General features: G+C 71.8%; 56 protein-coding genes (2 of these 56 cut by a window edge). 29 read left to right on the forward strand and 27 right to left on the reverse strand.

Features of this window, described 5'->3' with window-relative positions; translation table 11 throughout:
- The 4 genes from E9998_RS09775 to E9998_RS09790 form a co-directional block, all read left to right on the forward strand.
- Positions 1–939: the 3' portion of an ABC transporter permease gene (locus E9998_RS09775; protein ID WP_420842426.1), read on the forward strand. Its footprint begins 39 nt before the window's first position; the window shows 939 of its 978 coding nt (coding positions 40–978); its start codon lies beyond the left edge, outside the window; its stop codon occupies positions 937–939.
- Positions 933–1,865 carry a carbohydrate ABC transporter permease gene (locus E9998_RS09780; protein WP_420842422.1) on the forward strand — a complete coding sequence of 311 codons (933 nt, stop codon included), beginning with the start codon at positions 933–935 and terminating at the stop codon, positions 1,863–1,865. The genes E9998_RS09775 and E9998_RS09780 overlap by 7 nt, the downstream gene beginning before the upstream one ends.
- Entirely contained in the window at positions 1,862–2,557 is a 696-nt protein-coding gene (locus E9998_RS09785) for a YesL family protein (RefSeq protein ID WP_136529522.1), read from the forward strand. The genes E9998_RS09780 and E9998_RS09785 overlap by 4 nt, the downstream gene beginning before the upstream one ends.
- A gap of 88 nt (positions 2,558–2,645) precedes the next feature.
- Positions 2,646–3,047, forward strand: a complete 402-nt coding sequence (locus E9998_RS09790) for a YkvA family protein (protein ID WP_136529523.1) — start codon at positions 2,646–2,648, stop codon at positions 3,045–3,047.
- On the opposite strand, the gene E9998_RS09795 is transcribed toward E9998_RS09790, so the two are convergent.
- A complete protein-coding gene (locus tag E9998_RS09795; RefSeq protein WP_136529524.1) occupies positions 2,976–4,127 on the reverse strand; it encodes an alpha/beta hydrolase in 1,152 nt (383 codons plus the stop codon). The two genes, E9998_RS09790 and E9998_RS09795, sit on opposite strands and share 72 nt — an antisense overlap.
- Positions 4,124–4,495, reverse strand: coding sequence for a DUF6069 family protein (locus E9998_RS09800; protein ID WP_136529525.1), 372 nt, complete (start codon positions 4,493–4,495; stop codon positions 4,124–4,126). The genes E9998_RS09795 and E9998_RS09800 overlap by 4 nt, the downstream gene beginning before the upstream one ends.
- Positions 4,496–4,618: 123 nt before the next feature.
- Between E9998_RS09800 and E9998_RS09805 the strand changes: the two genes are divergently transcribed.
- From E9998_RS09805 to E9998_RS09815, 3 genes are all read left to right on the forward strand, one after another.
- Positions 4,619–5,746 (forward strand): sensor histidine kinase, encoded by a 1,128-nt coding sequence (locus E9998_RS09805; RefSeq protein ID WP_420842423.1) that lies wholly within the window; start codon positions 4,619–4,621, stop codon positions 5,744–5,746.
- Between the two features lie 504 nt (positions 5,747–6,250).
- Entirely contained in the window at positions 6,251–6,904 is a 654-nt protein-coding gene (locus E9998_RS09810) for a response regulator transcription factor (RefSeq protein WP_136529526.1), read from the forward strand.
- 54 nt (positions 6,905–6,958) lie between these two features.
- On the forward strand, positions 6,959–7,636 hold the full coding sequence (locus E9998_RS09815) for a DNA alkylation repair protein (protein ID WP_136529527.1): 678 nt from the start codon (positions 6,959–6,961) through the stop codon (positions 7,634–7,636).
- Here E9998_RS09815 and E9998_RS09820 read toward each other — a convergent pair.
- The gene (locus E9998_RS09820) at positions 7,620–8,843 is read right to left on the reverse strand and encodes a hypothetical protein (RefSeq protein WP_158299766.1); all 1,224 of its coding nucleotides are present in this window, start codon (positions 8,841–8,843) and stop codon (positions 7,620–7,622) included. The genes E9998_RS09815 and E9998_RS09820 overlap by 17 nt on opposite strands.
- Positions 8,844–9,132: 289 nt before the next feature.
- Here E9998_RS09820 and E9998_RS09825 point away from each other — a divergent pair, with 289 nt between their 5' ends.
- Positions 9,133–9,897 carry a phosphotransferase gene (locus E9998_RS09825; protein WP_204745358.1) on the forward strand — a complete coding sequence of 255 codons (765 nt, stop codon included), beginning with the start codon at positions 9,133–9,135 and terminating at the stop codon, positions 9,895–9,897.
- Between the two features lie 15 nt (positions 9,898–9,912).
- Here the strand turns inward: E9998_RS09825 and E9998_RS09830 are convergent, their stop codons facing one another.
- From E9998_RS09830 to E9998_RS09840, 3 genes are all read right to left on the reverse strand, one after another.
- On the reverse strand, positions 9,913–10,233 hold the full coding sequence (locus E9998_RS09830; RefSeq protein ID WP_136529529.1) for a DUF4190 domain-containing protein: 321 nt from the start codon (positions 10,231–10,233) through the stop codon (positions 9,913–9,915).
- A 79-nt stretch (positions 10,234–10,312) separates the two neighbouring features.
- Positions 10,313–10,786 (reverse strand): GNAT family N-acetyltransferase, encoded by a 474-nt coding sequence (locus E9998_RS09835; RefSeq protein WP_136529530.1) that lies wholly within the window; start codon positions 10,784–10,786, stop codon positions 10,313–10,315.
- A 673-nt stretch (positions 10,787–11,459) separates the two neighbouring features.
- A complete protein-coding gene (locus E9998_RS09840) occupies positions 11,460–12,791 on the reverse strand; it encodes an MFS transporter (protein WP_136529531.1) in 1,332 nt (443 codons plus the stop codon).
- Between the two features lie 99 nt (positions 12,792–12,890).
- Between E9998_RS09840 and E9998_RS09845 the strand changes: the two genes are divergently transcribed.
- A complete protein-coding gene (locus E9998_RS09845; RefSeq protein WP_136529532.1) occupies positions 12,891–13,976 on the forward strand; it encodes a DUF5937 family protein in 1,086 nt (361 codons plus the stop codon).
- A gap of 13 nt (positions 13,977–13,989) precedes the next feature.
- Here E9998_RS09845 and E9998_RS09850 read toward each other — a convergent pair whose 3' ends face one another.
- On the reverse strand, positions 13,990–14,241 hold the full coding sequence (locus E9998_RS09850; protein ID WP_136529533.1) for a DUF397 domain-containing protein: 252 nt from the start codon (positions 14,239–14,241) through the stop codon (positions 13,990–13,992).
- Positions 14,198–15,067: a Scr1 family TA system antitoxin-like transcriptional regulator gene (locus tag E9998_RS09855; protein ID WP_136529534.1), complete on the reverse strand. Its 870-nt coding sequence runs from the start codon at positions 15,065–15,067 to the stop codon at positions 14,198–14,200. Before E9998_RS09855 ends, E9998_RS09850 begins: the two co-directional genes overlap by 44 nt.
- A 345-nt stretch (positions 15,068–15,412) precedes the next feature.
- Between E9998_RS09855 and E9998_RS09860 the strand changes: the two genes are divergently transcribed.
- Complete coding sequence (locus E9998_RS09860; RefSeq protein WP_136529535.1) at positions 15,413–15,832, forward strand: hypothetical protein; 420 nt, start codon at positions 15,413–15,415, stop codon at positions 15,830–15,832.
- On the forward strand, positions 15,825–16,157 hold the full coding sequence (locus E9998_RS09865; RefSeq protein ID WP_136529536.1) for a hypothetical protein: 333 nt from the start codon (positions 15,825–15,827) through the stop codon (positions 16,155–16,157). The genes E9998_RS09860 and E9998_RS09865 overlap by 8 nt, the downstream gene beginning before the upstream one ends.
- 138 nt (positions 16,158–16,295) lie before the next feature.
- Here E9998_RS09865 and E9998_RS09870 read toward each other — a convergent pair whose 3' ends face one another.
- Complete coding sequence (locus tag E9998_RS09870; protein WP_136529537.1) at positions 16,296–18,344, reverse strand: cellulase family glycosylhydrolase; 2,049 nt, start codon at positions 18,342–18,344, stop codon at positions 16,296–16,298.
- A 301-nt stretch (positions 18,345–18,645) separates the two neighbouring features.
- Between E9998_RS09870 and E9998_RS09875 the strand changes: the two genes are divergently transcribed.
- Entirely contained in the window at positions 18,646–19,263 is a 618-nt protein-coding gene (locus E9998_RS09875) for a TetR/AcrR family transcriptional regulator (RefSeq protein WP_136529538.1), read from the forward strand.
- 91 nt (positions 19,264–19,354) lie between these two features.
- Here E9998_RS09875 and E9998_RS09880 read toward each other — a convergent pair whose 3' ends face one another.
- Both E9998_RS09880 and E9998_RS09885 read right to left on the reverse strand, forming a co-directional pair.
- Positions 19,355–21,265 (reverse strand): copper resistance CopC/CopD family protein, encoded by a 1,911-nt coding sequence (locus E9998_RS09880; protein ID WP_136529539.1) that lies wholly within the window; start codon positions 21,263–21,265, stop codon positions 19,355–19,357.
- Complete coding sequence (locus E9998_RS09885) at positions 21,262–22,584, reverse strand: YcnI family copper-binding membrane protein (RefSeq protein WP_158299767.1); 1,323 nt, start codon at positions 22,582–22,584, stop codon at positions 21,262–21,264. Before E9998_RS09885 ends, E9998_RS09880 begins: the two co-directional genes overlap by 4 nt.
- A gap of 116 nt (positions 22,585–22,700) precedes the next feature.
- Here E9998_RS09885 and E9998_RS09890 point away from each other — a divergent pair, with 116 nt between their 5' ends.
- On the forward strand, positions 22,701–23,114 hold the full coding sequence (locus E9998_RS09890; RefSeq protein ID WP_136529541.1) for a hypothetical protein: 414 nt from the start codon (positions 22,701–22,703) through the stop codon (positions 23,112–23,114).
- A 15-nt stretch (positions 23,115–23,129) separates the two neighbouring features.
- Here the strand turns inward: E9998_RS09890 and E9998_RS09895 are convergent, their stop codons facing one another.
- The 4 genes from E9998_RS09895 to E9998_RS09910 form a co-directional block, all read right to left on the reverse strand.
- Complete coding sequence (locus E9998_RS09895) at positions 23,130–23,537, reverse strand: arsenate reductase ArsC (protein ID WP_136529542.1); 408 nt, start codon at positions 23,535–23,537, stop codon at positions 23,130–23,132.
- A 37-nt stretch (positions 23,538–23,574) separates the two neighbouring features.
- Entirely contained in the window at positions 23,575–24,648 is a 1,074-nt protein-coding gene (arsB, locus tag E9998_RS09900) for an ACR3 family arsenite efflux transporter (RefSeq protein ID WP_136529543.1), read from the reverse strand.
- Positions 24,645–25,004 (reverse strand): ArsR/SmtB family transcription factor, encoded by a 360-nt coding sequence (locus tag E9998_RS09905; protein ID WP_136529544.1) that lies wholly within the window; start codon positions 25,002–25,004, stop codon positions 24,645–24,647. Before E9998_RS09905 ends, arsB begins: the two co-directional genes overlap by 4 nt.
- Before the next feature lie 134 nt (positions 25,005–25,138).
- Positions 25,139–26,620, reverse strand: coding sequence for an NAD(P)-binding domain-containing protein (locus E9998_RS09910; protein WP_136529545.1), 1,482 nt, complete (start codon positions 26,618–26,620; stop codon positions 25,139–25,141).
- Positions 26,621–26,728: 108 nt separating this feature from the next.
- Here E9998_RS09910 and E9998_RS09915 point away from each other — a divergent pair, with 108 nt between their 5' ends.
- The 4 genes from E9998_RS09915 (at position 26,729) to E9998_RS09930 (ending at position 29,480) form a co-directional block, all read left to right on the forward strand.
- Complete coding sequence (locus E9998_RS09915; protein WP_136529546.1) at positions 26,729–27,088, forward strand: ArsR/SmtB family transcription factor; 360 nt, start codon at positions 26,729–26,731, stop codon at positions 27,086–27,088.
- Between the two features lie 16 nt (positions 27,089–27,104).
- Positions 27,105–27,512 (forward strand): hypothetical protein, encoded by a 408-nt coding sequence (locus E9998_RS09920; protein WP_136529547.1) that lies wholly within the window; start codon positions 27,105–27,107, stop codon positions 27,510–27,512.
- Positions 27,513–27,562: 50 nt separating this feature from the next.
- Positions 27,563–28,456, forward strand: a complete 894-nt coding sequence (locus E9998_RS09925; RefSeq protein ID WP_136529548.1) for a phosphotransferase family protein — start codon at positions 27,563–27,565, stop codon at positions 28,454–28,456.
- A gap of 67 nt (positions 28,457–28,523) precedes the next feature.
- Positions 28,524–29,480, forward strand: a complete 957-nt coding sequence (locus E9998_RS09930) for an NAD(P)-dependent alcohol dehydrogenase (RefSeq protein ID WP_136529549.1) — start codon at positions 28,524–28,526, stop codon at positions 29,478–29,480.
- Between the two features lie 241 nt (positions 29,481–29,721).
- Here E9998_RS09930 and E9998_RS09935 read toward each other — a convergent pair whose 3' ends face one another.
- From E9998_RS09935 to E9998_RS09960, 6 genes are all read right to left on the reverse strand, one after another.
- Positions 29,722–30,726, reverse strand: a complete 1,005-nt coding sequence (locus E9998_RS09935; protein ID WP_136529550.1) for an LLM class flavin-dependent oxidoreductase — start codon at positions 30,724–30,726, stop codon at positions 29,722–29,724.
- A gap of 48 nt (positions 30,727–30,774) precedes the next feature.
- Complete coding sequence (locus E9998_RS09940; RefSeq protein WP_136529551.1) at positions 30,775–31,062, reverse strand: ArsR/SmtB family transcription factor; 288 nt, start codon at positions 31,060–31,062, stop codon at positions 30,775–30,777.
- Between the two features lie 97 nt (positions 31,063–31,159).
- On the reverse strand, positions 31,160–32,353 hold the full coding sequence (locus tag E9998_RS09945; protein ID WP_136529552.1) for an SUKH-4 family immunity protein: 1,194 nt from the start codon (positions 32,351–32,353) through the stop codon (positions 31,160–31,162).
- Complete coding sequence (locus E9998_RS09950; protein WP_136529553.1) at positions 32,350–33,279, reverse strand: oxidoreductase; 930 nt, start codon at positions 33,277–33,279, stop codon at positions 32,350–32,352. Before E9998_RS09950 ends, E9998_RS09945 begins: the two co-directional genes overlap by 4 nt.
- Before the next feature lie 355 nt (positions 33,280–33,634).
- Complete coding sequence (locus tag E9998_RS09955; RefSeq protein WP_136529554.1) at positions 33,635–34,345, reverse strand: hypothetical protein; 711 nt, start codon at positions 34,343–34,345, stop codon at positions 33,635–33,637.
- Between the two features lie 43 nt (positions 34,346–34,388).
- Positions 34,389–35,549 (reverse strand): alpha/beta hydrolase family protein, encoded by a 1,161-nt coding sequence (locus tag E9998_RS09960; protein WP_136529555.1) that lies wholly within the window; start codon positions 35,547–35,549, stop codon positions 34,389–34,391.
- A gap of 225 nt (positions 35,550–35,774) precedes the next feature.
- Here E9998_RS09960 and E9998_RS09965 point away from each other — a divergent pair, with 225 nt between their 5' ends.
- Complete coding sequence (locus E9998_RS09965) at positions 35,775–36,788, forward strand: LacI family DNA-binding transcriptional regulator (RefSeq protein ID WP_136529556.1); 1,014 nt, start codon at positions 35,775–35,777, stop codon at positions 36,786–36,788.
- A gap of 45 nt (positions 36,789–36,833) precedes the next feature.
- Here the strand turns inward: E9998_RS09965 and E9998_RS09970 are convergent, their stop codons facing one another.
- Complete coding sequence (locus E9998_RS09970; RefSeq protein WP_136529557.1) at positions 36,834–38,933, reverse strand: RICIN domain-containing protein; 2,100 nt, start codon at positions 38,931–38,933, stop codon at positions 36,834–36,836.
- Between the two features lie 316 nt (positions 38,934–39,249).
- On the opposite strand from E9998_RS09970, the gene E9998_RS09975 reads away from it, so the two are divergent.
- The 6 genes from E9998_RS09975 (at position 39,250) to rocD (ending at position 46,344) form a co-directional block, all read left to right on the forward strand.
- Positions 39,250–40,503, forward strand: a complete 1,254-nt coding sequence (locus E9998_RS09975) for an ABC transporter substrate-binding protein (RefSeq protein WP_136529558.1) — start codon at positions 39,250–39,252, stop codon at positions 40,501–40,503.
- A gap of 57 nt (positions 40,504–40,560) precedes the next feature.
- Positions 40,561–41,511, forward strand: a complete 951-nt coding sequence (locus E9998_RS09980) for a carbohydrate ABC transporter permease (RefSeq protein WP_136529559.1) — start codon at positions 40,561–40,563, stop codon at positions 41,509–41,511.
- Positions 41,508–42,356 carry a carbohydrate ABC transporter permease gene (locus tag E9998_RS09985; RefSeq protein ID WP_136529560.1) on the forward strand — a complete coding sequence of 283 codons (849 nt, stop codon included), beginning with the start codon at positions 41,508–41,510 and terminating at the stop codon, positions 42,354–42,356. The genes E9998_RS09980 and E9998_RS09985 overlap by 4 nt, the downstream gene beginning before the upstream one ends.
- Positions 42,353–43,612 (forward strand): family 1 glycosylhydrolase, encoded by a 1,260-nt coding sequence (locus E9998_RS09990; RefSeq protein WP_136529561.1) that lies wholly within the window; start codon positions 42,353–42,355, stop codon positions 43,610–43,612. The genes E9998_RS09985 and E9998_RS09990 overlap by 4 nt, the downstream gene beginning before the upstream one ends.
- Before the next feature lie 486 nt (positions 43,613–44,098).
- Entirely contained in the window at positions 44,099–45,145 is a 1,047-nt protein-coding gene (gene tsaD, locus E9998_RS09995; RefSeq protein WP_136529562.1) for a tRNA (adenosine(37)-N6)-threonylcarbamoyltransferase complex transferase subunit TsaD, read from the forward strand.
- Positions 45,142–46,344, forward strand: a complete 1,203-nt coding sequence (rocD, locus tag E9998_RS10000; protein WP_136529563.1) for an ornithine--oxo-acid transaminase — start codon at positions 45,142–45,144, stop codon at positions 46,342–46,344. The genes tsaD and rocD overlap by 4 nt, the downstream gene beginning before the upstream one ends.
- A 58-nt stretch (positions 46,345–46,402) precedes the next feature.
- Here the strand turns inward: rocD and E9998_RS10005 are convergent, their stop codons facing one another.
- Genes E9998_RS10005 through E9998_RS10020 form a run of 4 tightly spaced genes read right to left on the reverse strand, consistent with a single transcriptional unit; the run spans position 46,403 to position 50,094 of the window.
- A complete protein-coding gene (locus E9998_RS10005) occupies positions 46,403–46,639 on the reverse strand; it encodes a YHS domain-containing protein (protein WP_136529564.1) in 237 nt (78 codons plus the stop codon).
- A gap of 33 nt (positions 46,640–46,672) precedes the next feature.
- Complete coding sequence (locus tag E9998_RS10010) at positions 46,673–48,943, reverse strand: heavy metal translocating P-type ATPase (RefSeq protein ID WP_136529565.1); 2,271 nt, start codon at positions 48,941–48,943, stop codon at positions 46,673–46,675.
- Between the two features lie 16 nt (positions 48,944–48,959).
- Entirely contained in the window at positions 48,960–49,868 is a 909-nt protein-coding gene (locus E9998_RS10015) for a heavy-metal-associated domain-containing protein (RefSeq protein ID WP_136529566.1), read from the reverse strand.
- Between the two features lies 1 nt (position 49,869).
- Entirely contained in the window at positions 49,870–50,094 is a 225-nt protein-coding gene (locus E9998_RS10020) for a heavy-metal-associated domain-containing protein (protein WP_136529567.1), read from the reverse strand.
- Positions 50,095–50,296: 202 nt separating this feature from the next.
- Between E9998_RS10020 and E9998_RS10025 the strand changes: the two genes are divergently transcribed.
- Genes E9998_RS10025 through E9998_RS10045 form a run of 5 tightly spaced genes read left to right on the forward strand, consistent with a single transcriptional unit; the run spans position 50,297 to position 55,089 of the window.
- Entirely contained in the window at positions 50,297–51,358 is a 1,062-nt protein-coding gene (locus tag E9998_RS10025; protein WP_136529568.1) for an ABC transporter substrate-binding protein, read from the forward strand.
- An 8-nt stretch (positions 51,359–51,366) separates the two neighbouring features.
- A complete protein-coding gene (locus tag E9998_RS10030) occupies positions 51,367–52,239 on the forward strand; it encodes a siderophore-interacting protein (RefSeq protein WP_158299768.1) in 873 nt (290 codons plus the stop codon).
- A complete protein-coding gene (locus E9998_RS10035) occupies positions 52,236–53,276 on the forward strand; it encodes a FecCD family ABC transporter permease (RefSeq protein ID WP_136529570.1) in 1,041 nt (346 codons plus the stop codon). The genes E9998_RS10030 and E9998_RS10035 overlap by 4 nt, the downstream gene beginning before the upstream one ends.
- The gene (locus E9998_RS10040) at positions 53,273–54,304 is read left to right on the forward strand and encodes a FecCD family ABC transporter permease (protein ID WP_136529571.1); all 1,032 of its coding nucleotides are present in this window, start codon (positions 53,273–53,275) and stop codon (positions 54,302–54,304) included. The genes E9998_RS10035 and E9998_RS10040 overlap by 4 nt, the downstream gene beginning before the upstream one ends.
- Positions 54,301–55,089, forward strand: a complete 789-nt coding sequence (locus E9998_RS10045) for an ABC transporter ATP-binding protein (protein WP_136529572.1) — start codon at positions 54,301–54,303, stop codon at positions 55,087–55,089. The genes E9998_RS10040 and E9998_RS10045 overlap by 4 nt, the downstream gene beginning before the upstream one ends.
- A gap of 216 nt (positions 55,090–55,305) precedes the next feature.
- Here E9998_RS10045 and E9998_RS10050 read toward each other — a convergent pair whose 3' ends face one another.
- Positions 55,306–55,613 carry the 3' portion of an ABC transporter ATP-binding protein gene (locus E9998_RS10050; RefSeq protein WP_420842424.1) on the reverse strand. It continues 1,495 nt past the right edge of the window, so 308 of the gene's 1,803 nt are visible here — the last part of the coding sequence; its start codon lies off the right edge, out of view — the gene reads right to left on this strand; it ends in the stop codon at positions 55,306–55,308.

Raw genomic sequence — 55,613 nt, forward strand, 5'->3', positions numbered from 1 at the left:
CTGATCGAGAAGCCGCCCGCAAGGCGCCGTCGCAAGCGGCAGACCTGGCGCGAGGCGCTCGAGAAGGACTGGCAGCTCTACAGCCTCGCCCTGGTCCCGCTGATCTTCTTCGCGATCTTCAAGTACGCGCCGATGCTGGGGAACGTCATCGCGTTCCGCAAGTTCCGCCCCGGCGGGAACATCTTCGGCGACGAATGGGTCGGCCTGCGCTACATCGAGCTGTTCATCAACGACCCGACGTTCTGGCGGGTCTTCGCGAACACCGCGATCCTCGGCGGGCTGACGCTCATCGTCTGCTTCCCGCTCCCGATCGTGCTCGCACTGCTGCTCAACGAGGTCCGCAAGAAGCGCTTCAAGAAGATCGTGCAGTCGATCTCCTACCTGCCGCACTTCCTCTCCGTGGTCATCGTGGTCGGCATGCTCATGCAGCTCCTGTCGTTGCAGGGCACGGTGAACCAGATCATCGGGGCGTTCGGCGGGGAGGGCATCCCGTTCCTCCAGCGCGCCGAGTGGTTCCGGGCCGTCTACGTCGGCTCCGAGGTGTGGCAGACCGTCGGCTGGGGCACCATCCTCTACCTGGCGGCGCTCACCACCGTGGACGAGTCGCTGTACGAGGCGGCGCGGATCGACGGGGCGGGCCGGTGGCGCCAGACCTGGCACGTCACACTGCCGGGCATCCGGCCCACCATGGTCACGCTGCTGGTGCTCAACATCGGCACGTTCCTGAACGTGGGCTTCGAGAAGGTCCTGCTGCTGTACAACCCGCTGACCTACGAGACGGCCGACGTCATCTCGACGTACCTCTACCGGGTCGGCCTCGTGTCGAACAATCTCAGTTACGCGGCGGCGATCGGCCTGTTCCAGGCGCTGATCGGCCTCGTGATGGTGCTATCCGCGAACCTGGTCTCGCGGAGGATTACGGGGACGAGCCTGTGGTGACCGAAGTGATCGCGAAGAACCAGGCGAGTCCGACACGGACGCGCCGGGTCACGCAGGACTCCAGGGGAACGCGCGTGTTCGGCGCGTTCAACACGGTCTTCCTGCTCCTGTTGTGCGCCGGGATGCTGTACCCGTTCATCACGGTGCTCGCCCAGTCGTTCAGCTCCCCCGGGGCGATCAAGGCCGGCCAGGTGAGCTTCTGGCCGGTCGGGTTCAACCTCGACACGTACGGCGCCGTGATGCAGAACGAGACGTTCTGGCGCAACTACGGCAACACCGTGCTGTACACGGTCGTCGGCACCGCCATCGCCATGACGCTGACGACGACCTACGCGTTCGTGCTGTCCAAGAAGCACCTCAAGGGGCGCAAGGTCCTCATCGGGATCGCCGTCTTCACGATGTTCTTCAACGGCGGCCTCGTGCCGAACTACGTGCTCATCTCCTCGCTGGGGATGAAGAACACGCTGTGGGCGATCGTGCTCCCCGGCGCGATCTCGGTGTTCAACCTGCTGGTCATGAAGTCGTTCTTCGAGAGCCTGCCGAGGGACATCGAGGAGGCCGCGCAGATCGACGGGCTCGGCTGGTACGGCATCTTCGGGCGGATCGTGCTGCCGCTGTCGAAGGCGGTCATCGCCACGATGGTGCTGTTCTACTCGGTCGCGTTCTGGAACGACTGGTTCGCCGCGTTCCTGTACCTCGACAAGAGCGAGCTGTTCCCCGTCACCCTGTTCCTGCGCAACCTCATCGCGGGCGCGTCCACCTCCACTTCGGAGGGGGCTGCGGCCGCGGGCACCACGACCGAGCTGCTGTCGGCGAACATCGAGTCGGTGACGATGATCCTCACGGTCATCCCGATCCTGTGCGTGTACCCGTTCGTGCAGCGCTACTTCGTGTCGGGCGTGATGCTGGGGTCGGTGAAGGGATGACGGAGATGGACGCCCGGGACGCGGGCGAGATCGGCCCGGGGGCGCTCTCGCGCCTCGCCGCCGCGGTCTACCGGCACCTCGTGCTCGGGCTGTTCCTCGCGCTCGCGGGGACCCCGACGCTGGTGCTGTGGACGGTGCTCGCACCGGAAGCGGCCAACGTCGTGTTCTTCATGGCCGCGCTCCTGCCGGTCGCGCCCGCGCTCTCGGCGGCCCTGTACGCCCAGCGCGCGTGGGCGAACGAGCCGGACCTGAGCCCTTCGAAGCCGCTGTGGCGCGGGCTGCGCATGAACCTGCGCGACACCCTCGCCTGGTGGGTGCCGGTGCTCGCGGTCGCGACGGTCCTGGCGGTGAACGTGCTCTTCGGCTCCACTGTGGCCGGAGGCGCGTTCCTGAGGCCCGTGTGCGCGGTGTTCCTCGCCGCGCTCGCGGTCCTCTCGGCCCACCTGCTCACGGTGACGTCCTTCTTCTCGTTCCGCACCAGGGACGTCTTCCGCGTGGCCGCGGCGGAGTTCTTCCTCTCCTGGAAGTCCTCCCTCGGCGTCCTGTCGATCCTCGTCGTGGCGACCGCCGTCGTGGTCATGGGCTCCGAGGCCGTCCTGCTGCTGCTCGGCTGGGCGTTCGCACTGTTCCTGTGGCTCTTCGCGAAACCGGTCGCCGCCGACATCACCGAGCGGTTCACCGCCGGGGAGTGACAGGCTCGGCCGGGCGCCTCGCCCGGCCTGGAACGATGGGGGCGCCGGTCCGCGAAGGACCGGCGCCCCGACTGCTGAGGAGCCCCGCGTGAGGAACTGGATCGTCGGCCTCGCGATCGCCGCCGCCTGCATGATCCTCGTGTGGGCCCTGCTCATCGTGCTCGCGAAGCGGCTGCCGCCGGGGCCGCTGCGCGACCTCGTGGCGTTCATCCCCGACCTGGTGACGACGGTGCGGCGGCTGCGGCGCGAGCCGCGGGTGCCCCGGCGAGCCAAGGCCGCGCTGCTGGTCGCCGCGGTGTGGGTGGCCAGCCCGATCGACCTCATCCCCGAGTTCCTGCCGGTCATCGGGCCGCTGGACGACATCCTCGTGGTGGCGCTGGCCCTGCGGTACGCGGGCCGCACCGTGCCTCGGGAGGTCCTACTCGACGCCTGGCCCGGCGACCCGCGGCTGCTCGAACGGCTCCTCGGGCCCGACCGGGGCGCCCGCTGACCACGCGTGCGCGGTGAAGGCCTCCACGGCGTTCACGACCGCTTCGAAACGGGGCGAGTGGAACAGGTCGAACCCGTGGTGGGCGCCGGGCAGCTCGGCGTACACGTTCCGGTCCGAGACCTCGCGCAGGCGCTTCCCGAAGGCGCGGGCGACCGAGACGTGGACGAGCGAGTCGTGGTCGCCGTGGACGACCAGGACCGGCGGCGCGTCGGGCCGGGCCAGCGCGAACGGGTCGGTGTCGGCCCCGCGCCCGAAGTAGGGGCCGTAGAAGCCGCCGAGGCCCACGACGGCCGAGACGGAGGTGTCGGCGTCTTCGAAGCCGGGCTGGTATTCGGGCCGGTCCTGGGTGAAGGCGGCGACGGTGGACATGTGAGCGCCCGCGGAGGAGCCGGTGAGGACGATCCGGTCGGGGTCGGCGCCCCATTCGGCGGCGTGCTCGCGGACCCAGGCGACGACGCGCTTGGCGTCGACGATGTGGTCTTCGAAGACCGCGTCGGGGCGGAGGCGGTAGTTGGCGCTGATGCACAGCCAGCCTTGGGAGGCGAGGCGGTGGAGCATGGGGCGGGACTGGGTGTTCTTGCGGCCCATGGCGTAGTAGCCGCCGTGGAAGTGGATGAGGACGGGCGATCCGGTGGGGTGCGAGCGGTGGCGGTAGACGTCCATGAGGTTGCGTTTCCCGGCGGGACCATAGGGGACGTTCGCGGTGCGCTCGACGGAGCCGGGCCGGAAGCCGAAGGGCCGCAGGAGGATGCTCGCGTAGGAGACGCGTTTGGTGACGGCGATCGAGCCGAGGGCGGCTTGGAGGGCGCGTTCGGTCCGGGTGCTGCGCACGGTCGTCAGCGCGATGCAGGCGGCCCCGACGACGGCGGCGGCGATGGCGACCGGGGAGGCGAGGTCGCCTTCGGCGAGGGCGAGGCCGGTGGAGGCGGTGAAGAGCGCGATGGCGAGGAACGGCAGTTCGTTCACGGTCATGGCCAGCAGGAAGACGAGGGTGCCGGGGCGTTCGCGCAGGCGCGGGACGGGCAGCGCGGGGAAGGCGAGGAACGCGAGGCCGACGAGGTAGCCGTAGGGGATGCTCATCGGCGGGCCAACCCGGTGATGACGACGGCGCCGACCAGCAGGTGCATGCCGAGGAGGACGAGGGTGGCGGCGGTGTTCACGGCGCCGAGCGGGCCGAGGAGGGAGACGGCGAGGAAGGCGGCGGCGATGATCGTCCAGGTGCGGGTGCCGCGGGCGGTGAAGCGCTCCAGGAGGGCCAGGAGGCCCCAGGCGGCGTAGCCGATCGCGAGGGCTGCGAAGGCGGTCATGGCGGGGCCGACGGTCTGCTCCGTGCCGCCCTGGTCGACGGTGAGGTCGGCGCCGGCGAGGGGGACGGCGACGGCCCACAGGAGGAGGGCCGCGGCGGCGGCGGTGACGGGGGTGAGGAGTCGGCGGGTTCGTGTGCTCATGGGGCCCAGTCTGGTCGGTGCGGGTGGGGCGGTGCATCGGCCGTGGGGCCGCTGCGTCTCCTGCCGATGCGGGGGGCGTCTCCTACTTTCGTAGGTGACGGCCCGGTCGGGGGCGTGGCTAGCATGGCGTCCGTGACGAACCACCGCAGACCGCGCCCGCAGGAGATCATCGGGATGGCCGCCGGGGTCGGCGCGCTGACCGCTTTGACGCTGTGGTCGCGTCCCGATCCGGGCCCGCTGGACTTCGCCGTGGCGGCCCTGTCGCTGGCGGCGGCGATGGTGCAGCTGTGGCGGCCGGTGACCGGCGCGCTCGCCGCGACGGTCCTGGCGGTCTTCTCGCCGTTGGCGACCACGGCGGCGACCGTTGGAGCGCTCCAGGTCGCGTGGCGCACGCGGTTCCGCACGGCGGTGGCCGTGGCGCTGGCGGGGATCGCGGCGCACCTGGTGCAGTGGGTCTGGTATCCGAATCCGGCGTTGGGCTTCGACTGGTGGGCGGTGCTGGTGACGGTGGCGTACGGGGCGCTGCTGGGCTGGGGGACGCTGGCGCGTTCGCACCGGGAGCTGGTGATGTCGCTGCGGGAGCGGGCGCGGCGCGCGGAGGCCGAGCAGGGCCGATTGGTGGCGGAGGCGCGGGCCGCGGAGCGGCGCGGGCTGGCGCGGGAGATGCACGACGTGCTCGCGAACCGCCTCTCGCTGGTCGCGACGCACGCGGGGGCGCTGGAGTTCCGGCCCGACGCGCCGCCGGAGAAGGTCGCCTTGGCGGCCGGGGTGGTCCGGTCGGGGGTGCATCAGGCGCTTGAGGAGTTGCGGCAGGTGATCGTGCTGCTCAGAGAGGACGAGGCGACCGCTTCGAGCGGGCCGGGCCCGACGGCGGCGGAGCTGGAGGCGCTGGTCGAGGAGACGCGGGCGGTGGGCCAGCCGGTGGCGGTGAGCGGGGTGTTGTTCCCGGATGATCTGCCGTCTTCTTTGGGGCGCACCGTGTATCGGATCGTCCAGGAGGGACTGACGAACGCGCGCAAGCACGCCGCGGGGAACGAGGTCTCGGTGGCGCTGAGCGGTTCACCCGGCGAAGAGCTGGTGATCGAGATCGAGAACGCGCTGCCGGCGCCCGGTACGGCCCCGGCGGTGCCGGGGAGCGGGTTGGGCCTGGTCGGGCTCACGGAGCGGGTCCGGTTGGCGGGCGGGCAACTCGACCATGAGCGCACTGACGGCCGGTTCCGGTTGCGGGCGCGGCTGCCGTGGCCCGCGTGACCGGCGCCCACGAGCGTCTCGGCGCGACCGCCGAAGCTCGCTCTACCCGTTGACGACCATGAGCGCCTCAGCGGATTTCGGCCCGTGGAGGCGGATACCGTGGCCCGCGCCCCATGACCGGATTCCTACTCGGCCACGGGCACGGCAAGCGAGCGGGCGGGCGGCTGCGCCCGCGGGTCCGACCGCCGCGGCTCGCGATCGGCGGCCTTCCCGCCCACGAGCGGTTCGCCCGTGCGTGCCCGGCCGCCCGCGTGGCCGGTGTCCCCTCCGCCCAATGCCAAGAGGGGCTCGGCGCGACTACCGCGACCCGCCCTCGCCATTGACGGCCACGAGCGCCTCGACGGGCGATGCCGCCTGCGGGCGCGACTGCGGTGGACTGCGCAAGCGGACGCTTCGTTCCCACGACCACGGCCACGGCCACCGCCACGAGTGCGGCCGACGGGCCGCCGGACCGCTCGGCCCTGAACGCCTCGGCGGCCAGCCCGGCCCGTGGGCGCGGCTACGATGGCCCTCGTGATCCGTGTCCTCCTCGTCGACGATGACGCCCTTGTCCGCGCCGGTCTCTCCATGATGCTCGACGGCGTCGGCGACATCGCCGTCGTCGCGGAGGCCGGTGACGGGCGCGAGGCGCTCACGGCCGCCGACGCGCACCGTCCCGACGTGGTGCTCATGGACCTCCAGATGCCCAATGTGGACGGCATCGCCGCGACGGGCCGTCTGCGCGCGCGGCCGAGGCCGCCGGAGGTCATCGTGCTCACCACGTTCGACACCGACGAGAACGTCCTGCGCGCCCTCCGCGCGGGCGCCGCCGGGTTCCTCCTCAAGGACACCCCGCCCGCGCAGATCGCCGAGGCCGTCGCCCGCGTCGCCGCCGGGGACCCGATCCTCTCCCCCGCGATCACCCGGCGCCTCATGGCGCGCACGGTCGCGCAGGCGGGCGCGTACGAGCGCGCCCGCACCGCCCTGGCGGCGCTGACGCCCCGCGAGCACGAGGTTGCGGTGCTGGTCGGCAGCGGGGACACCAACGCGGAGATAGCGACCGCACTCGCCATGAACGTCACCACCGTGAAGTCGCACGTCTCCAGCATCCTCACCAAGCTCGCCCTGGACAACCGGACGCAGATCGCCCTGCTCGCCCACGACGCCGACCTGGTCTGAACCGGGCCCGGCGAAGGCCTGGCCGGTGTCGGCCCCGCGTCGTAGTGTGGATTCGTGAGCGATGAGACGAGCGCCGAGACCGTGCCCGCCCTGCTGGCCGAGCTCGCCGCGCTGGAGGAACCGAAACTGCGTGCGGTGAACGAGCGGCACGGCGACGACCACGGCGTCAACCTGACCAAGCTGCGCGCGGTCGCCAAGCGCCTCAAGACCCGCCAGGACCTCGCTCTGGAACTCTGGGCGACCGGTGACACGGCCGCGAAGCTCCTGGCCCTGCTCGTCTGCCGCCCGAAGGCGTTCTCGCAGGACGACCTCGACCGGATGCTCCGCGAGGCCGGTTCGCCGAAGGTCCACGACTGGCTCGTGAACTACGTCGTCAAGAAGGGCCCGCACGCCGAGGCCCTGCGCCTCGCCTGGTTCGCCGACCCCGACCCGGTCGTGGCGAGCGCCGGGTGGGCGCTCACCTCCGACCGGGTCGTGAAGCAGCCCGAGGTCCTCGACTTCGACGCCCTCCTGGACCTCGTCGAGGCCGACATGAAGGACGCGCCGCAGCGCCTCCAATGGGCGATGAACGAGTGCCTGGCGCGCATCGGCATCGCCGACCCCGGCCTGCGCGCCCGCGCGATCGACATCGGCGAGCGCCTCGAAGTCCTCAAGGACTACCCGACCCCGCCGGGCTGCACCTCCCCTTTCGCCCCGATCTGGATCACCGAGATGGTCAAGCGCCAGGCCTGAACCGGGGCTCTGCGACCACGACGACCGGGTGACGCCCGGAGAGGCTGAGCGTGCGCGTCTCGGCGAGCTTCCAACGCCCGGTGTCGAAGTGGCCCAACAGTTCCTGCGGTATGAGGCACACGAGGCGGCCGTCCCTTGCGATGATCCTGCGCCATTCGGCGAGCAGCGCGCCGAAGCCGCGCCGCTCGGCCACCTGACGGCCCCAAGCCGGGTTGGTGACGATCCGGTCGACGCTCCCGGTCGGCACGGGCAGGCGGGCCGCGTCGGCGGTCGCCAGCGCGATGCGGCGGTGCCCGGTGTCGCCCGCGGCGTGCGCGTCGAGCCCGGCCGGATCGCCGGCCATCGAGGCGAAGGCGCCGGTGTGCCCCGAGGTGCCACCCGCTGCGCCAGCGGGTGCGGCCAGTTCGCCGACCATCGAGGCAGGGATGGACTCCGGAGTGCTGCCGGCTGCGACAGGGGTGGCCGGGTTGCCGATCGCCGAAGCGGCGGCACCGCTGAACTCGGAAATGTTGACAGCGGCGGCGGCGATCGCTGCCGGGTCGAGATCCGAGCCCGAGACGTAGGCGCCGGGCGCCAGTTCGGCTGCCTCAACGAGGATCGTTCCGGCGCCGCAGCACGGGTCGAGCACGGTCATGCCCGCTTCGATGCCGGCGAGGCGGGCCATCGCGGCGGCGACGGGCGGGTGCAGGGTGCCGGGGATCGATGCGGTCTTCCAGGGGCGGCGGTGCAGGGGCGGGCGCCGTCCGCGGTAGCCGAGGAGGAGGCCCTCGGGTCCGAGCACGGCGCGCCATTCGGCCGCGCCGAGCGGCGGCCGGGCGCCGCCGCTGCGGGTGGCGAAGCGGGCGCCGAGCCGTTCGGCGAGGAACGCGCCGACGACCGCTTCGAGATCGTGGCGGTTGTAGGTGCGGCGCCCGCCGATCGAGGCACCGATCGAGGCGGAGACGGTGAGCACGGGTTCGCCGCTCGCGAAGTCGGCTGCGACGGGCGCCAGGTCGGCGGCGTCGAGGAGCGGCCAGAGCCGGGCCAGGTCTGGTTTCGTGGGGCCCGGGTCGGCGGTCTCGGCGACCTGTACGAGCAGGTCGTCAACGGTCCGAGGAACGCCGGTGAGTGTCGGTGCGGCGATGAGCACCTGGCGTTTTCTGACCGACCGCACACGGGTCCCGAGCTCCGCGAGCTCGTCGGCGGCGAGGTCTTCGAGTCCGTGCACGGTGCTGGCGAAGGCGTTGCGGGGTTGCGGATTTTCGGGCGTGAAAGGCCCGACCGTCGATCGACGGTTCGGTGACATGCGAAAGCTCCCGGTGAGCGACCTGGAGCGGCGGACGGCCGCGCCACATCGCCGGCCACGGGTTCGGTTCCCTCTGGACGGCCGGCGGAGCGCTAGCCGAGGCGGAAGAAGCTGTATGTCACGGCGCGATGCTAACGCCGGTGCGGGTGCCTTGGGAAACGCTTTTCGGCCCGCGAAAACGGCTGTCGCGGCGCCGTGGCGCGGCAATACGATGGCCGGTGTGATCGAGGAGCCTTTGACCGGCGGCAATGTCACCGAGAGCGTGGTCCGCGTCGGCGACACGGTGCGCCGCAGCCGCGGCGCCGGTTCGGCGTTCGCCTCGCGGGTGCTCGTGCACCTCGAATCGGTCGGGTTCGCCCATGCGCCGAGGTTCCTGGGGGTGGACGAGCAGGGCCGGGACGTCCTCGACTTCGTGCCGGGCCGCACCACCGACCATCCGAGCCAGCGCGCGGTCGGGGCGTACCGCCTCGGTGCCCGGATGCTCAAGGCGCTGCACGAGGCGACGGCCGGTCACGCGCTGGCCGGGAGCGAAGAGTGCGTGATCCACGGCGATCCGGGGCCGTACAACACCGTGTTCCGGGAGGGGCTCCCGGTGGTCTTGATCGATTGGGACGCGGCGCGTCCGGGCAGGGCGATCGACGATGTCGGGTTCATGGCGTGGACCTGGTGCCTCCAGGTGGAGGGCAACGTGCCGATCGCCGAGCAGGCGGCGCATCTGCGCGAGTTCAGCGACGGGTACGGCAATGGGTATGGCAGCGCGTACGGCGGCGGGTACGGCGACGTCGAGCCGGAGCGGCTGATCGAGGCGATGCTCCGCAGGCAGGCCGAGGTCGCGGTGTCGGAGGCGGCAAAGGCGACCGACGAGCGGCTCTCGCCGCAGCGCCGCCGCCACGCGAAGGCGGCCGCCGCATGGGCGGCGGACCACCGGCGGCTGGTGGAGGAGAACCGGTGTGTCCTGTTGTCCGCGTTGGAATGACGGTGCCGGTGCAGTTCAGCCGGTGGTCATCTGGGTGACGGTTTCGGCGGCCTGGTCGCCGAGGAGGATGAGGAACAGGATCGAGGCCGGGATCGTCAGGACGCCGAGGATGAGACCGGCGACTCCCAGGCCTTTGCCGTTGCCGCCGCGGCTCGGTGCCTTCACGATCGCGACGATGCCGAAGACGAGGCCCACGAGGCCGAGGGGGACCGCGAGCATGAGGTTGACGATCGGGATCCAGGCGAACACGACGAGGCCTATGAGGCTCGTCGTGAGCGAGGTGACGCCGAGGCCGCTGCCCCGCTGCCGGGGGTGGGCGGGCGGCTGGTCGGGCATGTGGGATATGGGGTCTCCGTTCGCCGGAGCGGAGTGCACAAAGGCCTGACGGTCCACGGTAGTGCAGGCGCGCAAGGGGTCAGTCGAGTCGGAGGATGGTCTCCTCGATGTCGGCGTCGCGCCCGGCGGCGTAGGAGACTTCGGTGCCGGTCGGTTGGAAGCCCGCTTTGCGCAGGACGATGAGCGATCCGGCGTTGTCGCTGGCGGCGCGGGCGAAGAGGGGGCGGGTCTCGACCGTCTGGAGGAGTTCGGCGAGGGCGTGGGTGGCGACGCCGCGGCCCCAGACGGACCGGTCGATCCAGTAGGTCACCTCGGTTTCGCCTTCGATGACGAAGGCGGCGATGCTGCCGACGAGGCGGTCTTCGAGGGTGACGGCACGCATGGTGACGTCGGGGGCGGCCAGCACCTTCGCCATGTGGGCGTCGAAGGCGGCGCGGTCGTCGGGGTCCTTCGCGGTGAAGGCGGCCATCCGCACCGACTCGGGGTCTCGCATCAGGTTGAAGAGCACGTCGAGGTCGGCCTGGTCGATCGGTCGCAATGCGATGGCAGCCAAGGTGGTTCCTCCTCCGGGGTTCGGACCGGCCACGGTATCAGCGCCCTGTGACACTTTCAGCCGTTCCGGCGGCGCACTGCCGAGCGCCCGGACGCCTTCAGCCGGTCTGGCAGCACGCTCACGGGCGCCTGGGCGCCTTCAACCGGTCGGGGAGACGAACCGGGAGGCGAAAAGGTCGCTGCCGCGATCGCTTCCCCCGGCCATCCCTAACCCCCCCCCCCCGGCCATCCCTAACCCCCACCCTCCCGAGAGGGGAAGGAAGTCTCGGCCTCGACCGTCGCCGCCCGGTACGACAGAAAACGACCCCGCAACCGGCGTGTCGCACCAGAAGTCACCCGAAGCAGTGAGGCAAGACGACGCGCCTTCGCGCTCCGGGAAGGCGGCGCCGGTCTACGAGCGGGGATCGTGAGACGGCGCCACGGTTTGCGCGCGACGGGTCGAGCGTGGCCCGGTCCGCTCGGCGGATCACGGCGCGCGAAGGTCGCGGCCGAAAGGCGTGGTGCCCGCCGGTGCGGCGGATTCGTCGAGCCGCCGACCTGCGCCGCCCGGTGCCCACAAGTGCGGCGGCCCCGCCGCGCCGCTGGCCTGTGCCGCGCACAGTGCCTGCCGGTGGCGCGGCCCGCCGCGCTGCCGGCCTGCAAACCCGCGGCGCGCCCCCGGAACCCGGTCGCCATCAGCCGGACCGGGAGACGCGAAGGCCGCCAGCGCGCCTCCGGCCCGTGCCGCGCGCGGCGCCCGCCGATGGCGCGGCCCCATCGCGCCGCCGGACCGCACCGCGTTCCTGTCCCTTCTCCCCCGCATCCACTCCCCTCTCCCTGTCCTTCTCCGCCGCGACCGCCGCTGCGGAGGCCAGTGTCGCCGCTGTCAAGCCGCCCCACAGCGCGGTCGGGCCGTGCGCGGCGAGCGCGGTGATGATCGCCGGGGAGACGGCGAGGCCGAAGCCCGTCGAGAGCTGGAACCGGGCGAGGGCGCGCCCGAGCGCGTGGGCCGGTGCGAGGGCCGTGACGAGCGCGGTCGCGCTGCCCGCGTACACGATTTCGCCGAGCGTGCAGACCACCGACACCGCCACCACGGCCAGTGCGCCCCACCCGTGCCCGAGCGCGGCGGCCGCGAGAAACCCGAGGTAGGACACGGCGAGCACCACCCCGGCGAACGCCAGCACCGCCCGCCGCGAGTAGCGCGACAGCAGCACGGTCACCGGCACCTGGAAGGCGACCACGAGCACCGTGTTGAGCACGAACACCACGGCCGTCCACATCGGAGACGCGTCGAGCTGCGTCACCAGGATCAGCGGCAGCGCGATCTCGGGAACATTGAGGCAGAACGCGTACACCACGTTGGCGCCCAACAGCGCCCACATCCGAGGAGCAGGCTCCCTCGCGCCTCCGACCGACACTCCCGACACCTCGGCCCGCAACCGCACCGACCACGCCAGGCCCGCCGAGGCGAGATAGGCGATCCCGGTCGCGGCGGCCAAGAGCTGCAACGCCGTCGCACCGCCCGCAAGGAACGCCGTCGCCAGCAGTGCCCCCGCGCCCAGGCCGCCGTTGCGCAGCGCCCGACCGGCCGCGAGCGCGGCGTCCCGTTCCCGCCCATGCGACACGGTTGCGACGAGGGCCGCGTGCGCGGCGGGCCACGCCTGGTTGCCGACGCCCAGGAACAGCGCCGCCGCCGCGAACGGCCACACCTCCCCCGCCGGGGCGACCAGCAGCAGCGCCACGCCCAGCACCCGCACGAGCATCGACGCGGCCACGACCGCGCTCCGCGCGCCTCGGTCCAGCCACCGGCCGACCCCGGGCATGCACGCCAGGCCCGCGACGATCCCGGCGGTCATGGCCGCACCGGTCGCCGGGGCGGACAGGCCCAGCACCGTGATCCCGTAGAGCAGCAGGAAGGGCCGCAGCAGGCCGGTCCCGATCGCGTCGACCGTGAGCGCGGCGGCGTAGCGGGGGCCTCCGAAGGCGCGCACGAGCGCGCGGGGCCTGATCTTGGTGGTGGTCGGCATGGCGTCAAAGGTGCGTTCGCCCGCCGCCGGAGCCGCGTCGGTTGACGGACTTCGTCAATCGAAGCCGCCACCGCCGAACCGAGCGAGGATGATGGTCGGGTGACCTTGACGATCGACATCAGCGGCCTGCCGCCCGACCGGCTGCGGTTCGCCGCCTCCCCGCTGGCCGAGCTGACCGCGATGCTGCACGTCCTGGCCGAACCCGCCCACCACCCGCAGCTCGCGAGCTGGGCCGCAGACGTCTGGGCGAAGCTGCGCCCGGAGCTGGCCGAACGGCTGAGGGAGGCCGAGTTCCTCTGGCGCTCTTCACGAGCGGACTTCCTGGTCCCTTCCCGCCCCCGGCCGACCCTCGCCGAGGAGCTGGACGAGGTCGACCGCATCGCCGACGAGGCCTACGTGACCGCCGCCCTCATCACCACTTGCGGCAGCAACCGGGTCCACTTCACCGCGCCCTCCCCGCTCGCCGACCCCGCCGCGCGCGAACGCGCCCTCGCGCTTGCCCAAGCGCGCGGCACGATCCAGGAGGAGTTCGCCGAACGCCTGCTCACCGACCCCGCCGCCGTGCGGGTCCGTGTGCGCGACACCCTCGAACAGTGCGCCGAGGCCTTCTTCGACGCCGCCTGGGCGGGCGTGGCCGTGCGCATCGCCAACGACCGCCGCCTGAAGTCAGACCTGTTGCAGCGCCAAGGCATAGGCGCGGCGCTCGCCTCGGTCTCCGGGGCGGTGACACTCGCGCCGGACGGCACCCGCATCCTCGTGGACAAGTTGCAGGACAACGCGACCGCCGCCCACGAGGACGGGGTCACCTTCCTCCCCAGCGTCTTCGGCAGCCCGCATCTGGTCGTGGTCCACGCGCGCGGATGGCGGCCGGTGGTGCAGTACCCCGTTGCCGACGCGGAGCCTTCGGAACCGGTGTCGCTGGAGACGGTCTCGCTACGACTGGAGGCGCTCGCGCACCCGGTCCGCCTACGGCTGCTGCGCACTTTGGCGCGCGGCCCGCACACCACAGGCGAGCTGGCCGATGCCTGGGCGCTTTCGCCCCCGGAGGTCTCGCGCCACCTCGCCGTGCTGCGCCGCGCCGGTCTGCTCACTGCCAGACGACACGGCCGATATGTTCGTTACAGCCTTAATCTGCCGGATTTGACCGCACTCGGGTCAGACGTGCTCACCGCCGTACTGCGCTGAGCCCCTTCGAAGTTCAGGCCCGACCGGCCGAGCGCACCAGGCCCGCCAGATCGGCCGCCGAGAGGTCGAAGACCGGGGAGTCATCGCCGAGCTTGGAGTCCCGCACCTGGAAGCCCGAGCAGACGTTGCGAGCCTCGACGCAGTTGGACTGGCCCGAGTTGGTGCTGCGCGTGCTCTTCCGCCAGGCCTGGCGGCACTCAACACAGTTGGCCTGGCCCGAGTCAGTGCTCCGGGTGCTCTTCCGCCAGCTGGTGTACTCCACCATCTAGGAACCTTCCAATCCCTTGCGCTTTCGATCGCAGAGACCTGCGGACCTCATCATACAAGGCGATCTTGTCGGACTCGACGATGTGACGGCTCTGGTCGAGGTTCTCGACATAGACGAAATCAGGCGCAGAAGACGCCCTGCCGCCGTTGGTGAACATCTCGAAGGCGTACGGCGCGAAGTGCAGCGGTTCAACGACAAGCACCTCGCAGCCCGGGAGAGAATCGACCCAGCGGAGCCTTTCGAGCTGCTCGGCCTTCTCCTCCAGCGTGAGTTGATCGAGATCCGCGATGGCACGGGCCGGCACGTAGAACTCGGCGACCGGGTGGTTCCTGCCCTTGCATCGACCGAAGTACGTACTCTGCCTCGCCTCCTTGCGCTTCCACCACTTCACCTTGCTCGCCGGATCCTCCATCGGCCCGGCCAGCAGGTTCATGTGGACAGCTTCGGTCTGGAGCAGCCCGGACATGAGAAGGGGGTCCCACTTGACAAGGACTCTGTAGTTCCGCTCCGCGCTCTCCACGATGTAGAGGTTGCGCACTTCGGCGCCCGAGATGAGTTCGCTGGACAGGAACAGCTTCTCGGAGACATGCGCGATGAACGCCTTGCGCTCGGGCTCCGCCCCTGCCTTGTCGCAGATGAGCATGAGGTTGCCCTTGTCGGGAATCCTGCGCCCCTCCAGCCACGCCCGGATGGTGTTGGTGCTCTTGGTAACCACCTTTGCGAACTGGGTCAGGGTCCATCCCTTCGATTGCGCCAGCATGTTGACCTCAGCGGTCAGATATGACTCGATGAGCCGTCGGTGCAACGACATCGATGCTGCCACCGCCTCCCTGTGCTGCGTGAACTACTGCCAGTAGCGATGATCGCACGGCCCACACCCTGCTCAACGTTCACGACTCCCCTGCAATTGCGGGGCTCCATTACGGGCGTTCATCATGGGGCCCCATGATGGGGCGCCATCATGGACCTCCCATCATGAATGCCCGGAAGTTCTTGGGTGGCATGGTCATTGACCAGCCAAAACATGGCTTATGGTTGCCACAGCGCGGGCTGATCACCAAGCTCGCGCGGTTGGTGAAGACCCGGGGAGCCGCTGCCTCCCAGCTGATATCGCGGCTCCCCGGCATCCGAACTGTCGGCTATCCGACACTCTCCAATGGAGGACACGATGCGCAATCAAGCCGCCCAGGCGAAATCTGCCAAGGCGCCCGCCGACCCGCTGGAGCGCGGCGGGTTCGGCGACGGGCGCGACCGATTCACCGTCTGCGCCTCCAGCCTCGTCGCGCCCGACTCGTTCCAGGTGTACGCGAATGGGAACCGCGCCGACCTGGTACTCATCGTCTCCGGGCTGACCACCGGGAGCCTGCACGCGACCTGGGGCGACGGCTGGCGCGAAGCTCTGCTCGAATGGAAGCGGCGCTTCCAGGAGCACGCGTTCGACGCGTTCTACAACGGTCCTGCACCGGCACCGGCACCGGCTGCGCCGGCGAAGGCGGCTGCGCTCGCCGTACCGGGGGTCGGCTCGACCGCTTCGCCCGCGCCGGTGCGGCACCGTGGCGAGGACACCGTGCGGTTCTGCCGTGGTTGAGGCCGAGCGCACGGATGAGGAAGTGCTGGAACTGATCCGCTCGGGTTCGGACACGAGGTCAGAGGGGGAGCCGGGCTCGGCGCGCATCGGCGGGTTCGACGGGCCGGGCGTGCGGTTCACCGTGCACGAGCTGGCCGAGCCGGGGAGTCGGCGGGCCGTCGAGTACGCGGTCAAGGCAGACGACGGCGTGGAGGGGCTGGTCTGCCGGATTCCGGCCGATCCGGACGGGCCCGTCTCCTGGCACGGGGCGTGGAACGGCGATCAGTGGTGCCCGAAGATCGAGGCGTTCGCCCGAGAGAGCATTGTGAAGTCGGCTCGTAACTGACTCCACATAGACTTCATACAGTTTCCGGAGCAGTCGGACCGATGACAGCTCAGTCCGACCCGGAAAGAAGATCGGCCGGTCCCGGTGGGGGGACCGGCCGATCGCCTCTTCTCAGGTCGTACCGAATCCGCTCTCAGCTCAGAGCGCGGTGCCGGTGACGGTGCCGCCGGACTCGGTGATCGAGTACGAGGCCGTTGCGCCACTGTAGAAGTGGAAGGTCAGCGTGACCGGTTGGCCGTCGGTGACCGCCGCGAGGAACTCGGGCGTGAGGATGAGCGTCCCGGCGCTGTAGTCGGGCCGGAAGTTCGACCAGAACTCCTGGTACGACGTCCAAGTGGCGGTGCCGGCGTTGGTGCCGTCGGCGTATTTGGCCTCCATGGTGGCGAGGGTGTCGCCGTTGAACTCGGTCGGGATGGCGAAGGTCGCGGAGGGGCCGGTCGCGTTCGACAGGACCGGTTCGTCCGAGGTGATGATCTTGATCCGCCACGGGACGCCCGCCGAGAAGCGCGCCTCCAGCTCGGCGTTCACGCCGTACTCGCGGTCGCCCGCGAGGCGGGTGAGGCCTGCGGCGGTGAAGGTGAGCGTGTCGCCCGAGACCGTGTAGTCGGCGCCCTCGGCCAGCTCGGTGCCGCCCTGCCAGAGGCCCTCGAAGTCGAGTCCGTTGCGGTTCAGGGTGAGCGAGGCCGACCCGATCGCGCCCGAGCCGGGGAGGTACACCGAGTCGAAGGAGGCCGTGCCCGAGCGCGTGGTCACGCCCGAGGCGAAGTACTCGTACATGTGCTGGTCACGCCACTGGAGCGAGTTGCGTTCGAGGAACTGGCCCGCGTCCCACAGCATGGTGGTGACGCCCTTGTCGCGGGCCTGGTACTCGGCCGCTTCGAAGAACTTCAGCAGCTCGCCGGGCTGGTGCACGCCGGGGCGGTTGTGGTCGTAGTTCAGGACCGCCCACTCCCCCATGATGACCGGGATGCCCGCGTCCACGAAGGTGTCGTTGACGCGCTGGAAGGTGCCGACCAGGTCGGCCTCCACTTCAGCGTTGTAGGAGGTGAAACCGGCGATGTTGACACTGAAGGGCCAGAAGCCGTAGAAGTGGATCGTGGCGGCGACCATCGGGTCGTCAAGGCCGTCGATGGTGGTCTTGAGGGCGTCCAGGCGCGGCTGGTCGGCGTTGGTGACCAGGGTCGGCAGGACCAGGAGGCGGTCGTCGTTGTTGCCGCCCGAGCCTCGGACCAGCTCGTGGAAGACCAGGTTCAGCTCCTCGGTGAGCGCGTCGCCCGCTTCACCCTCGGCGCCGGTGAACTGGGGCTCGTTGACGCTCTCGAAGGAGAGCTCGGCCGGGTAGTCCTTGAAGCGGTCGGCGATCTGCGTCCACAGTGCCTCGTACTTCGCCAGGACCGCGTCGTGGTCGGTCGAGAGCTCGTTCAGCCACATCCAGGAGTCGTGGTGGACGTTGAGCAGGACCTGGAGGTCCTGTTCCAGGGCCCAGTCGATGACCTGGGCGACGCGCTCCATGCGGGCGGGGTCGACCGTGTAGTCCGGGCCGGGGCCCATGTACTCCTCCCAGGTGACGGGGAGGCGGATCGAGTTGAAGCCCTGGGACTTGACGTGGGCGAGGAGTTCCTCGGTGATGAGCGGGTTGCCCCAGGCGGTCTCGCCGCCGAGCGCGTCGAGGGTGTTGCCGACGTTCCAGCCCGGCTGCATGGCCGCGACCTGCTCCATCGCGGTCGCGTTCCCGGTGGGCGGGGGCGTGGTGGTGGGCTCGGAGCTGCCGCCGTCGCAGACGGTCCCGTTGAGCGAGAAGGCGGCCGGGACCTCGTTGGCGCCCGACCAGGAGCCGATGAAGCCGAAGGAGACCGAGGCCCCCGAGGCGATGGCGGCGTTGTACGACAGGTGCTTCGCGACGGTCGTGCCCGCGGCGGCGGCGACCTCGGCGTTCCACGCCTGGGTGACCTGCTGGCCGGAGGGGAAGGACCAGGCGAGCTCCCAGCCGTTGACGGACTCGCCGAGGTTCGTGACCGCGACGTCGGCGGTGAACCCGCCGGACCACTGCGCGGTCACTTCATAGTCGACGCTGCAACCTTGGGCCGCTTGGGCACTCACTGCGCCGAAGAGGCCGGTGGCGAGCATTGCGAGCGCGGCGGCCACGACTGCGGCCACGCGCAGCCGGGCTCTGGGTCTGCGGTTCACGGGGCACTCCTTGCCGGAAGGTCACGGGCGGCACGGCGTCGCCCGGCTTTTCCGATCGACCATACTAAATATGTCAGTCGAGTGTCAATTAGGAGGCGGCGGGGAGATCGCGACGGGGCGTGGCGCGGCGGGACGGAGCCGAGTCGGCCCGGCCGGTGGGAAGGCACGTCGACTGACCGCGCCCCGCTCCTGGCCCGCTACTGCTCCGGCCCTCCTCCCGTCCTCCTCCTGCCCTCATCGCCTCGGCGACTGCGCCGATCGACTGAGCGTTCCGGCTGGACGCCCTCGCTAGAATGCCCGGATGCCACCGGAAGCCGAACGCGCTCCGCGCGCCGATGCCGCGCGCAATGTCAAGCGTCTGCTCGACGCCGCGCGGGCGGTCTTCGCCGAACAGGGCCCCGACGCGCCGCTCGAAGCGATCGCCGAACGCGCCGGAGTGGGCGTGCGGACGCTGTTCCGGCACTTCCCGCACAAAGAGGCCCTGGTCAAAACCGTACTGCGGCAGGCGATCACCGAACGCCTCCCGCCGATCCTGTACCGCACCCCCGACTACGAGGACCCGGCGCTGGCGCTCCGCTCGGTCATGGAGGCGGTCCTCGCCCTCATCGACCTGGAGCGGAACACGCTCGCCGCCGCCGCCAACCCGGGGACGATGGTCACCGAGGTGATCGCGCCCGTCCTCGAACCCCTCGCGGCGCTCACCGAGCGGGCCCAAGCGGCGGGCGCGCTGCGCGACGACGTGACCGGCGACGACGTCACGCGCGTCCTGGCGATGCTCACGAACGTCCTCTGGGCCATACCCGAAGGCGGCGGCTGGCACCGCTACCTCGTGCTTGTATTCGACGCCTTCCGCCCCGGCTCCACGACACCACTCCCGCCGGCCGAAGCCGAACCGCTCGCGACCCGAACCCGCCCCTGAACCCCGCCGACAGCTGAACGGCAGACTTGGCCGGACTCCCCGCCCCGCCGCCCGGCCGAAGCCTCCGGCCGGGCGCTTCGCCAGGCGGGGCTCACGCTCCTACTTCTACGGTGAAGACCGCCGACTCGGAGCCGAACTCCGAGATGCGGACTTGCACCTCGAGTTCCCATGTGCCGGTGAGTGGCAGATCGAGGATGCAGTGGTAGGAGCCGGGCCCGATCTCGTGCACGATCGCGGCGATGGGGCCGAAGTCGCGCTCGGGGAGGGCGGCCGAGACGGTCGGGGGCTCAAGGGGTTCGAGCGGGAGGCCGTCGGCGCCGGTGAGGATGAGTTCGATGGTGTTCTCACCGGCGGTGCCCGGCGCGAGGTGAATCTCGGCGCTTCCGCCGCCGTCGAGTTCGGCATGAAGGGTCGCCTCGCCGCCGGGCGGCGGCGGGGGCGGCTCTGCCGCCTCGGTCGCCGGGCTGAGGTGCACGAGCAGACCGGTCACCACGGCCACGGCCCCGACGATCGCCGCTTCGAATCGGAGAATCCGCCGCAAGCGCGCCAGCCCCGCCGATCGGTGGTCGGGTGAGTCGGCAAGATCGGCGGGCGGATCGTCCTTGCCCGCAATGCTTCTCGCCACGCCACCCGGGATGGCATCCGCGGCGCATTCCGGCGGGTTCGCCGTCGCACCGCCTGGCACACCGACCACGATCTGCGCCGCGTCCTTCGCCGCGCTCTCGGCCGTGCCTCCGTCGGGCTTTTTCGCCGCAGCGCGGACTGCGCCGTCTGACACGCCTTCTGCCTCGGCCTTTGCAATCAGCGGCACTAGGCGCTGGCGGTTCCAGGCCGCCAGTGCCAGCGCCACTGCGACCAGCGCGAGCTTGATGATGAGGGCGCGGCCGTGGTCGGAGGCGAGGAACTCTCCCCAATCGCGATGGATGGACAGGCCCATGACCAGGCCGCTCGCGCCGAGGGCCGCCACGGTCCATCCGGCCCAGGTCGAAAAGCGGGCGACGATGGCGGCGGCGTGGGTCGGGTCGTCGGTGCGGCGCCATCGTGCCAGGACGATCAGGAGCCCGGCCAGTCCCCCGGCCCAGATCGCGCCGGTCGCCAGGTGCACGACATCGGCGCCGATCATCAACGCGCGCAAACCGAAAGACCTAGTGTGCCCCACGAACGCCGGTGCCGCGACCGCCAGCGCGGCGGCGGCGAGCGCGACCGGTGCGGCCCAACGGCCCCGCCCCCGGGTGAACGCGGCGTAGGCGCCGGCGACGCCGATGGCGGTGAGCGCCATGACCGTCAGGGAGTCGGCCGACGCCAGTTCGCGCCATGCGCCGACATCGGCGATGCGGCCCGCCGCGAGTCCGGCCGCGTCCAGTGCGCCCAGCGGAACCGCCAGCGCCGCCCCGAGCACGGCCGCGAGGCCGGTGGCGAGGAGGAGCCGATTGCGCGGGCGAAGGGCGGTCCCCGACCGTTGGTTGCGCGGGGGCCAGAGCTTCCGTGCGATCACCGTGCGGAAGAACAGGAATCCGGCGAAGACGAGCAACCCCAAGTAGTGCAATGTGGACGCTGCTGCCGAGGCCCAGGGCGACTCTTCCGGAGCGTCCAGAGCCGGAGGCTCGGCCGCGGGTTGGGCGTCGCCGATCGTGAAGGCCAGTACTCCTGCGATGGGGTGGGCGTCGGCGGAGACGACGCGCCAGTTCAGGTAGTAGGCGCCTTCGCCGAGGTCGGTGGGGAGGGCGATGACGACGTCCTGGTTGCTGACCTCCGCATCGAGGGTGTGTTCGTTTCCTATGGCGTCGACGAGGCGGGTCGCATCGGGGACCGGCTGCACGGCTTCGTTGAAGCGCAGGGTGATCGCGTCGGGGGCCTGGTCGAGGGCGGCGCCGTCGGCGGGGTCGGTGCTCAGGAGGGCGGCGTGGGCGTAGGCGCTCCGGGCCGGGAGGAGCGCGAGGAGGAGGACCGCCAGGGCGAGCAGCAGGGCCCGCCCCGGCGGTCGGGTGCGGGGTGCGGTCACGCGGCTCGGCGTCCGCGGATGAGGGCGAAGGCGGCGAGGCCCGCGGCGAGCATGCCGATGGCGAGGGCCACGTAGGTCACCGGATCGGTGCCCTCGTCGCTCGCGGCGGCGGGCTCGGCGGCAGAGTCCTCAGTGGATGATTCGGTGGGTTCGGCGGTGACCTCCGGGGCGGCGACTTCGATGAAGGGGGCCGGGGATTCGAGTTCGTCGGGGTTCTGGCCCTCCTCGGCGATCTCGATCCAGGGGTGTTCGGCGGCGCCGCAGGTCTGGACGACCGGGAAGTGGAGCGTCTGGCCGGCGGTCTCCTCGGGGAGACGGAGGGAGAGCTCGAAGGCGTCGCGGAGGCCGTCCGGGAGGGGGGTCTTGGCGGTGTAGACGACCTGGTCGACGCGTTCGGTGATCTCGGCGCCGTGGGCGTCCACGATGGGTTCGGGGAGGTCGACCATGACCTTCTCGACGTCCCAGCCGGGGTTGACCGTGGGGGTGACCGCGTTGATCGGCTCGGGGATCTGGATGGCGATCGCGGTGGTGGCCTCGCCTTCGCAGCCGTGAGGGACGGAGACGGTGAGCAGCGTGTAGGAGCCAGCGACGGTGTTCGCGGCCGAAATGGTGACGTGTGCGGAGGCGGGTGCGGCGATCGCGGCGGCGGTGAGGGCTGCGGCGGCGATGAGGCCGGTGCGCGCGAGGGCGCGGCGAAGGGCGTTGCGAGACATGGCGGATACGGCTTTCTCGGGAGGACCGCGGCAGCGTCGGCGCCGCGGGGAACGACGGGGGAAAGAGAGGCGTCGTGCTCTCGGCGGCCCGCGGAGCCCGACCGCGCCCACGGCGCGGCGGCGCATGGTCTTGCTCTGGCGGCGGCGCATCGCGCGCCTGGTGCTCGGCAGCAGGGGGAGTGCGGCCGGTCGGAAGCGGGTGAGCAGGCGCCGCAGCGCGGCGGCGAGGCGTTCGCCCAGGCGGGGCAGCGTCGGTTCGAGGCGCATGACCCACAGGACGGCGACGGCGGTGGCGACGACGTGAAGGAGCGTCATCGCGGCGGCCTCGCGCGGGCCGTGCGCGCCGTGTCCGTGCGAGGCCTGCGCGAAGAGGCTGTGGAGGCAGGCCTGGGCGATGGTGAAGACGCTGAAGAGCCACGAGGCGCGGCGCGGGCCGCGCTTGGCGAAGAGGTAGGCGGCGGCCGCGATCGGCATGGCCGCCAAGAGAATCGGTTCGAGGGCGAGAGCGCCCCCGGCGAGGACGTGCGCACCGGCGGCGACCGGGGCGCAGACGAGCGCGAACACGGCCGCTCTGGCGGCTGTGGTCAGGCGGTCGCGGGCGTGCACGCCCCGATCATTCCATAACATTGACAGATATCGATAGAGCGGATTTCGCTGGTTGGGACGATCCATCCCGTATTCGCCGGAGACGCAGAAGATCTCGCATGTGAGAGTCTGGGGCGATGGGGACCTACGACGAGGCCGAAGTCGGCGAAATGCTCCACCGGCGCGGCTGGCGAACCGCGTTCACCGTCGCCGACCGCGTCGGCGACTGGTCGGCCGTGGTCACGGCGGTCGAACGCGGATACGGCTCCGACATCTACGACTACACCAACGACCTCTACAGTCGGAACTGGCTCCACGAGGCGTGGATCCTCCTGCACGACGACGTCGTCCGGCGCTGGACTCCGCCGATCAGGGCACTGGACGACCGCTTCCGCGCCGCCACGATCGACGACGACGGCCAAGCGCTCGACCGGTTCCACAGGATGCCCGGCCCCGACCTCTGGTGGTGGCGCCGCCATCCCCGCGTCCTCACCGGACCCCTGGGCGAGTCCCTCCGCTCGGCCGGCGCCGCGGGCTGGGAGCCGTACTGACCGTGCCCGGGGCCGCTACCCCTCCGGGAGCAGTTCGGCCATCAAAGCCTCGACACGGGTCCGGATCTCGTCGCGGATGGGGCGCACGGCCTCGACGCCCTGCCCGGCCGGGTCGTCGAGCTTCCAGTCGAGGTAGCGCTTCCCCGGGAAGATCGGGCAGGCGTCGCCGCAGCCCATCGTGACGCACACGTCGGAGGCTTCGACGGCGTCGACGGTGAGGACCTTCGGGGTCTGGTCGGCGATGTCGATGCCGACCTCCTTCATGGCCTCGATCGCGGCGGGGTTGACCTGGTCGGCCGGGGCCGATCCGGCGGAGCGGACCTCGATCCTCCCGCCGCCCAGATGAGCGAGCCAGGCCGCGGCCATCTGGGAGCGGCCCGCGTTGTGGACGCAGACGAAGAGCACGGACGGCTTGGGCATGATGGCGTTCCTCTGCTGTGAAGGGATTGCGGTTCGAAGGTCATGGTCGGACTTCTTGCGGTTCGGGTGCTCGGAAGAACCGCCTGGCCCACAGGCTCACGTAGACCAGACCCACGAGCGCCGGGACCTCGATGAGCGGTCCGACGACGCCGGCGAGGGCCTGGCCCGAGGCGGCGCCGAAGGTGGCGATCGCGACGGCTATGGCGAGCTCGAAATTGTTGCCCGCCGCGGTGAACGCGAGCGTGGCCGTGCGCTCGTAGCCCAGGCCGATGCCCTTGCCGAGGGCGAAGGAACCGGCCCACATGAGCGCGAAGTAAGCCAGCAGCGGCACGGCGATGCGAACGACGTCGGGGGGTCGGGCGATGATCGCCTCGCCCTGGAGGGCGAAGAGCACGACGATGGTGAACAGCAACCCGTAGAGCGCGAACGGTCCGATACGGGGAAGGAACCTCGTCTCGTACCAGTCCCGACCCTTCCGGCGCTCGCCGATGCGGCGGGTCGCATACCCGGCGGCGAGCGGCACGCCGAGGAACACGGCGACGTTGAGGGCGATCTCCCAGCCTGAGACGTCCAGGTCGGTGGCGTCGAGACCGAGCCAGCGCGGGAGGGCGTCGAGGTAGAGCCAGCCGAGGGCGCCGAAGGCGATCACCTGGAAGACCGAGTTCAAGGCGACGAGCACGGCCGCGGCTTCGCGGTCGCCGCAGGCGAGGTCGTTCCAGATGACGACCATGGCGATGCAGCGGGCCAGCCCGACGATGATCAGGCCCGTGCGGTACTCGGGCAGGTCGGGCAGGAGGAACCAGGCGAGGGCGAACATGAGCGCGGGGCCGACGAGCCAGTTGAGGACGAGCGAGGAGACCAGCAGCCGCTTGTCGGCCGTGACCGAGTCGAGCCTGTCGTAGCGGACCTTCGCGAGCACCGGGTACATCATGACGAGCAGCCCGGCGGCGATCGGCAGGCTGATCCCGCCGATCTGGATCGCGTTGAGCGCCTTGCCGACTACCGGAATCCACTGCCCGAGGGCGATCCCGGCGAGCATGGCGGCGCCGATCCAGACGGGCAGGTACCGGTCGAGCGTCGAGAGGCCGGAACGGGTATCGGACGTCGCGGTCATTCCCCGGCCCCCTGCGGGACCGACAGGACGGTGGACAGCAGTTCGAGCGTGGCGGGCTCGGCGCGGTAGTAGACCCAGGTCGCGCGCCGCTCGGAGGCGACCAGGCCGGTCTCACGGAGCACCTTGAGGTGATGGGAGATGGTGGGTGCGGAGACGTCGAAGGCGTCGGTCAGGTCGCACACGCACGCCTCGCCGCCCTGGTGCGAGGCGATGAGCGACAGCAGTCGCAACCTGATCGGGTCGCCGAGGGCCTTGAAGGAGACCGCGAGCCGCTCCGCCTGGTCCGCGCTGAGCGGTTCGGCGGTCAGCGGCGTGTGGCAGTCCGCGAGCGGGAGCGGCGTCCGTTGCTTCGACATACATCTACTTTGACAGATATCGAATCAACTTGCCAGTCGGGTGCGTGTACCCGGAACAGTCGCCACGTCATCACCCGGCCGAGCACGAGGGCGACGGCCGGGACGCTGCCGCGTCCCGGCCCTCCGCTTCCGCGTCAGCCGCAGCACCCGCCGGTCTGCTTGAGTTCGATGCGCTCACCGGAGTATCCGTGCAGCACGCCGGTGGCGAGGCCTCGGGCGCCGATCACGACCGGCTCGGGGGCGGCGGTGCCGCAGCTCGAACCGGCCTTGGGGGTGTCGCCGCAACCGGCGTCGGCGGTCGTACAGCAGCCGGCTTCACGCGCTTCGGCGATGGAGGTCGCTTCGAGCGAGCGGGACGAGGAGCAGACGCCGGTCTCGGGGAGTTCGAGTTCGACCTTGTCGGCGGCGGCGCGGTCGCCGGCCAGCGCGGCGGCGAGGGAGCGGACCTGCTCGTAGCCGGTGGCGAGCAGGAAGGTCGGGGCGCGGCCGTAGGACTTCATGCCGACGAGGTAGAAGCCCTCGTCGGGTTGGGCGAGGTCGGCCTCGCCATGCGGGGGAACGGTGCCGCAGGAGTGGAAGTTCGGGTCGATGAGCGGCGCGAGCTTCGCGGGGGCCTCCACGGTCGCATCGAGTTCGAGGCGGATCTCGCGGATCATCTCCAGGTCGGGCCGGAAGCCGGTCGCGGCGGCGACCTGGTCGGCCTCGATGACGCGTTCGACGCCGCCTACGTTGCCCGCCACCGACACCGAACCGTGCGGCCGCGTCTCGAAGCGGTCGATCGTGAAGCCGGTGACCAGTTCGATCGCTCCGGCTTCGACCAGTGCTCGCACCCGGGTGCCGATCGTGCCGCGCGCCGGGAGCGCGTCGGCCGAGCCGCCGCCGTAGAGCCGGGTCGGGGAGTCGCCGCGGATCGCCCACGTGACCGCGGTTCCCGGCTCCTGCTCGGCCAGGTTCGCGAGGTTGAGGAGGGTGTTGGCGGCTGAGTGGCCCATGCCGACGACGAGGGTCCGCTTGCCCGCGAAGCGGTTCCGTTCGGTGCCGAGGACGTCGGGGAGCGGTCCGGCAGCCCACGGGGCGTCGCGGTCCTCACCGGGTGCGGCGAGTCCGTGGGCGCCGAGGGGGTTGGGCCGGCCCCAGGTGCCGGAGGCGTCGATGACCGCGTCGACGACGAGGTCCGCCCATTCCCCCGCCGCGTTCCGCGTCCGCACCAGGTAGGGGCGTCCCTCGCGGCCGACGGTGCGGGTCTTGTCGACGCCGAGGCGCGCGACCGCGAGGACGCGGGTGCCGTAGCGCAGGTGCGCGGCGATCTCGGGGGTCTTCGCGAGGGGCGCGAGGTAGGCGTCGACCAGTTCGTCGCCGGTGGGGAGGCCGTCGGGGTCGGGCGCGGTCCAACCGTGGGAGTCGAGGAGGCGCCGCGCGGCGGCGTCGATGTCGAAGCGCCACGGGGAGAACAGGCGCACGTGCCCCCACTGTCGGATCGCGGCGGCCGGGCCGTCGCCGGTCTCCAGAACGATCGGGGTGAGGCCGCGTTCGAGGAGGTGCGCGGCGGCGGCGAGGCCGACGGGGCCGGCGCCGATGACGGCGACGGTGCGGATCGGGGCGTTGCGGTCGGACATGGTGATCCTTCGTTGGTCAGCGGGTCGCGCCGTTCGCGATCACATCAACTTGAATAAGTAATACCAGTTAATATTGTTGATAGCAAGTTCCGTGGTTTAATTGACTCCATGAGCCGCACGATCGAACTCACCTTGACCGACGTGACCTCCGGATACTCGGACGCCTCGGTGATCGGGCACGCCAAGGAACTCGCCCCCCAGTTCAAAGCCCTCGCCGACGAGAACCGGCTCGCGATCGTGCTCCTGCTCTCGGAGCGCTCGCGCACCGTCCGCGAGCTGACCGACGCCACCGGGCTCGCTCAGACCCTCGTCTCCCACCACCTCGCGCCCCTGCGCGAACTCGGCCTCGTCTCCGTCACCCCCAAGGGCCGCAGCAACGTCTACTCCCTGTGCTGCGACGCCTTCTCGGGCCCGCTGCGCGCCCTCGCGGGCCTGTCGACGCCGCAAGACGAGGCCTGCTGCGACTGAAGCTAGTGTTGCCGCCATGAAGACCGAGCTGACCTGGGCCCTGCCGATCGCGGCGGCCCTTCCGCTGATGCTCAGCGCCTGCGGAACCGACCTCGCCGCGCAATGCGAGGACGCCTTCGCCGCCGCCGCGGGGACCGTGGAGGGCGTCGTCTCGGCCGAATGGGATTGCAGCGAGCAGTTCGGCGGCGGCTGGCAGCGCGCCGAAGTGGTGGTCGAGGCGGCCACCGAGGAGGAGGCCGTCGCGATCATGGAGGACCTGCTGCGCGCCTTCGCCGCCGAGCCCGACCTGCTCGACCGCTGGAGCACCCCGCAGGAGTACGCCAACGAGGACGGCACGATCGTCGTCGGCACCGGCGAGCTCGGCTTCCCGGGGGTGCCTGATCTCGGCGAGGTGCGCGAGCACTACGGCATCACCCCGGAGTAGCGGTCCGAAAGGCCATTGCGTCCCCGCACCGGCGGGCCTAAGGTGACCCGATGCCCGAACCCGGTTCAGCGCCCGAAAAGCTCGCCGCGATCGCACGCCGACACGGCGCCGACCCCGCAGCCGTGGTGCCCGTTCCCGTTCAGGGAGTGGCGAACCGGGTGTACCTGCTCGGCAACGGCCTGGTGCTGCGCATCGCCCGGCCCGAGCACGCGAGTGATCTCCGCAAAGAAGCGGTCGTGATCCCCGCGGCCCGCCGCGCCGGGGTGCGCACGCCTGCCGTCGCGGCTTACGACGACGGGGAGCTCCTCGGCACGCCGTACATGGTGGTCGAGCGGGCTCACGGCGTCGCACCGGGACTCCCGGCGGGCCCGGCCGACGGGCGCTGGCGGGACGCGTACCGCGACCTCGGCGCCGAGCTGGCGACGCTGCACGAGGGGGTGGGCGAACTGGCGGGCGTACCGGTCGAGCGGGCGTCGGACCCGCGCGTCGACGTCGAAGCGCTCGCCATACGGGGTTACATCAACACCGAAGCGGCGCAATGGCTCACGGACTGGTTCGACCGCCTCGACGCCTACCGCCCCGACGTGGCGCTCACGCTCGTCCACGGCGACGCCGCCCCCGGGAACCTCCTCGCCGATCCCGGCACCGGCCGTCTCGTGGCGATCCTCGACTGGGGCGACGCGGCGCGGGCCGATCCGGCGATCGAGTTCGCGAAGCTGCCCCTTCGCGCCGTGCCGCAGGTCATGGAGGGCTACCGGGGCGGGTGCGACGAAGAGTGGGCCGCCCGCATCCTGTGGCACCACCTGCATTGGGCCCTCGGCCGCCTGCCGACCGGCCCCGAGCGCGAGGCCCGGCACTGGAGCGCGCAGCCGGGGAACCGACTCCTTGAGGTGATGCGGTTCCTCGTCGCGGACCCGCCGGAGCCGTGGGCGGGGCTTCGCTGACGTACCGAAGTGGACCCCGGTTCCGCTACGATGACGGGTCCCGCCTGCTTCGAGACAGGAACCCCCCATGAAAGCCGTCCTCCAAGACCGGTACGGGAACGCGGACGCGGTGCGCGTCGGCGAACTCGCCAAGCCCGTTCCCTCCGACGACGAGGTGCTCATCCGCATCCGGGCCGCCTCCCTCAACGGTTCCGACCGGGAGAACCTCGTCGGCTCACCGCTGTACGCGAGACTGGGCGGCCTGCGTCGCCCGCGCCACCCCGTGCCCGGGTCGGATGTCTCGGGAGTCGTTGAGACCGTTGGGAAGTCGGTGAGCGACTTCGAGCCGGGCGAGGCGGTGTTCGGGGAGCTCGCCGGATACCGGGGCGGGCTCGCCGAGTACGTCGCGACGCCGCCGCGGCTGCTGGCGCGCAAGCCCCCCGGACTGTCCTATGCGGAGGCCGCCGCGATCCCGCAGGCCGGCTGCATCGCCTACCGGTCCACGCGCGGAATCGAACCGGGAGAACGCGTGCTCGTCAACGGCGGCGGAGGCGCGGGCGGCGCGATGGTCATCGGCCTCGCCAAGCACTTCGGCGCGACCGTCACCGCCGTGGACCGCGCCGACAAGGCCGCGTTCCTGCTGCGCGCTGGCGCCGACCAGACGATCGACTACGCGGAGAGCGACTGGGCCGCAGAGGAAGGCCGGTACGACCGGATCGTGGACCTCGTGGCCCACCGGTCGCCGTACCGCGTGCGCCGGGCCCTGCGCCCCGGCGGGTCCTACCTCATGGTCGGCGGGCACGCGCGCATCCTGCTCGCCACCGCCGCCTCCACGCTCCCGATCCGCTGGACGGCGAAGAACGAGGTCAAGGTGCTGGTGGTGCCGCAGTCGCGCGAGGACCTGGAGGCGGTCACCGCGCTCGTCACCGAAGGCGCCGTCGCGCCCATCACGGACCGCACGTTCCCGCTCGACGCGGCCGCGGAGGCCTTCGCGCGCCTCGCCTCCGGCGACAACCAGGGGAAGATCGTCATCGAAGTGCCGTGACCGACCGACGCGATCGCCGTCCGGCCCGCGAACGTTGCACACCCCCGCACGCGGCGCGTCGAACCGCTCTGAGCCGAGCCGATTTCCACGCCGCGCGGGTGTCGAGGCGCCTCGGCCCGACACGGCGAAGGGCGCGCCGGAGCGCGCCCTTCGCCGTGCGGGTTCAGCCGCTCGCGCAAGCGAACGGCCGCAAGGCGATCCACGGGTTCAGCCGTTCGCGGGAGCGAAGGGCCGCAAGGGTTCAGCCGTTCGCGCGGGCCTTCGCGAAGGCCTCGGCGGTCAGTTCGACCGAGCGGATGCGGTCGGGCACCGCTTCGGCGTGATGCGCGGTGATCAGCTCGTCGGCACCGGCCGTGGCGGCGAACGCCACGAGGTACTCGTGCACCTCCTCGGGAGTGCCGACGGCCGTGTACTTCGTCATCGCCGAGAGCTGGCGCCCGCCGGGCGAGGCGAGGAACGCGTCCATCTCCGCGTCGGTGTAGTCCTGGCCGTCCGCGGTGCGCTTGACGAACGCGCGGGCCCGGTTGCGCGAGGCGATCTTGCGCTGGGCCTCGGCCTCCTCGCGCTCGTCGGCGGCGAAGACGTTGACGCCCGCGATCACGTACGGCTCGGCCAGCTGGTCGGAGGGCTCGAACTGCTCGCGGTAGACGGCCACGGCGTCGACCAGCGCGTCCGGCGCGAAGTGCGAGGCGAACGCGTACGGGAGGCCGAGGCGGGCGGCGAGCTGGGCGCCGAACAGGGAGGAGCCCAGGAGGTAGAGCGGCACCTCGGTCACCGCGCGCGGCACGGCCTGGACGCCGGGGATCACGGACTCGCCGCGCAGGTAGCCCTGGAGTTCGAGCACGTCCTGGGGGAAGGAGTCGGCGGAGGCGGCGTCACGGCGGATGGCGAGCATGGTGGCGCGGTCGGTGCCGGGGGCGCGGCCCAGGCCGAGGTCGATGCGGCCGGGGAACAGGGTCTCCAGGGTGCCGAACTGCTCGGCGATGACGAGCGGGGAGTGGTTGGGCAGCATGATGCCCCCGGCGCCGAGGCGGATCGAGTCGGTGTGCTCGGCGACGTGGCCGATGACGACGCTCGTGGCGCTGGAGGCGATGGTCGGCATGTTGTGGTGCTCGGCGTACCAGACCCGGCGGTAGCCGCTGCGCTCGGCGGCGCGGGCGAGTTCGACGCTCGCGACGAGGCTTTCGCGTGCGGAGCTTCCCGGCGCGATCGGCGCCAGGTCGAGGATCGACAGGGCAACGGGCATGATCGGATGCTCGCTTTCTATAGGCGGCTCGGACTGGAGACGGCTCGGTTACAGGTTGCGTTGCAGCGCTTCGGTGAACGCCCGGATTCGGGCCTCGTCGCGGCGGTAGTAGACCCACTGGCCCCTCCTGGTGGCCTGGAGGAACCCCGCCCGCTGGAGGATCGCGAGATGCGCCGAGACGGTGGACGCGGAGGCGCCCGCCTTGTGCTGGATCAGGCCCGCGCAGACGCCGGGGCCGGCGCCGTCGTCGCACGGGAAGTTCGCGGCAGGGTCCTTGAGCCAGTCGAGGATTCGCAGCCGCGTCCCGTTCGACAGGGCCTTGCATTCGTCGAGCACTCGCGCCGTCCTTCGGTATTTCGCTGAATCCCGAAATTACCCCGGAAGCGACACGGCGGCACCATGAGCCTCGTCACCGGAGGGTCGGTCGTGAGGGTCAGTCGGCGAGGGTGCGCCGCAGAATCCGGAAGACGAGGCTCCAGTGCAGATCGCGGCCCGAGAAACCGACCGGGTCGAGGGCCTTCAGCTCGTCTTCGAGGAGCGCGGCCCGCTCGGGGCGGGTCTCCTCCCCCTCGTCCTGCGCCGCGAAGCGCGCGAAGCGGCGCAGGAACCGGTGGAAGAGCGCGAGCGAGGCGTTCACCGGCTCCAGCGAGCCCGTCGCGGCGTCGTGGCGGTGGACGGCGCCAGTGCCGGGGTCGAGCACGAACAGGTGCGGTTCGAGGCCGGGCGGCCTGCCGAGGACCGGATACGCGGCGGCGCCCGCGGTGACCGGCGCGAACGGTTCGCGCTCGCCGTCGAGGTACGCGGTGAAGGCGATCGAGAGGTCCACCGGGAGCAGGCCCGAACCGGGCCATGCCGCGGCGGGCGCCGCGAAGTCGTTGCGCCACTGGGCCAACGGCATCGCGACGGTGTTGTCCGCGTCGCCCCACGGCGCGTCCTCCTCGAACGGCGCCGACCGGCGCAGCAGCGGGAGGGCGGCCTCCTCGGGCTCCCACTCGTGGTAGGCGTCGATGCGGTGGAGCAGCTCGGCGCGGCGGCTGCGGGGTACGGCCTGGCCGCCGAAGCGGTCCGCTCGCAGTTCGCGCAGGTAGAGGTACCAGGGGTCGCAGTAGACGCCTGGGAATTCGAGGTCGTCCAGGTCTACGACGGCCATCTGCTCGACCCAGTTCTGGTAGTACAGGAGCCGGTAGTCCGACCCCAGGACGACCTGGTCCACAAAGGCGTCGATCGAGTCCTTGACGAGGACCAGCGTGTTCGGGAAGCCCCAGTCCCAGGCGTCGGAGTCGTACAGGGCGGTCTCCCCGGTGCGGGAGTGGACGAGGATCGCGGTGGTGGTGGCCATTTCGGACTCGCCGATGCAGATCCAGGACTGGTCGGTCGGGTATCCGGTCTCGAACTCGTCGAGGACGAGTTCGTAGCGCTCGGCGGCGGTGCGGAACCGCAGCACGCCCATAGTGCGCCCGGCGAGCGCGTCGAGGAGGCGGTCCGCGGGCGCGCGGGACTCGTCCTCAAGCGCCTCGCGCAGGCCCTGCGGGTCCCAGCGCTCGTAGACGCTGGCGGGGAGGGCGATGTCGTCGCGGGAGAGGAGGTGGTCGAACTTGGCGCGGATGCGCGTGAAGTCGGGGTTCATCGAGCGTCAATGCGGAAGGGGACGCCGGTGAGCTCCTCGGAGACCGTCCACAGTCGCTTCGCGGTCTCGGGGTCGGTGGCGGCCGGGGAGAACGGGACGAGGACCGGGTGGCCCTGGCGCTCGTTCCTGCCGTCGGGGCCGTAGTACTGGCCGCCTTCGGCTTCGGGGTCGGTGGCGGCGCGCAGTTGCGGGAGCGCGCCGGTGTCGGCGTCCTGGGAGATGAGGATCATGATCGGGCCGCCGATGACGCTGAGGAACCGGTTGAAGCCGTTGGCGACCAGGCGGGTGTGGGTGAAGCCGGGGTGCGCGACGACGCAGGCCGCGGGGCTCCCGGCCTCGCGCAGGCGGCGGTCGAGTTCGAGGCCGAACAGGGCGTTGGCGAGCTTGGACTGGGCGTAGAAGCCGTACGGGCTGTAGCGCTTCGCGCCGGTGAGGTCGTCGAAGCGGATGCGGCCGTTGCGGTGCGCGAGCGAGGAGACGATGACGACGCGCGGTTCGGTTCCGGCCTCGACCAGGTCCATGAGGCGCGCGGTGAGCGCGAAGTGCCCGAGGTGGTTGGTCGCGAACTGGCGCTCGTGGCCCTGCGGGCTGAGTGAGCGCGGCGGGGCCATGACGCCCGCGTTGTTGACGAGGAGGTCGATCGATTCGAGGTCGGCGCGCAGGCCCTCGGCGAACGACTCGACCGAGTCGAGGTCGGCGAGGTCGAGTTCGCGCGCTTCGACGTTCGATTCGGGGAAGCGGGCCCGGATCGTCTCGACGGCGCTGCGGCCCTTGGCCTCGGAGCGCACGGTGAGGATGACGCGGGCGCCCGCGCCCGCCAACTGGAGCGCGGTCGCGAGGCCGAGGCCGCTGTTGGCGCCGGTGACGACGGCGGTGCGCCCGGTCTGGTCGGGGATGTCGGCGGCGGTCCAGCGGCTGGCGTTCATGATGCGTCTCCCGGTCATGGGCTCAGGGGGCGGTCCCGAGGGGCCCGGAACTCCGGTTCACTGTAGGGCTTCGGGAGCGCGGCGATGCGGGCACGCAGGTTCCGGGCCGGGGGCGGCAACTCACGCGCCGGTGACGACCCGACCGGCAACGCGTTGAACCGGAACCGCGACCTGCTGCGGCTCCGGCGAAGGCCCCGTCGCGGGTGCCGCGTGACCCGGCGGAGGCGCGGGCGGGACCGGCGTTCGCCGAGCGAGCCGAGGCCAGGGCAACTCGCTCCAGCCCGACCGCTCCGGCGGATCAGCGCTCACGGGCGGGGCGGAGTCGGCGCGTGCGGCTCGATCGGTTCGAGGCGGGTCAGCGCGGGCAGGGCGGTTCGCCCTCGCACCAGGCCAGCCAGACCTTGCGGGAGTTCGGGAGGGCAGGGTGGTCGAGCAGGTGGAGCACGTACCCGGCGTGGAGCCTGGCCCAAGGGCTGTCGGAGTCGGCCGCGTCGGCGAGGCGCTTGCGCAGGTCCGGGCCGTCCACGGCCCGCGCGACGCGCACGTACTCGCGGTCCTTGCAGCGGTAGGCGCGGCGCACGGCCGCGTCGGTGAACTCGACGAGCTTGGCGCGCACCGGTTCGGCGTGGCCGGGGACGGCAAGGTCGCGGAGGAGGCGCTCCTTCGTGCCCCATGCCTTCGCGTGCCGCGTCCATTCGGCCGGGTAGGCGAGTTCCCACTCCAGGAAGAGCAGGGCGTACGGCAGGCCCGCCCAGTCCTTGATGGCGGCCTCGCGCCTCGGGCGGTTCCACATCGCGCCGGGCAGGGTGTACCGCTGCGTGTCGCGGTAGGCCCGCCACACCGCGAGGTAGGCGGGCCTCGCCTCCTCCCACTGGGGTTCGGTGAGGTCGTAGGAGGCGCGCAGGGCCTCGTTCCCGCGTTCGAGTGCGCGGTGCGTCGTCTCCTGGGTCCGCTCCAGGTGCTCGATGGCCGCGGCGCGCACGCCCGGGTCCTCGTCGATCAGGCCGAAGGCCCAGCCCAGTCGCGCTTCCCAGTCCTCGGCGCCCTCGCCCGTCTCGTTCCCCATATCGGCGATCCTCCCCTGTGGCGCCCGGAAAGGGAAGGGCCTTTTAGAGCGAGGCGAGGAAGTCGGTGAGGGCGGCGCCGTAGGCGGCCGGGTCCTCGTTCCAGGACGCGGTGTGGCCCGAGGCGGTGGTGACCACCGTGGCCTGGCCTTCGGGCAGCCGCTCGGCGAAGTCGAGGGTGGCGGTGTGGTCGACGGTCTCGTCGGCGGTGTCCACGAACAGGAGCATCGGCATGTCGAACTCGTCCACGAAGTTGCGCTGGTCGAGGTCGTCGAGGTCGATGTCCGCGCGCCACTCCACGATGCGCTTGGCGGCCCAGGTGATCGGGTCGATGACGTCGCGGTCGGCGGCCTGCATGTCGAGGGTCGAGTTCCAGTCCATGACCGGGGAGTCGAGCACGACGGCCTTGACGACGCCGGTGTCCGCGAGCTTGCGCGCGGCGGTGGAGACGATGGCGCCGCCCATCGACCAGCCGTGGAGGACCACGTCCTCGGCGCCGTTGTCGAGGGCGTACTCGACGGCGTCCACGACGTCGTCGCTCTCGTACTCGCCGAGCGAGTGCAGGCCGTCCGGGGCGGCGGGCGCGCCCTCGTCGTTGCGGTGGGTGACGGCCAGGACGGGGTAGCCGAGGGCGGCGTAGACCTCGACGCCGCGGAGGGTCTCGGCCGGGGAGGCGTTGCGGCCGTGGACGGTGACGACCCAGGTGGTGCCCTCGCCGGCCAACTGCCAGGCCGGGGCGTCGCCGAGCTCGGTCGGGATCGCGACCTCCTCGTAGGCGAGGCCGAGGGCGGTCTGCGGGTCGTCGCGGTAGGTCCAGGTGTCGATGCGCGCGGGGGTGTCGACGGCGAGGTCGCCGTACAGGACCCGGTCGAGGGCGCGGGTCACGGTGTCCTCGTCGGAGGCGAGCACCTCGCCGATGACGGCCTGGCCGTCCTCCCAGGCGAGGCCCCAGGTGCCGGGCTTCTCGGTGGCCTCGCCGCGGGGCAGGGTCACCGAGTCGGCGTCGACGGCGAGGACGGTGAGGCCGTACTCGCTCGGGCCGTGGTCGACGTTGATGACCTCGCCGGAGAAGTACCACCCGGCGCCGCCGAGCGCGGCGAGGGCGAGCACGAGGACCGCCCCGAGGCTGATGAGGAGCGCGCGCAGGCCGCGGCGGCGGCGTTTGGAGGCGGGGGCGTCGGTGGCGGTGTCGGCGTTGACGGTCACGGCGGGTCCTCGGAGGTAGGGATCGGCAGGGGCGGGTGGCACGATCCTAATGCGGGTCGGCGCGCCGTCCTTCCGCGGTCACGCGTGGGGCGGGAGGCCGTCAGGGTGTCGCCAGGGTGCGCGGCGGCACTCGGCCACGGGTGGGACGGGTTCCGCCCATGCGTCGTTCGGGGCCAATCCGATGGTTTGCATCGTTGTAAGATCGTCACGAACCTAGGAGGTGCCATGGCGGCGACCCTGCACGACGTCGCGAACCTCGCGGGCGTGTCCTTCAAGACGGTCTCGAACGTCGTCAACGGCCATCCCCATGTGCGCCCCTCCACGCGCGAGCGGGTCGAGCGGGCGATCGCCGAGCTGGGCTACAAGCCCAACCTCAGCGCGCGGAGCCTGCGCTCGGGGCGGACCGGCGCGATCGCCCTCGCCGTCCCCGAACTCAATCTGAGCTACTTCGCCGAGCTCGCCAGCTTCGTCATCGCCGCCGCCGAGCAGGCCGGCCTGGTGACCCTCGTGGAGCAGACCGGCGGCGACCGCGACCGCGAGCTGGCGCTCCTCAAGAGCCCGCGGTTGCGCATGACGGACGGGCTCATCCTCAGCCCGCTGGGCATGGGCCAGGAGGACGCCGACGCCCTCGACGTCGCCTTCCCGCTGGTGCTCCTGGGCGAGCGGACCTTCGACTGGCCGAACGACCACGTCACCATGAGCAACCTGAACGCCGCGCACGCGGCCACGGAGTACCTCATCGCGTCCGGGCGGCGGCGCATCGCCGTGATCGGCGAGAACGAGGACGAGGTGATGGGCTCGGCCCGGCTGCGCCTGCGCGGGTACCGCGAGGCGCTCGAAGCGCACGGCATCCCCTACGACGAGCGGCTGGTGGCGCGGGCGACCCTGTGGCACCGCGCCGACGGGGCGCGCGCGATGCACGACCTGCTCGACCGCGGGGCCGACTTCGACGCGGTCTTCGGGTTCAACGACACGCTCGCGTTGGGAGCGATGCGCGTGCTCCAGGAGGCGGGGCTGCGCGTCCCCGAGGACGTGGCGGTGCTCGGCTTCGACGACCTCGACGAGGCCGCGTACGCGATCCCGTCGCTGACCACGGTCGACCCGGGCCGCGAGTGGATCGCGCGCACGGCCGTCGAGACGCTCCTCGAACGCATCGGCCGCAAGGGCAAGGACCTCGCGCCGCGCACGAAGCTCGCCGACTTCACGATCATCGAACGGGAGTCGGCGCCGAAGGACTGACGGCGGAAGGGCGGGCCGAAGCCCGCCCCTCTTGAAGTCAGCCGGTCACTGGGCGCCCTCCTTCACCAGGCGCCACTGCTGGCAGGCGAAGCCGTTAGCGGACCACTGCTGCGCGACGGCGCCGTCCGCGGTCGAACAGCCGTCGATCTCCAGGGCCTTGCCGCTGTTGGCGTTCGTGAAGGTCCACCAGCCGCCGCTGACGGCGGCGTTCCAGGACTGGGTCGCGTGCCCGGTCGAACCCCACTGCACCGTGTCCACGCCGTCGGCCGTCTGCGCCGAGGGGATCTCCAGGAGCTTCCCGCTGTTGACGTTGACGAGGCGGACGGTGCTGCCCGAGACGGTGTCGACGGCCCACCGCTGGGTCGCGTGGCCGGTGTCGCCCCACTGCCCCGCCGGGGCGCCGTCCGTGGCCAGGGCGCTGAAGACCTCGAGGAGCTTGCCGCTGTTGCGGTTGACGATCTGGAACTGGGGGTCCAGCGCCGCCGAGGAGTACAGGTGCAGCACGTCGAGCTCGGCGAAGTTCGTGCCCTTGGCGAACCGGATCGTGTTCGTCCCCGCGTTGAGCGAGACGCTCTTCTGCGCCCACCCGTAGCGGCCCCAGTCGACCGTCGCCGGATAGCTGATCGAGGAGGACGAACCGCCGTTGACGCTGACGTTGTGCGTCGCGGCGGACCCGAACCCGTTGTCGTAGCGGACGTTCAACGTGTAGGTCCCGGCGGTCGGCACCCGCACGGTGAACTCGACGTAGCTGCCGGCGTTGTTGATGTTGCCGATCTTCGAGCCGTTCGAGGCCTGGACGTGCGAGACCGTCGAGACGTCGCTCAGCGTCGCCAGCTCGGCCTCGTACTGCTGGGCGTCGAGCGGGATCGAGCCGACGCGGATGTCGTTGAGGTCGGTCGCGGTGTTCTCGACGTTCACCGCCTGGTAGAGCGTGCGCCCGTCGACGCTCACGTCGATGCCCTGCGCGAAGCCGCTGAAGTTGCCGCCCTGCGTGTCGGTCGCGTCGTAGGTGACCGCCATCGGCAGGCGCTCCCAGGGCCCTTCGCCGAGGTTGTAGTTGACGTAGAAGTTCTGGCCGCCGTCGATGTTCCCCGAGGCGTCGAGCGACCACTTCGAGGCGACCACGACCATGCCGTTCGGGCCGCCCGAGGGCACCCACTTGACGTACGGGGAGGAGCCGATGCCGCGCCCGTCGGCGAGCTCGACCGGCGTGCCGATGCTGTTCTCGTTCCCCCAGTCGAGTCCGTCGTCCGAGGTCTTGAAGTAGACCGGGGCGGTGTTCTGGGACTGGCTGGGCCGGTTGACGACCTCGAAGGTCGCCAGGTAGCGCCCGTTCGGGAGCTTCGTCACGGTGATCATGCCGGGCCGGTCGCTCTGGTTGGTCGGCGCCGAGACGTTGACGAGCGGGCCCCAGGTCTGGCCGCCGTCGGTGGAGCGGCGGTAGGAGACCGCCTGGAGGACGTCGTCGCCCTTCTGGCGCTCGTCGGAGTAGTAGGCGACGAGGCCGCCGTCCCCGTCGATCGCGAACGAGGGCTCCCAGACGGTCGTGGTCGTGGAGCTCGGGGAGGGGTCGTAGACGGCCGGGCCGCCGGTGTCGACGGTGCTGAGGAAGCTCCAGGTCGAGCCCTGGTCGGTGGACTTGTAGACGACGAGGCGGCTGGACGAGCGATTCTCGGGCATGATCATGCCGCCCAGGAGGATCGTGCCCGCCGCGAGGCCGCCGGTGGACTCGGTGACCTCGTAGAGGAAGGGCTGCGCGGTCCGCGTGAGGGAGGGGAAGGTCGCGCTGGGGACGACGTCGGTGACGTGGGTCCAGCTCGTCCCGTTGTTCGTCGATCGGTAGACGGGGTAGACCTGGACGCCGTTCTTGAGCACGAGCTGGTCGTAGGTGACCAGCTGGGTGCCGTTGGCGCCGCCGTTGTGCTTGAGCACGGCGATCTTGGCGTAGGTGGTGCCGGCGGGGGCGCCGCCTTCGGGGTTGAAGGAGCTGCCGGCGGCCGGGGCGTAGACCAGCGCGCCGTTGCCGGTGGTCACCGCGGCGGCGGGGACCGCGCCCGCGAGGGCGACGAGGAGGGCCGCGGCGGCGGCCGCGATCGCGTAGGTGAGGCCGCGTCGCCGCGGCGCCGTTGTCGTGGCTCGATGCATGGGGGTTCGCTTTCGTCTCGGTCGGTTGGCGTCGTCGGAGGGGAGTCGGGCCTGGTGGGCCCGGGTGTCGCCGGGTTGCCGCACCTCCTTTTTTACAACGTTGTATGTTAGGTGGAGCACATCGTAAGTCGATCTCCTCGTGAACGTCAAGCGCATGGTCACGAATCGGAGAAGAACCGCGGACACGCGCCGCCCGGCCTTGACACCGGCGGGGACGCGACCGTAGGTTGCAGAAATTACAACGTTGTACATCGCGACTCCGGTGGCAGCGTGAACCAGGCGCAGACAGCGCAGTCTCGCATCGAGAGGGAAAGAAATGACACGCACGCGGATCCTGACGGGCGTCGCAGCGACGCTCGCGCTGATGGCGGCGGGCTGCTCCGGCGGCGGCGAGGACGACGGCCCGGTCGAACTCACCTTCTGGCACGGGTACTCCGAGGCGGACGGCGACGTGCTCGAAGAGATCGTCGCCGACTTCAACGCCTCGCAGGACGACATCACCATCAACACCGAACTGAAGACCTGGGCGAGCATCGACGACACCCTCCTCACCGCCCTGTCGGCGGGCGAGGGCCCCGGCCTGGTCGCCATGCCCGCCGAGCGGCTGCCCGTCTACGCCTCCAAGGGCGCGTTCGCCTCGCTCGACGACTTCTACGCCGACGAGTCGAGCAACACCGCGAACCTGGTGCCCGGCGCCGTCGCGATGGAAGAGGTCGAGGGCGAGAAGTTCGGCGTCCCCAGCGGCTTCGTGCCGCTGGCCGTCTACTACAACACCGCGCTCTTCGACGCCGCCGGCGTCACCGAGTTCCCGCAGACCTGGGACGAGTGGGTCAGCGCCTCCAAGCAGCTGACGGTGGACGAGGACGGCGACGGCACGCCCGAGCAGTACGGCGTCGTGCTCCCCGACCACGCGACCGTCGCCAACGGCCTGTGGCCCTCGCTGTTCTACGGCAACGGCGGCGACATCGTCGACGGCGGGACGGCCGTGATCGACTCGCCCGAGAACGCCGAGACGCTGGAGTTCTGGAGCTCGGCGATCAACGCCGACCAGATCTCCCCCACCGGCATCGACGGGATCGGCGCCGACGAGCTGTTCAGCGGCGGCAAGGCCGCCATGACCGTCGGCGGGCCCTGGATGGCCTCCATCGCCGCAGAGAACGAGATCGACTACGCCATCGCGCCGCTCCCGGCCGGACCGGCCGCGCAGGCCGCCTCCGCCATCGGCATCTCGATGGCCGTCACCGTCGACACCAGCGACGCCGAGCAGGCCGCCGCCGAGGAGTTCCTCGCGTACTTCCTCAACGAGGAGAACTCCGTGAAGTGGTCGCTGGGCTCGGGCTGGCCGCCGCTGCGCACCGACATCCCGGCCGACGCGGTCGCCGAGAACCCGACGGTCGCCGCCCTGACCGAGATCTCCGCGACCGGCCGCCCGCTCCTGCCGGGCGTGGTCAACAGCGTCGACGTGCTCACCGCGATCGACGAGCTCACGCAGCGCGCCGTCGCCGGGGAGGACGTCGCCACGCTCCTCGCCGAGGCCCAGGCCGAGATCCAGACGGCCCTGGACGACTGACCGACCCGCACTCGGGGGCGCCCGGCCGGGCGCCCCCTCGGAGCTTGAGAGGAAACCATGAGTGCTGACCATGTGCCGGTCCGCCGGTACCGTCCTCCGGCGCCGCTGGGCGGGCGGCGCCGCGCCACCGGCAGCCAGTCGGGCCGCAACGCCAAGGCGCTGCTGTTCCTGACGCCGGCGCTGATCATCCTGGGCCTGTTCGTGGTCTGGCCGATGATCTCGGCGCTGCGGCTGTCGTTCACCGACGCGAGCGGGTTCGGCCGCGAGGAGTGGGTGGGCCTGGAGAACTACGTCAAGGTCTTCACCGACTCCGACGTCTTCGACGCGGTGACCAACACCGCCCTGTACACGGTGCTGTTCACACCGACCGCCGTCATCGCGGCGCTGGGGCTGGCGCTGCTGCTCAACAGCCCGCACATGCCCTTCCGCTCGTTCTTCCGCACCGCGCTGTTCGTGCCCTTCACGATCTCGTTCGCCGTGGCGGCCTTCGCGTGGAGCTACCTCATCGACCCGCAGGTCGGGCTGCTGAACTACTGGCTGCGCGGCATGGGCGTCCAGATGGGCAACGTCCTGGAGGACCCGCAGCTCGCCATGCCCGCGGTCGCGTTCGTGGCCGTGTGGAAGCTCTTCGGCTTCTACTTCGTCATCTTCCTCGCCGGGCTCCAGGACATCCCCTCCTCGCTGTACGAGGCGGCGCGGATCGACGGGGCCGGGCCGTGGGCGCGGCTGCGGCGCATCACGCTGCCGCTGCTGTCGAACACGATGGCGTTCGTACTCATCTTCGCGACGATCGCGGCGCTACAGACCTTCGACCAGATCTACGTCATGACCGGCGGCGGCCCCTACGGACACACGCAGACCGTGGTCATGGAGATCTACGAGTCCGGGTTCCGCAAGCTCGACATCGGCTTCGCCTCCGCACTGTCCTATGTGCTTCTGATCGCGACGCTGATCCTCAGCCTGGTGCAGTTCGTGTTCTTCGGCCGCAGAGAGAAGGACCTGTCATGAGCCCCCGCAGGGGAAACCGGCTGCGCGAGATCCGCCCGGGCACCGTCCTGGCGACGATCGCGCTCGTCGTGGTCAGCGCGATCGTGCTGCTGCCCATCGCGATCATCGTCTTCACCGCGTTCAAGCCCGCCGTCGAGGTCAACGCCTTCCCGCCGAGCCTCCTGCCCGACGCGTGGACGCTCGACAACGTCAGGGAGGTGACCTCCGAGCTGCCGTTCGCGCGGCTCATGGGCAACAGCTTCCTGTTCGCCGGCGGGGTCACCCTCTTCGCGCTCGTCTTCGACTCGCTCGCGGCGTACGCCCTGGCGCGCATCGACTTCACCGGCCGCAAGGTCCTCCTCGTCGCCATCATCGCGACGCTCATGATCCCCTTCCAGGCCACGCTCATCCCGCTCTACCAGCTGGTGGCGGACCTGGGCTGGGTGAACACCTACACCGGGCTCATCGCGCCGCGGGCAGCGGACGCGTTCGGGATCTTCTTCCTGCGCCAGTTCTTCCTCGCGCTGCCCCGCGACATCGACTCGGCCGCCCGCATGGACGGCGCCAGCGAGTTCCGGCTCTTCCGCTCGATCGTGATCCCCAACGCCATGCCCGCCCTGCTCACCTTGGGGCTCTTCACGTTCGTGAACAACTGGAACGACCTGCTGTGGCCGCTCGTGTTCACGACCGACGCCGAGATGGGCACCATAACCTCCGGCCTGACACTGCTGACGGGACCGAGCGGCATCGTGCCGCACGGCGTGATGATGGCCGGGTCGCTCATCGCGATCCTGCCGCTGGTCATCGCGTTCCTGTTCGTACAGCGCCGGTTCATCGAGAACATCGCGACGACAGGACTCAAATGACCGACACCCGCCCATGGTTCCGCGACGGCGCACTCCACTTCGCCGTCGGCGTCGAGGACACGTTCGTGCCCCAGACGGGCCCCGGCGAACGGCCGATCGACGAGTACGAGCTCACCGAGCACTACGAGCACTGGCACGCCGACCTCGCCCTGGCGAGCGGCGCGGGCGCCGAGTTCGTGCGCTGGGGCGTGCCCTGGTACCGGATCCAGCCGGAGAAGGAACGCTGGGACTGGGACTGGCTCGACCGGGTCATGGCCCGCTACGCCGAGCTCGGGCTGCGGCCGATCGTGGACCTCATGCACTACGGCACGCCGCTGTGGATGGACCGGCAGTTCGCGAACCCGGACTACCCCGAGCGCGTCGCCGAGTACGGCGCGCGCGTGGCCGAACGCTATGCGGGATACGGGTTCTACGACTACACGCCGGTGAACGAGCCGATGATCCACGCCCAGTTCTCCGGCGAGTACGCGTACTGGCCGCCGCACCTCTCAGGACCACGGGGCCTGAGCGAGGTGGTCGGCCAGATCGCGCGCGGCTTCGTGCGCACGCAGCACGCGGTGCGCGGCGTCCTCGGCGAGAAGGCGGCGTTCGTGCACGTGGACGCGGGGATGCGGTACGTCGGCGACGTGGACGCCCCCGAGCACCGCGAGCTCGCCGCGCGGCTCAAGGAGCAGGTGCACCTCGTGGAGGACCTGGTCACCGGGCGGGTCGGCGCGGACCACGCGCTCGCGCCGTTCCTGCTGGCGAACGGCTGGGAGGACGCCGACCTCGCCTGGTTCCAGGAGGCGCCGGCGCTCCCGGACGTCATGGGCGTCAACTACTACCCGCTGCACTCGACCGAGGTCTTCGAGGCCGGGGTGTTCCACTCCGGCGGATTCCCCGACCCGCGCCCGGCCCGCGACGACGGCACCGCGGGCCTGGTCGAGCTGCTGCGCTCGGCCGCCGAGCGGTACGGCGCGCCCGTCATGCTCACCGAGACCTGCGTGACCGACTCGGTCAAGGCCCGCCTCGACTGGCTCGACGAGTCGGTGGCGGCGGTCCGGGGCCTGCGCGAGGACGGCGTGGACGTGGTCGGCTACACCTGGTGGCCCCTGTTCGACATGTACGAGTGGACTTACCGGCACTCCGAGCTGCCGCGCGAGGCGCACCGGCTCACGATGGGACTGTGGGAACTCCAGGAGAGCGACGCCGGTCTCCTGCGGGTGCGCACGGCCGTCGCCGACCGCTTCCGGCACCACGCGCTCGGGAGCCGCTGAGGCCGAGCCGGGCCCGGCCGCTCAGGGACGAACGGTCTTCGGCGCCGCACGCTCAGGGAACGCCGGGCCGCTCGGGGGGCAGGCCCGACTCACGGCCGGACAGGACCGAGTCCGAACGGCGCGGGCACCGCGTGCTCGGGGAGCGCCGAGCGGGCCGGGGCGTGTGCCCGGGCGCTCCGGCGGAGCGCCCCGCCCGCACCGCTCCCTCGGGCAGGCTCCCCCGGGATCCGGCGGGGCGGCCGCCCTTCGGCCGCTCCGCCGGCAGGCCCGTCGCCGACCGGCGCTCGGCTCGCCGCCGACCCGCCGGTCACCAGGGGCCTCCCTCGGCCGCCGAGCGCGTTCGGTCCGCACGTCGGTGTCCCCGCGACCTGGCTCCCGGTCCGGTGTGACCATCAGGCGGGCGGACCGGGACTCCACTTATTGCAAGTAGTTTGCAACAGTAGAATCGTCCCGGAACCGCAGCGCGAGTGATGGGAGGGCGAGCCGATGGGCGTGCCGCAAGGGGCCGTGGTCATGGGCATCGAGTCCTCGTGCGACGAGACGGGCGTGGGCCTGGTCGCGGACGGGCGCCTCCTCGGCGAGTGCACCGCCACGAGCATGGACGAGCACGCCCGCTTCGGCGGGATCGTCCCCGAGGTCGCCGCCCGCGCCCACCTCCAGTCGATGGTCCCGGCCGTGCGCACCGCGCTCGAACGCGCCGGGCTGGAGAAGGGCGACGTCGACGCCGTCGCCGTGACCGCCGGACCCGGCCTCTCCACCGCCCTGACCGTGGGCATCGCCGCCGCGAAGGCGTACGCGCTCGCGCTCGGCGTGCCGCTCCTGGGCGTCCACCACCTCGCCGGGCACGTCGCCGCCGACACCCTCGAACACGGACCGCTGCCCGAGCGCAGCGTGGGCCTGGTCGTCTCCGGCGGGCACACCTCGCTGCTCATGCTCGGCGACCTCGCCCGCGACCCGATCGTGCACCTCGGCGACACCGCCGACGACGCCGCGGGCGAGGCGTTCGACAAGGTCGCCCGCCTCCTGGGCCTCGGCTACCCCGGCGGACCCGCGCTCAGCCGCGCCGCCGCCGAAGGCGACCCCGGCGCGATCCGGTTCCCGCGCCCCACCGTCGGCCCCTACGGCTTCTCCTTCTCCGGCTTGAAGAGCGCCGTCGCCCGCTGGATCGACGCGTCGCAGGGGCCACTGCCGGTCGCGGACATCGCCGCCTCGTTCCAAGAGGCCGTCTGCGACGTCCTCACCGCCAAGGCCGTCGCCGCGTGCACCGACCACGGCGTCGACACGCTCGTCATCGCCGGGGGCGTCGCCGCCAACGGGCGCCTGCGCGAACTCGCCGAGTCCCGCTGCGCCGAACGCGGCATCACCGTGCGCGTCCCGCCGCCGCGCCTGTGCACCGACAACGGCGCCATGATCGCCGCCGTAGGGTCCATGCTGGTGGAGGCGGGCGCGCCGTGGGCGCCCCCCGGCATGTCCGCCGATTCCTCCGCGCCGCTCACCGCGGCGCTGCTCCAACCCGTGAAAGGGGCCCTGTGAACCGCTCGAGCGATCTCACCGCACTCGAAGAGCACTACGGCGCGCACAACTACCACCCGCTCCCGGTGGTCCTCGCCGAAGGGGACGGCGCCTGGGTCACCGACGCCGAAGGCCGCCGCTACCTCGACTGGCTCGCGGCCTACTCCGCGGTGAACTTCGGCCACGGCCACCCGCGCCTGGTCGCCGCAGCCCACGCCCAGCTCGACCGGCTCACGCTCGCCTCGCGCGCGTTCCGCACCGACCAGCTCGGGCCGTTCTGCGCCGAACTCGCCGAGCTGTGCGGCAAGGACGCGGTCCTGCCGATGAACACCGGCGCCGAGGCCGTCGAGACCGCGATCAAGGCCGCCCGCAAATGGGGCTACACGCGCAAGGGCGTCGCCGAGGGCCGCGCCCGCATCGTCGTGTTCGACGGGAACTTCCACGGCCGCACCACGACCATCGTCGGCTTCTCCTCCGACCCGGTCGCGCGCGACGGCTTCGGGCCCTTCGCTCCCGGCTTCGACTCGGTCCCCTACGGCGACATCGAGGCGCTCACCGCCGCCATCGGGCCCGACACGGTCGCCGTCCTCATCGAGCCCGTCCAGGGCGAGGCGGGCGTCATCGCCCCGCCCGAGGGCTACCTGCGCGCGGTCCGCGAGGCCTGCGACGCGAACGGCGTCCTCATGATCGCCGACGAGATCCAGTCGGGCCTGGGCCGCACCGGCCACACCTTCGCGTGCGACCGCGAGGACGTCGTGCCCGACGTGTACCTGCTCGGCAAGGCCCTCGGCGGCGGCATCGTGCCCGTCTCGGCGGTCGCGGCCGACCGCGAGGTCATGGACGTCTTCACCCCCGGCAGCCACGGCTCCACGTTCGGCGGCAACCCGCTCGCCGCCGCCGTCGGCCGCGAGGTCGTCGCCATGCTCGCCACCGGCGAATGGCAGGACCGGGCACTGGAACTGGGCGCGCACCTCGAGAACGCGCTCGCCGGGCTCGACCGCTCCAAGGTCGAGGCGATCCGCGTGGTCGGCCTCTGGGCCGGCGTCGACCTCGCCGAGGACGCCCCCACCGCCCGCGAGGTGTGCGAGCGGGCCGCGCGGCTCGGCCTGCTGTGCAAGGAGACCCACCACAAGACGGTGCGCATCGCCCCGCCGCTGGTCATCGAGCCAGTCGAGATCGACAAGGGCGTGGCGATCCTCGCCGAGGCCATCGCGGGCTGAACCCCCAGACGACGGCGCCCCGGCCGGTCCGAGAGGACCGGCCGGGGCGCCGCTTCGTTCAGGCCGCCCGCGCGTACTTGGCCGGGTCGGCGTCGAAGGCCGGACCGCAACCTGCGCAGCAGAACCAGTACCGCTCGCCCTCGAAGTCGCGGAAGAGCCCGGCCGCCTCTGCGTCGGCCTTGACCACGGTCGAACCGGTCATCACGGGGCACTCGGCGAGCTCCTCGGGGCGCTTCTCATCGGCGTCGACCGGGGCATGGCAGGCCTCGGCGGCCTTGTCCTGCGTGCTGCACATGGGGGTTCCTTTCGGCTGGAGTGGATCGGGTGGTCAGGCGGCGGTGCGGGACTTGAAGGTCCGCAGCCGCAGGCTGTTGCTGACGACGAACACGCTGGAGAAGGCCATGGCCGCCCCCGCGAGCATCGGGTTGAGCAGGCCCAGCGCCGCCAGCGGGATCGCGGCGGTGTTGTACGCGAAGGCCCAGAACAGGTTCGCCTTGATCGTGCCGAGGGTCCGGCGCGAGAGCCGGATCGCGTCGGCGGCGGCCCGCAGGTCCCCGCGCACCAGTGTCAGGTCGGCCGCCTCGATCGCGACGTCCGTCCCGGTGCCCATCGCCAGGCCCAGGTCGGCCTTGGCGAGCGCGGCGGCGTCGTTGACGCCGTCGCCGACCATCGCCACGACCTTGCCCTCCGACTGGAGGCGGGCCACGACGTCGACCTTGTCGGCGGGCATGACCTCGGCCACGACCTCCTCGATGCCGACCTCGGCGGCCACCTGCTCCGCGGCGGCGCGGTTGTCGCCGGTGAGCAGCACCGGGGTCAGGCCGAGCCGCTTGAACTCGGCGATCGCCTCGGCGCTCGTGGGCTTGACGGCGTCGGCCACGACGAGGACGCCGCGGGCCTCCCCGTCCCAGGCGACCGCGACGGCGGTGCGGCCCTGGGACTCGGCGGTCGCCTTGGCCTCGGCGAGGTCCTCGGGCAGGGCCAGGGACCAGTCCTCCAGGAGGCTCGTGCGGCCCACGAGCACGGCGTGGCCGTCCACGACGCCCTGCACGCCCTTGCCCTCGACGTTCGCGAAGGACTCGGGCACCGGCAGCGGCCCGGTCTCGGCGACCGCGCCCTTGGCGACGGCCTGGGCGATCGGGTGCTCGGAGGCGTCCTCCAGGGCGCCGGCGAGGCGCAGCAGCTCGGCGCGCTCGACCCCGTCGGCGGCGACGGCGTCGAGGAGCGTCATGCGCCCGGTGGTCACCGTGCCGGTCTTGTCGAGGACGATCGTGTCGACCTTGCGGGTCGATTCGAGCACTTCGGGGCCCTTGATGAGGATGCCCAGCTGCGCGCCGCGGCCGGTGCCCACGAGCAGCGCGGTCGGCGTCGCGAGGCCGAGGGCGCACGGGCAGGCGATGATGAGGACCGCGACGGCGGCGGTGAACGCGGCGCTGGCGGGGAAGCCCGCGCCGAGCCACGCGCCGAGCGCGGCCACGCTGATCGCGATGGCGATCGGCACGAACACGCCGGAGACGCGGTCGGCGAGGCGCTGGACCTCGGCTTTACCGGACTGGGCGTCCTCGATGAGGCGCGCCATCTGGGCGAGCTGCGTGTCCGCGCCGACCCTGGTGGCGCGCACGGTGAGGCGTCCGCCCGCGTTGACGGTGGCGCCGGTGACGGCGTCGCCGGGGGCGACCTCGACGGGCACCGACTCGCCGGTGAGCATGGAGGCGTCCACGGCGGAGGTGCCGGTGACGACGGTGCCGTCGGTGGCGATCTTCTCGCCGGGGCGCACGACGAACTCGTCGCCCACGGCGAGGTCCTCGATCGGGACGCGCGTCTCGACGCCGTCCTTGAGGACGCCGACCTCTTTGGCGCCCATCTGGAGCAGGGCCCGCAGGGCGGCCCCGGCCCGGCGCTTGGAGCGCTTCTCGAAGTAGCGTCCGGCCAGGACGAAGGCGACGACGCCCGCGCCGACCTCGAGGTAGATGTTGCCCGCGCCGTCGCTGGGGGCGACGGTGAGTTCGAAGGGGTGCTTCATGCCCGGTTCCCCGGCGGTGCCGAGGAACAGCGCGTACAGCGACCAGGCCAGCGCCGAGAGGGTGCCGACGGAGATGAGCGTGTCCATCGTGGCCGCGCCGTGGCGCAGGTTCGTCCACGCGGCCTTGTGGAACGGCCATCCGGCCCACAGGATCGCGGGGGCGGCGAGGACGAGGGAGGCCCACTGCCAGTAGTCGAACTGGAGGGCGGGGACCATCGACATGGCGACGACGGGGACGCCGAGCGCGACGGCGCCGATGAGGCGCTGCCGCAGCGAGTCGAGTTCGCGGTCGGCGGGCTCGGCGTCGTCGCCGGGCTCGGGGGTCTCGGGTGCGGGTACGGCGGCGGTGTAGCCGGTCTTCTCGACCACGGCGATGAGTTCGGCGGCGTCGAGTCCGGCGGGGCCGGTGACCTTGGCCTTCTCGGTGGCGTAGTTGACGGTGGCGGTGACGCCTTCGAGTTTGTTGAGTTTCTTCTCGATGCGCATGGCGCAGGAGGCGCAGGTCATGCCGCCGATTTCGAGTTCGATGACGTTGCCGCCCTTGAGGAGCGGTGGCTGGGCCGTGTCGTCTGACATGGTGGCTCCTTCGGTGTCAGCGTGCTTCGGCGGCGAACTGGGCGGTGTGGACCTGCCCGTCGACCTGGAAGTCGAGGTAGAGCAGGTAGCGGCCCGGCGTGGGCGCGGAGGCGGCGAAGACGATGTCGGGTCCGGAGACGGTGCCGGGTTCGGCTTCGGCGCCTTCGGGGTGGACGTGGAGGTAGGCGAGGTCGCCGTCGCGCAGGGCGACGAGGTGGCCGTAGGCGCCGAGGTAGGGCTCGAGTGCGGTGACCGGTTCGCCGTCGCGGGTGACGGTGAGGGTGAGTTCGGAGGCCTCTCCGGCGACGAGGTCGCCTGCGAGGGCGACGGTGAACCCGTCGGTCTCTGCGGTGGCGCTGACCTGGAGCGGGGCGGGGACGGTGAGGTCGCCGTCGACGGCGACGGTGCGCGAGAGGGTCACGTCCTCGCCGGTGGGCGGGACGAAGTCGGCGAAGACGCGGTAGGTGCCCGCGGCGTCCCATTCCCAGGGGATGGTCCAGGTGCCGTCGGCGCCGAGTTCGGGGTGGACGTGGCGGAAGCCGGTGCCGTCGGCGCGCACGACGATGAGGTGGAGGTCCTTCTCGTGCGATTCGGTGTACTCGGTGAGGGTCGCGCCGTCGGGTCCGGTGATGGTGAAGGCGAGGGTGCCGGGCGCGCCGGGGACGGTCGGTGCGGCGACCTCGCCGAGGACGTAGCCGTCCTGTTCGATGCCGAGGCCGCGGGGGGCCTGGGCTGCGGGTGCGTCGTGGCCGCCGTGCTCGTCGGTCGCCATGTCCTCGTCGCCTTCCATGTCGTGCTCGCCTTCGGTGGCCGTCCAGTTCTCGACGGTGCTCTCGGGGACGGCGACGCCGGCGACGGCGAAGGCCGCGGCGAAGACGGCCGCGAGGCCGGCGGCGTAGAGGCCGATGCGCTGCGGGGCTCCCATGTCAGGCCCTCTCGGCGGTGTAGCCGGCCTCGTCGACGGCGGCGAGGACGTCGCGGTCGAGGGCCGCCGGGTCGGCGGCGGGCGCGGCGGTGTGGACGAGGAGGCGTCCGGTGGCGGCGCTGACGTCGATGCGCTCGACGCCGGGGATGAGGCCGACCTCGGTGCGGATGGCGGTCTCGCAGTGGCCGCAGGTCATCCCGGTGACGGCGAACTCGGTGACGGTCATGGCGCTTCCCCTTCGGTCGTTGATACCCCTAGGGGGTATCTGCTACGAACATGTATACCCTATCGGGGTATCGATCGCAAGTACCCCCCGGGGGTTTATTCGAGCGGCCTCGGGCCCGTTCTGCGGGAACGCGGCGGCCACTGTCGCGAGCCTATCTCGCGATCATCTAAGGTAAGGCTTACCTAAATGAGGAGGCCCCACCGTGCCCGCCCGGATGTCCATGCGCCGCAAGGCGACCGCCCTCGTCGCCAGCGCGGCCGGGCTCATGCTCGCCGCGTCCTGCTCCACCGACGCGCCCGTCGCCGAAGCCGACCCCCAGGAGCGCGAGTCGCAGCTCGACGCGCAGTGCGCCGACGCGGTCGTCCCCGACCTGCCCGAGCTCGCCCCGGTCGCCGAAGGCACCGGCACCCGGACCGTGGCCACCCAGTTCGGCGACGTCGACCTGCCCGTGGCCCCGCAGGCGGCCCTCGGCATGTACACCACCGACGTCGACATGCTCGTCTGGCTGCGCTACCCCCTCGCCTCCAGCCAGCCCATCCGCTCCGACTCCGGCTACACGACCTTCCCCTGCTTCTTCCCGCAGGAGGCCCTGACCGAGGTCGCGACCTTCGCGAACTACCCCGAGTACGACTACGAGTCGATCCTCATGGCCGAACCGGACTTCATCCTCAACGGCCTGGGCTACGACGCCGACGTGGTCGAGCGCCTCCCCGAGATCGCCCCGACCTACAGCGTCGACGCCTTCGACGGGCAACCGTGGATGGACCACTTCGAGCAGACCGCCGCCGCCCTCGGCCGCACCCAGTACTTCGAGGAGTGGAAGGCGATCTACGACGCCCGCATCGCCGAGGTCAACGCGCAGATCGCCGACCCGGCCGCGATCACCGTCGCCCCCGTCGGCTACTGGGAGGACCAGTTCCAGACCGGCTGCTACTCCGGCGTCGAATGCCAGGTCTTCGAGGACCTGGGCCTCACCGTCGCCGAAACCTCCCTGGCCAACGACCGCCAGGGCGAGGCCCTCAGCGGCGAACAGGTCGGGCGCATGGACGGCATCGACTACGCCTTCATGATCCGCGGCCTCGGCGAGGACCAGGAGGCCCAGTTCCAGCAGCTCCTGGACGAGGCCGCCGAGAACCCCCTGTGGGCCGGGCTCGACTTCGTCGCCCAGGACGGCATCGTCGGATACGAGATGGAGATGACGTTCGGCTCGCCGAGCGGGCAGCTCGCGTTCCTCGACGTCGTGGAAGCGGCGCTGGTCGGATGAGCGAGCCCATGAGGGTCATGCACGCCCGGGTCGCACAGGTCGTGGACCTCTCGCCCGTCCTGCGGCGCATCGTGTTCAACGGCCCCGCCCTGGTCGGATACCCCACCAGCGGCGTCGGCGACGAATATGTGCGCGTCCTGTTCCCGCTCGACGGCGAGGACCGGCCGCCGCTGCCGGGCGTCGACGGCGACGACCTCGACTACGGCTCGGTCGACGGCGACCGGATGCGGACCTACACGATCCGCGACGTCGACGCCGACCGCGGCCTGGTCACCATCGACTTCGTCGTCCACGAAGGCGGCCTCGCCGCCGCCTGGGCCCGCGGCGCCGCCGTCGGCGACGTCATCGGCCTCAACACGCCCAAACCGCTGTACGACCCGCCCGAAGGCCTCCAGTGGCAGGTCCTCGTCGCCGACAACGCCGGGCTCCCCGCCGCGCTGCGCATCGTCGAACTCACCGCGCCCCACGTCGCGACCCGCCTCGTCCTCGAGATCGCCGACGAAGCGCACCGGGTGCCCGTGCCCGACCACCCGCGCCTGGAGACCACCTGGGTCCTCGGCGGCAACGGGCACGCCCCCAGCTGCATCGACGAGATCGTGCGCGGCCTGCCCCGGCCCGAGGGCACCGGGTACACGTGGGTCGCCGGGGAGACCAAGGCGCTGCGCGGCGCCCGCAGGCACCTGCGCCGCGAACTCGGCCTCCCCGCCACCGCCTACAAGGCCCTCGGCTACTGGACCGCCGACGCCGAACGCTGGCGCGAGCGCTTCGCGGCCCTCGACGAGGGCACCCGGGCCGAACTCGAAGGCATGTGGGCCCAAGACCGCGACCCCGAGGCCATCGCCGACGACTACGAAGACCGCCTCACGGCACTGGGGCTATGAGCGCCCCGACCCTCACCGCCGAGGCAGGCGCCGCACCCGTCGACCGGCGGCGGCGCCGCCTCCTGGGCCTCGCCGCCGCCGCGGCCGCCCTCGCCGTGCTCGTCCTCCTCAGCCTCGCCCTCGGCTCGAAACCGCTGCCGCTCGCCGACGTCGCCGAAGCGCTGTGGCGCGACAACGGCGACCCGCACGTCATCGTCGTCGGCCAGCGCCTCCCCCGCACCGCCCTCGCCCTCGCCGTCGGCCTCGCGCTCGCCGTCGCCGGGGCCCTCATGCAGGGCCTCACCCGCAACCCGCTCGCCGACCCGGGCCTGCTCGGCGTCTCCGCGGGCGCGGCCCTGGGCATGGTCCTCGTCGTGCGCGCCGCACCCGCCGCGAGCGACCTCCTCCAGGTGTGGGCGGCGTTCGCCGGGGCCGTGGTCACCGCCTGCGCGGTGTTCCTCATCGGCAGCCTCGGCGGCCGGGGCCGCTCCCCGGTGACGCTCGTGCTCGCCGGGGTCGCGCTCGGCGCGGTCCTCCAGGGCATCGCCTCCACCGTCGTGCTCCTCAACGCCGACGCGTTCCTGACGATGCGCAGCTGGCAGGCCGGATCGGTGGCCGACCTCGGCTGGGGCGCCCTCGCCGTGATCGCCCCGTTCCTCGCCGCCGGACTCCTCCTCGCCGCCGTCGCCGCCCGCGGCCTCAACGCCGTCGCCCTCGGCGAGGACCTCGCGAACGCCTTGGGCGCCAACCAATGGCTGACCCGCATCGCCGTCGTCGCCGCCGTGACACTCCTGTGCGGCTCGGCGACCGCCGCGGTCGGCGTCATCTGGTTCCTCGGCATGATGGTCCCCCACGTCGCCCGCTGGATCACCGGCCCCGACCAGCGGTGGATCCTCGCCTACAGCTGCCTCCTGGGGCCCGCGCTCATGGTCGCCGCCGACGTCCTCGGACGCGTCGTCGTCATCCCCGACGAGATCCCCGCCGGCGTCGTCACCGCCGTCATCGGCGCGCCCGTCCTCATCTGGATGGTCCGACGCAGCAAGGCCAGCGGCCTGTGAGACGACACCTCGTGCTCCGCGCCGGCGACGCGGCCTCCACCCGGGCGCCCCTGCGGGCCCTCCTCGTCACCGCCGCCCTCGCCGCCGCCGCGCTCCTCACCGCCGTCATCGCCCTCGGCCTCGGCGAGATGCGCGTCTCGGCCGCCGACGTCGTACAGGCCATAGTCGCCGACGCCCCGCCCGCCGTGGAGACCGTCGTCGTCCAATGGCGACTCCCCCGCGTACTTCTGGGCCTGGTCTTCGGTGCCGCGCTCGGCCTCAGCGGCGCCGTCTTCCAGTCGCTGACGCGCAACCCGCTCGGCAGCCCCGACGTCATCGGCTTCGACTCCGGCGCCTACACCGGCGCCGTCGTCTCCATCATCGCCGTCGGCGGCACCGCCCTGGTGATCCCCTCCGCGCTCGCGGGCGGCATCGCCACCGCGCTCGCGGTCTACCTGCTGGCCTACCGGCGCGGCGTGCACGGCTTCCGGCTCATCGTCGTCGGCGTCGCCCTCACCGCCCTCCTCGGCTCGGTCAACACGTACCTGCTGCTCAAAGCGGAACTGTGGACCGCGCAGATGGCCGCCGTCTGGGCCGCCGGGAGCCTCAACGGCCTCGACTGGGCCGACGCGCGCCACGGCGCCGCCGTGGTCGCGGCCCTCGTCGTGCCGCTGCTGTGGCTCGGGCGGCGGCTGCGGATGCTCGAACTGGGCGACGACGCGGCCGCGGCGGCGGGCGTGGCCGTCGAACCGGTCCGCCTGGCGCTCATCGTCGTCGGCGTCTCCCTCAGCGCGGTCGTGACGGCGCTGGCCGGGCCCATCCCGTTCGTGGCACTGGTCGCCCCTCAGCTCGCCAGGCGCCTGACCCGCGCGCCGGGCGTGCAGCTCGTGCCCTCGGCGGTGACGGGCGCGCTGCTGCTCGTCTCGTGCGACGCGATCGCGCTCAACGTCCCCCCGCAGGCGCTGCCGGTGGGCCTCATGACCATCGTGCTCGGCGGCGCCTACCTCGTCTGGCTGCTCGTGGCGCAGTCACGGAAGGAGATGCGATGACCCTCGAAGCGTCCAAAGTGACCTTCGGCTACCGGGACCGGCCGGTCGGCACCGACCTCGACCTGTCGATCGCCCCGGGCTCGTTCACCGCGATCGTCGGCCCGAACGCCTGCGGCAAGTCGACGCTCCTGCGGGTCCTCTCGCGCCTGCTCAAACCCACCGCGGGCGCGGTCCTCCTGGACGGCAAGGCCATCGCCTCCATGCCCTCGAAACAGGTCGCGCGCCGAATGGGCCTGCTCCCCCAGACCTCGACGGCCCCCGACGGCATCACCGCCGCCGACCTCGTCGCCCGCGGACGCTTCCCGCACCAGTCGGCGCTGCGACAGTGGAGCCGCGCCGACGAGGCCGCCGTGCGAGGCGCGATGGAGGCGACCGGCACCACCGACCTCGCCGACCGCCTCGTGGACGAGCTGTCCGGCGGCCAGCGCCAGCGGGTGTGGGTCGCGATGGTCCTCGCCCAGGAGACCGGCCTCCTGCTCCTGGACGAGCCCACCACCTTCCTCGACATCGCCCACCAGATCGAACTGCTCGACATCTTCGCGGGCCTCAACGACGAAGGCCGCACCGTCGTCGCCGTCCTCCACGACCTCAACCAGGCCGCCCGCTACGCCTCCCACATCGTCGCGATGCGCGACGGCGCCATCGCCGCCGAGGGGACACCGGAGGAGGTCATCAGCGCCGACATCGTCGAGCGCGTCTTCGACCTCCCGTGCAAGGTCGTCCCCGACCCGGTCTCGGGCACCCCCTTGGTGATCCCGCTGGGCAGGGCCCAGCGCCGGGGCTGACCCGGGCCGCGCGGACGGACCGTCCCGAGCCGTTGCGGCAGCACGGCGAAGACGTGCGCGCCGCCCGCCCGTGCCTGGCACTGCTGTGCCAGGGGCCCGAAGGCGCCCCGCGTTTCGCTGTGCCGCCGTGTCGGATCCGGTCCTGTCTGCGCCGAGCGACCGGCGTTCGCCGCAGCCCTCCCGAGGGGAGGGCCGCGGCGTTCGTGTCGCGGTCTTTCAGGCGCGGCCGCGGCTCCAGAGGGCCCAGGCGTGGGCGTAGGGGCCGTCGGCGGCGGCCAGGGACTCGTGGGTGCCCTCCTCCACGATGCGCCCGTGCTCCATGACCACGATGCGGTCGGCCTGGGCGGCCTGGTCGAGGCGGTGGGCGACGAGGAGGCCGGCGCGGCCCTGGAGGGCGGCGACGCCCGCGGCGTCGAGGGCGGCCGAGTCGGCGGAGCCGGCTTCGGCGGTCGCCTCGTCGAGCACGGCCAGGAGCGGGTCGAGCAGGACGACGCGCGCGAGCGCGAGCATCTGCGCCTGGGCGG

Source organism: Glycomyces paridis (assembly GCF_004912155.1).
Taxonomy (GTDB): Bacteria; Actinomycetota; Actinomycetes; order Mycobacteriales; family Micromonosporaceae; genus Glycomyces; species Glycomyces paridis.

Bases quoted from the DNA above. Each gene is read 5' to 3' on its own strand.
- E9998_RS09785 (WP_136529522.1), top strand. From the start codon at position 1,862: ATGACGGAGATGGACGCCCGGGACGCGGGCGAGATCGGCCCGGGGGCG.
- E9998_RS09795 (WP_136529524.1), bottom strand. From the start codon at position 4,127: ATGAGCATCCCCTACGGCTACCTCGTCGGCCTCGCGTTCCTCGCCTTC.
- E9998_RS09800 (WP_136529525.1), bottom strand. From the start codon at position 4,495: ATGAGCACACGAACCCGCCGACTCCTCACCCCCGTCACCGCCGCCGCC.
- E9998_RS09805 (WP_420842423.1), top strand. From the start codon at position 4,619: ATGGCGTCCGTGACGAACCACCGCAGACCGCGCCCGCAGGAGATCATC.
- E9998_RS09810 (WP_136529526.1), top strand. From the start codon at position 6,251: ATGGCCCTCGTGATCCGTGTCCTCCTCGTCGACGATGACGCCCTTGTC.
- E9998_RS09825 (WP_204745358.1), top strand. From the start codon at position 9,133: ATGGCCGGTGTGATCGAGGAGCCTTTGACCGGCGGCAATGTCACCGAG.
- E9998_RS09830 (WP_136529529.1), bottom strand. From the start codon at position 10,233: ATGCCCGACCAGCCGCCCGCCCACCCCCGGCAGCGGGGCAGCGGCCTC.
- E9998_RS09840 (WP_136529531.1), bottom strand. From the start codon at position 12,791: ATGCCGACCACCACCAAGATCAGGCCCCGCGCGCTCGTGCGCGCCTTC.
- E9998_RS09850 (WP_136529533.1), bottom strand. From the start codon at position 14,241: ATGGTGGAGTACACCAGCTGGCGGAAGAGCACCCGGAGCACTGACTCG.
- E9998_RS09860 (WP_136529535.1), top strand. From the start codon at position 15,413: ATGCGCAATCAAGCCGCCCAGGCGAAATCTGCCAAGGCGCCCGCCGAC.
- E9998_RS09875 (WP_136529538.1), top strand. From the start codon at position 18,646: ATGCCACCGGAAGCCGAACGCGCTCCGCGCGCCGATGCCGCGCGCAAT.
- E9998_RS09890 (WP_136529541.1), top strand. From the start codon at position 22,701: ATGGGGACCTACGACGAGGCCGAAGTCGGCGAAATGCTCCACCGGCGC.
- arsB (WP_136529543.1), bottom strand. From the start codon at position 24,648: ATGACCGCGACGTCCGATACCCGTTCCGGCCTCTCGACGCTCGACCGG.
- E9998_RS09905 (WP_136529544.1), bottom strand. From the start codon at position 25,004: ATGTCGAAGCAACGGACGCCGCTCCCGCTCGCGGACTGCCACACGCCG.
- E9998_RS09910 (WP_136529545.1), bottom strand. From the start codon at position 26,620: ATGTCCGACCGCAACGCCCCGATCCGCACCGTCGCCGTCATCGGCGCC.
- E9998_RS09915 (WP_136529546.1), top strand. From the start codon at position 26,729: ATGAGCCGCACGATCGAACTCACCTTGACCGACGTGACCTCCGGATAC.
- E9998_RS09920 (WP_136529547.1), top strand. From the start codon at position 27,105: ATGAAGACCGAGCTGACCTGGGCCCTGCCGATCGCGGCGGCCCTTCCG.
- E9998_RS09925 (WP_136529548.1), top strand. From the start codon at position 27,563: ATGCCCGAACCCGGTTCAGCGCCCGAAAAGCTCGCCGCGATCGCACGC.
- E9998_RS09930 (WP_136529549.1), top strand. From the start codon at position 28,524: ATGAAAGCCGTCCTCCAAGACCGGTACGGGAACGCGGACGCGGTGCGC.
- E9998_RS09935 (WP_136529550.1), bottom strand. From the start codon at position 30,726: ATGCCCGTTGCCCTGTCGATCCTCGACCTGGCGCCGATCGCGCCGGGA.
- E9998_RS09945 (WP_136529552.1), bottom strand. From the start codon at position 32,353: ATGAACCCCGACTTCACGCGCATCCGCGCCAAGTTCGACCACCTCCTC.
- E9998_RS09950 (WP_136529553.1), bottom strand. From the start codon at position 33,279: ATGAACGCCAGCCGCTGGACCGCCGCCGACATCCCCGACCAGACCGGG.
- E9998_RS09955 (WP_136529554.1), bottom strand. From the start codon at position 34,345: ATGGGGAACGAGACGGGCGAGGGCGCCGAGGACTGGGAAGCGCGACTG.
- E9998_RS09965 (WP_136529556.1), top strand. From the start codon at position 35,775: ATGGCGGCGACCCTGCACGACGTCGCGAACCTCGCGGGCGTGTCCTTC.
- E9998_RS09970 (WP_136529557.1), bottom strand. From the start codon at position 38,933: ATGCATCGAGCCACGACAACGGCGCCGCGGCGACGCGGCCTCACCTAC.
- E9998_RS09975 (WP_136529558.1), top strand. From the start codon at position 39,250: ATGACACGCACGCGGATCCTGACGGGCGTCGCAGCGACGCTCGCGCTG.
- E9998_RS09980 (WP_136529559.1), top strand. From the start codon at position 40,561: ATGAGTGCTGACCATGTGCCGGTCCGCCGGTACCGTCCTCCGGCGCCG.
- E9998_RS09985 (WP_136529560.1), top strand. From the start codon at position 41,508: ATGAGCCCCCGCAGGGGAAACCGGCTGCGCGAGATCCGCCCGGGCACC.
- E9998_RS09990 (WP_136529561.1), top strand. From the start codon at position 42,353: ATGACCGACACCCGCCCATGGTTCCGCGACGGCGCACTCCACTTCGCC.
- tsaD (WP_136529562.1), top strand. From the start codon at position 44,099: ATGGGCGTGCCGCAAGGGGCCGTGGTCATGGGCATCGAGTCCTCGTGC.
- E9998_RS10005 (WP_136529564.1), bottom strand. From the start codon at position 46,639: ATGTGCAGCACGCAGGACAAGGCCGCCGAGGCCTGCCATGCCCCGGTC.
- E9998_RS10010 (WP_136529565.1), bottom strand. From the start codon at position 48,943: ATGTCAGACGACACGGCCCAGCCACCGCTCCTCAAGGGCGGCAACGTC.
- E9998_RS10015 (WP_136529566.1), bottom strand. From the start codon at position 49,868: ATGGGAGCCCCGCAGCGCATCGGCCTCTACGCCGCCGGCCTCGCGGCC.
- E9998_RS10020 (WP_136529567.1), bottom strand. From the start codon at position 50,094: ATGACCGTCACCGAGTTCGCCGTCACCGGGATGACCTGCGGCCACTGC.
- E9998_RS10030 (WP_158299768.1), top strand. From the start codon at position 51,367: ATGAGGGTCATGCACGCCCGGGTCGCACAGGTCGTGGACCTCTCGCCC.
- E9998_RS10035 (WP_136529570.1), top strand. From the start codon at position 52,236: ATGAGCGCCCCGACCCTCACCGCCGAGGCAGGCGCCGCACCCGTCGAC.
- E9998_RS10045 (WP_136529572.1), top strand. From the start codon at position 54,301: ATGACCCTCGAAGCGTCCAAAGTGACCTTCGGCTACCGGGACCGGCCG.